Below are 57,531 nucleotides of genomic sequence, written 5' to 3' on the forward strand. Positions count from 1 at the left end.
GCCGGCAATCGCTCGAGCCAGTAGGGTTTTACCGGTACCGGGAGGGCCCACCATCAACACACCGCGCGGAATTTTACCCCCCAAAGCTTCGTATTTGCCCGGATCTTTCAGGAAATCGACCATTTCAGCCACGTCCTGTTTGGCTTCCTCGGCGCCGGCCACATCATTGAAACGTATCTTAACTTGATCTTCGGTCATCAATTTGGCCCGACTTTTACCAAAGCCGTTTTGCGCGCCGGCACCCTGTTGCTGCTTACGCATGAAATAGATCAATACCCCGATCAGCAGCAAAGTGGGGGCCCAAGAGAATAACAGTTGCGTCAGGGTGGACTGCGTCTCAGGCCGCTCGACTTTGATCTTGACGTCATATTCCAAAAGATCGTCTATGATCCGCGCATCACCAGGGTTGTAAGTGGCAAAGCGGGTGCCGTTATGGCGGCGGCCGTCGATGGATCTGCCGTCGATCACTACTTCGGCAACGGATTTGCTGCGCACATCCTTGATGAAATCGGAATAGGAAATGTCGTTTTGCGAATTGTAGGAAGACAGCCTGGGATTGAATACCGCGAACATCAAGATAGCAATGCCAACGGTTATGGATAGAGCGATGAAGAGCTTTTTCATGATTGCGATCTCCTGTTTAGGATGCAAGGTTCAAGTGATACGCTTCGGCAAGACTTGGGTTGGTGCACGGACGTTTGCCGCATCGAGCCAGGCGAGAATAGAGAACCCTGGTTCGACATAAAAAAATCAGCAACTTTTGCGCCATTAATTCGATATAAAAAAGACCCGCATCACCGCTTCGCCAGTTGGCGAACAAGTTAACTGTCACGTTTTTCTTTTCGGAGGTAAGAAAACGCTTGGTCCATAGGTCCAAGGCCGACGCACGCGCATCAAATGCGCCGGCGTTATCCGCAATGCGGGTCGTAAATGGCAGTCTTTACATACAGCTTGAGCCCTACAATGCTCTAGCCTGTGTCCAATTTGTACACAAAACGCCCCGATTTTGTGCGCCGCTCGGCCCTTTGAGGCGTGGCTCAACCGGCGGTTTTACGCGGCTTAATGGCTGGAAATATAAAGCGTGTGCATTTCCTCGTAGCGACTTAAAGCGTCTTTCAAGGATTCGCCGGCCAACTGCAAATCGCCGCCGCGGGCTGCTTTCCATGCGGTATTCAGGCGTTTGCCGGCATGCTGGCGTTTGACTTCGAGATCGTTGTTCTCGATGTCTTTTTGCTGTTGCTTGGCATGGCTGACCAGCTCGGCTACGGTTTCTTTGTCTGCGCCGTTTTCTACTGCGGAGATGGACGCTTTGACTTTGGAAATGGTGCTTTCCAGAGCGGCTCTTACTTCTTCGTGGCTAAAAGTCGCCGCGGAGACCGGAAAACTCAGCGCGCTGATAAGTGAGATTGCGATAGAGAAAGTTATGAATTTTTTGCATGACATCATGATGTTAGCCTCGGTAAACCAGAAAAAATAAATCGATAGCGGCTTGCGCCTCGGCACTTCAGGATCAAAACGAACTTATGTTTCGAAAGCTTCGTTTCAATTGATAGTGTGGGTAAAGTCTATCAGACTATGGTTCTTATTAGAACTTAATTTGTTTTCATAAGAACTATATGTGTGCTTTTCGTCACACTTTTTATTGACCCAGACCTTAAATATTGTTCGGGCTGAGTGTGTCGAAGGACGCGCGGCATAAGGCTTTGAAGCGCTCAGTCCGAACGGTGTACCCGTGTTAAATAGGGCCGGGTTTATAATTGAGTATGTATAAGCTTGCCAGCCGTAAAGGGGGCGCTGGCGTTTGCTTGATTGAATTGAACGCCAGCAATGTGCGGTTTTATTGGTAAGCTAAGGGCATAACTATTCTTATAACCACGCCTCGGAGAAAATAATGATCACGCTATTAAAAATTGCCGCCGCCACTTTGTTGAGTTTGAGCGGCACTGCGGCACATGCCTACGGCAGCAGCCAGAGTTCTCAGCACTGCGATAAACCGGTGTTTTCGGAGTTTCAGCCGGCAACCAATAAATATTTGCAATCGTTCAGCGAGTTTTCGTTGATGGCTTCCGCGAACACCACACTGACATCGGTGGTGGTTAACGTGAGTGCCGGCGAAACCAAATACCATTTCACCTCAAAGCAACTGCAAATTACCCAACAACCTAGCGGCCGCTTGGAGATAAAGGGCAAAGTGGATAGACCTATAGAGGGTGGATTTGCGCGCTTGAGTATTACCGCCCACAGCAAACCCGGTTGTGAAAAAACCGACGGCTATCTGATTCGCATTCATTAATCGCTAATTAATTCGGCCGTCAAACATCGTCGCTCCCGCGCAGGCGGGAGTCCCATTCTTCATGCGGCCGCCGCAATTTCCAAGGTTAGGAATAATCTACACCGGGCATTCAGAGCCTTCCCTTCCGGAATGCTGTAATCACCAAAATCAACGAACAACGCGCATCCGGCAAGACTTGGTATCTGGTCTATAGTTGCGATTGACCGGCATATCCAGTGCTGGGACGTTAGATGCGCACAGTGTGGTGCCTCATTCCGGTATCGCCACGAGTCGGACGGCCAGTTTTATCCCGCTTGCTGCGCGGTAATTTTCGGAACGACCGGATAGCGTTGACCGCAGTTCAAGCGATTAAAAGGGGGATAACAATGACTAAAAAGCCTGGGTTTTATCTGTTTCCGATGTTGTTTTTCACATCCGCTGCCGCCGCTGATTACAAAGCCGACATCGGCTATCAAGCCTTGCTCACGCAATTAGGTGCAAACACGCCGACCGGCGCTGGTGTCAATGTGGTTCACGCCGAAGCGTCATTAGTCGAATCGCGGGATCACTCGGATTACCCCATCTATGCGCCGAATATTCGTAACACCCAATTCGCCGGTAAGACGTTCAGTTTTCCGGGAAAAAAAGCCAGTACCGCACCATCGGGACATGCTGACAGCGTTGGTGCCAGATTTTACGGTAAGGATTCCATTGCCAACGGCATCGGCAACATCGCCAGTTATGATGCCAACGCCTGGATCGATAGTCTGATTAGTCCAACGGCCTTGGCTCCCTTCAACGCCAGTCGGATTGCCAACCATAGCTGGGTCGGCAAAGGCGATACCGTGCCGGAAACGGCGATGATTCTGCGTTTGGTTGATAGACAGGTGCAGCGCAACCAATTCATCCAGGTGGTTGGTATGAACAATGGCCTTAGCGATTCGCCCTTATTGGGCAGTGCTTACAATGCAATTGCGGTGGGGCGCACGGACGGTAGGCAGGATAGAGGATCCGATGCGGTCGACTCGTTATATATATCGGGGCGGACGCGCCCCGATTTAGTGGCGCCGCAAACCACCACTAGCGGAGCCACACCCATAGTAGCCGCTGCTGCCGCGTTATTAGTTGAGACCGGCCACAAGGGTGGGGCTAATTTATCGCAGGGATCGATTAATATTGAGGGCGTGGGAACCGTTTACAACGCTGAACGCGCCGAAACCGTTAAAGCTGCGTTGCTGGCCGGTGCCGACAGAGCGACGCAGAATACTTCAACCACGGACAACATCGTCGACTATCGCCGCAGCGGGTATCAAACACTGAACGGCCTGGATGATAGATTCGGTGCCGGCCAACTGAATATTTTGCATAGTTACCAAATCATCGCTGGTGGCGAACAAGATAGCCTGGAAGATGGCGGTGCTGCAAACAGCATCGGCTTGGCTGGATTCGATGTCGATACGGCGTTCGGCGGCTTGGCTAGTAATAGTTTGGCGACATACAAATTCGCCGCCGCAACGGCTTTGAATTTGCAGGCGTCTTTGGTTTGGAACCTTGGGGTATCGAACGATCTGAATCTAACAACCACTTTATACGATTTGAATCTGGAGTTATTCGACGCCACGGCGCAAAACATCGCCGCTTTCTCGGCGAGCAGCGCCGACAACAGCGAGAACCTGTGGCTTAGATTGGTCACCGGTCATGACTACGAATTGCGGGTCAAATCCGGCGAAGCCAGTCCGTTCAGCTGGGATTATGCGTTGGCCTGGCATATGAGCCCGCTGCAATCGGCACCGGTGCCTTTGCCGGGGGCGCTTTCCCTGTTTCTTTCCGTACTCGGCGGGTTTGGCTGGCTGGTGCGCGGGAAACGATGTAATACCGAAGTTTTCTGATTGAATGAACCTCTGCCCAAGCAGTTTTCATCAGCGGCTGCGCTCCCTCTCTTCGCCTTATTCAGTAAACCCTTAGAATACCGGGTTCCGCTATTCCCGCGTTGGCGGTAGCGACGATATTTGAGGGCCGGGTTAATAAGCGGCTTCAGTTAAACCAGAATATCCGTCATGCCTATACAGATACCCAAAGGGGCTAAATTGTGGCAAATAACTTTGTGCGTAAGTTATTTCACGGAAAATTCACCGCGCATTAATACTGGTCATCTACGTATCTTTCTGTATTTAAACAAAAATGTTTTGTGGTCTGAATATTGTATAGGGATCGCCGTGCTTAGCCATAGGCGTGGAAACGGCTAACACGATGAAGGACTTCCAATGTTTCTATAGGCGACTTAGCAAACTAAGTACGCCGCGGCCTACCTGCTTTCAAAGACGTGGGAACGGCGAATTTTTAGAGGCTCCTAAAATCAAGATCCCTACGCGCTCTAACTTCAATCAACATAAAGGTTGTAATCGTGAATAAACTAATAAAATCAATCGGTGTCGCCGGATTGGCGGGGTGTGCGCTCTTTGCCGAGGCCCAAGCAAATACACTGCAAGTGTCAGGCACCATTTATAAAGTAAGCGGCGGCACTACTTACGATACTTGGAAGATCAATATGCTTAGCGGCGGTACATTCAAAGTTGATGTGTTGGCTTATGAGGCTACGCAAAAGCAAACATCCACCGCCGGTTATCAGGAAGTCGACCTGAACAACGACGGTGAAATTACTTTTCTGGATCCGGATACTTATATCTACCGGGATGACGGCTTGCTGGATGCCGGCGACATGTTGGCGCGTTGCGACGATTCCGATGGCAATCACTGCCCCGATAGCAGCAATCAGCCGATTTTGACAAATACCGACGGTTCGGCGGATGGTTCGCTTTTCTTACGTGATCCGGCGTTTAACGTCACCTTGCAAGCCGGTAATTATTTATACCTGGTGGCCGATTACACCTTATCGACCAGTGAAGCCGTCGCCGGTATCAATACTAACGATAACTTGACCTTGCCGACCGGGCTTCCCGCCCGCGATCATGGCGATTATCGGCTGACCTTAAGTTCCGATACGCTAAATTTTTCCTTGGTGGGCAATACCATCACTGTCTCGCAAGTGCCTATTCCCGGCGCTGTATGGCTATTCGGCAGCGCGCTGGCCGGATTGGCGACGGTAGGGCGGCGTAAGATAGCTGGGGTTTGACCTTGCTCATCGGCGGGAGGCTTGGGCTTCCCGCTGCTTTTTGTTCTGGTATGGCACCAGCCGGCGAACGCCTAATCGCCGCTTTGCCGGAATTTTCCTGAAAACCTTGGTTTACGGCGAACCTGTCCATGCGTCAGGGTTGCCTGTATCCGGAATTAAATATCGCAATATAAGATATTTAATTCTAATTATATCGTTTTTGTTGGTTATCGGCTTTGCGTAGCATAAGCCCCGTGGTCAACCAACATTCAGCTTGCCGCAAGCAGATCGATAACTTTTTTTCAGGAGCACCCATGAGATTCACCCATACCTTCAAGCCCTTACTCTTCGGCATCGCCCTGGCCCTAAGCGGCAATGCGCTGGCCGAACGCACCCTGCTGAACGTGTCATACGACCCGACCCGCGAGTTGTATAAAGAATATAACCAACTGTTTACCCAATACTGGAAAACCAAAACCGGCGAAGACGTCAGTGTCCAGCAATCACACGGAGGCGGCGGTAAGCAAACCCGCGCCGTGATCGACGGCCTGGAAGCCGACGTAGTGACCTTGGCCCTGTCCGGCGACATCGATCAAATTCACGAGAAAGCCAATCTGTTACCGAAAGACTGGCAAAGCAAACTGCCCAACAACAGCCTGCCGTACACCTCGACTATCGTGTTCCTGGTGCGCAAGGGCAATCCCAAAGCTATCAAAAACTGGGACGATTTAATTAAGGACGGCGTCTCCGTCGTCACCCCCAACCCGAAAACCTCCGGCGGTGCCCGCTACAACTACCTGGCGGCCTGGGCGTTCGCGGAAAAGAAAAACGGCAGCAAGGACGCCGCCAAGGCTTTCGTGGAGAAGCTGTTTAAAAACGTGCCGGTACTCGACTCCGGTGCGCGCGGCTCCACCACTACTTTTGCCGAACGGGAAATCGGCGACGTGTTGATCACCTGGGAAAACGAAGCGTATTTGGTGCTCAAAGAATTCGGCGCCGATAAGTTCGAAGTCGTCACCCCGCCGTTCAGCATCCTGGCCGAACCGCCGGTCGCGGTGATCGAAGCAGTGGCGAAAAAGAATGGTAACCAGGATCTGGCGATCGAATACCTGAAATATCTATACACCAAAGAAGCCCAAGAGATTATCGCCAAAAATTTCTACCGGCCCACCGACAAAGACATCGCAGCTAAATACGCCAAACAATTCCCGACTTTGGAATTGGTTAGCGTAGGTCAATTGGGTGGCTGGGGCTTGATTCAAAAAGAACACTTCGACGATAACGGCGTGTTTGACAAAATTTACGGGCGCTAAGAACGTTTAGGCAGAGGAGGGTGTAGCCATGGTGGAAAATACCATCGAATTGCTCCGTGACGATCTGGAACGGGCCTTGTATCTCGATCTGGACGAATTCAAACTGGAAATCGAGCAACAGGAAGTACTGAGCCGGTTCATTGGCCTGAAATTGCGCAGCGAGTTTCAACCGATATTCGATGCCGGCAAATCCCAGGGATTGCTTGGCTACGAAGCCTTGCTGCGCACCTCCACCGGCTTGGAAGCCGTGGATCCGGATTTTGCGTTTAGTTGGGCGGATAACCAAGGCAAATTGGTGAAGCTGGATAGGGTGGCTAGAACCCTGCACATGCTGAATTATCTGAATCTGCCGGCGGACAAGGGCTTGCTGTTTTTAAACGTGCACCCCAAATTGCTGGTTAGCGTGAATACGCACGGCAAGGTGTTCGAACACATTCTGCATCTGCATTCGGTGCCGACTACCAGGGTGGTGCTGGAGATCATGGAAAATGCGGTGGAGGCCGATCAGCAGTTGCTGGAAGCGGTGGACAATTACCGCGACCGCGGCTTCCAGGTGGCTATCGATAACTTCGGCAGCCGGCATTCCAATTTGGACCGGTTGTGGCGCTTATCGCCCAGCTTTGTGAAACTGGATTTAAGCATCATCCATCAAGCGCAAACCGATGCCAAGATTCGCCGGGTGCTGCCGAAATTAATCGAAATCATCCAGGCCCTGGGCGCGCAAGCGATTATCGAAGGCATTGAAAACGAGGTGCAACTGGATATTGCCTTGGATGCCGGCGGCAAATTACTGCAAGGTTATTTCCTGGGAAGGCCGGCGGCGGCTGGGTATTGGCAAAAACCCAGGCTGGCGGTGCAAGAGAATCTGTTAATGCCCGGTGCGCCGATGCATTTCGGCAGTTTCAGCGTCCCGGCTCAGCACGGTATGTAGTGTGTAGCGACTGCAAGATAGTTTGATGGTTTACCGAAAACTCGGTGAGATGTGCTCTCCTGTGGCAATCCTGCTAACCCCGCCTTTTCGGCGGGGGCTTTTTTGGTTTAGGTCAGGGTTGAAAACCTTGCGCTTTAGTATCCGTAACTCAAATTGCTGATTTTTTTCAACTCGCCATCTTCAAACTCTAGCAGCTGCTGAAACTTGCGCGGCCCAAAGTTGTAAATCCATTCTTCGATCAGCACCTCTTCAAATTGATCTACCTCCAACGCGCCGTAGGGATGCCGTAAGCGGCTGCCGCGGATTGCTCTGCGCTGTTCGACCGAATCCGGTTCCCCGCATTTGTCCAAGACTTCGGCTTTATAATCACCCACCTGGACCAGTTTATGTCCGCAGCGCAGCGCAAGCGCATCGCCGGCAAATACCAGCATGCCCAATCCCAACAAAATGCCTCTGATTGGCGAACGGGTCATTAAGGGTTTACCGTGTAACTTTGCGAGTAGCTACCGCCTTTATTGCAAACGTTTCGGCTGGTGGGCGATTCACAGGATACATCGGTAAATTCGGCTTTTAACTCGCCGGCTTTATCCGGTACAAAGTAGAAGCGGAAATTAGGATCGGCGCTGATCGCAATATCGATTTTGGCGTTAAGCACGGGCTTGTCGTTAAAAGTCACTTTTAGTTGATCGATAAAGTGCGATTTTCGGATGAATCGGGTCATTTGATCCATCTGCATGCCCGTCAGGTTGGGGTGGCTGATCATCAATTGCGTCAAGGCCGGTTGGCCGCTTTGAATGCCGTCGTCAAGCCGAAACTTAACTTTGCCCAGCCGCTTCATGGCTTCATCCAGATCCGCACCAATCGGTGCCGAGCAGCCGCCACTGGCTTTGACAAATTTTTTGGTCATGCTGAACTTGCCGTCATTGGTTTCGGCAACCGCGCGAATATCGCTGTAGGTATTGACCCGTACACGCAGAGCCAAATCGGCTTTGCCGCTCTCAGGAAAGAACTCGAATTCACCGACAAATGGGAAGGGGTTTTTATCGACGAACAGCCAGATTTTTTTGATGTATTTATCTTTGCTTTGCGCAAATTTGCTGGTGACTTTAACCGGTACAATCGCCGGATCTTCTGCCCGATAAGGGGCATCCAATTCGATAACCGCATTGGATTCGTCGATATTTTTACCGGCGAAAAACTGGCTTTTCAAAACCGTGTTCCAGGTAATGTCGTCACCTTCGGCAACCGCGATGGCCGGCAAAATCATTAATCCCAGCAGAAAAATAGCGTTATAAGGTTTGTGCATGCTTTTAATCTCCTTTGTTTAATCTTCCCATTCCAGCTCGGCAAACGCGATGGTCACGTTTTTGCGGTGGAATTGTTCAAATAGCTGCCAATTTTTTTTAGCAGGCAAGCCGACGGTATTCACGGCCTGCTCGAGGGGTTTGCCCTGTTTGATCATAGCCCTTACTTCGGTAGCCAGACTGTTCAAATAGGCTTTTTGCGGCTGCAGACTTGCCGGCCAATCTTTCACCAAATGCCCGTGGCCGGGCACCACTAATTTATAGTGATTTTTCTCCAAGCGAGCCATCTCTGACAACCAGCCTTTGATACTGCCGTCTATCACCGGGATATGCTCTAAAAACAACAGATCCGCTAGCCACATAGTATCGGTGGTCTTGTCGTAGACGCTTAAATCGTTATCGGTATGCGCACTGGGATGGGCGGTCAGCAGCAGTTCACGATTACCGATGTTCAGGGTCATGCTGTCATTCACCTCTATATCGGGCGGAATAATGTTGTCGTGATTAACTTGAATATCCAGCAATTCCGCCGCGCGACCGAGATAATGGTCGCCGCGCGTGGCCATGGCCCGCGCCAGCTTATGGTGGCCGACAAACTGCACGCCCGGTTCCTTGAAAGCGATATTGCCGTAGATATGGTCGGGATGCACATGGGTGTTGATCACATAGCAAACCGGTTTGGTGGTCACTTGCTTGATGGTATTTCGCAACGCGGCACCCTGCTGTGGACTGCCGCCGCTATCGATCACCGCTACGCAGCGCTCACCAACAATAAAGCCGATATTGGCAATTTCGCCGTGATTATCTCGATCCGGCCAATGATGCGCTGAGGTATGCAGATAGATGCCAGGCGCCACTTGGCTGAAAGACAACGGCGGCGCAGCCATACTGCTGTAACTGGTCAATAGGCCCATTAACAACAACACAAACTTCATTCAGTTGGCTCCTATGCGGCGATGCGTTTGAAAAATTCGGTTTCGGCGATAATATCTTGGTTATTTTCCACCCTATCCAGATAGACCAATCCCAATAGATGATCGAACTCGTGTTGGAAGACGCGGGCTGGAAAATCCTGCAAGGCCAAACGGTGGGGTTCACCTTGCTGATTTTGATATTGCACTTCGATAGCCCGGTATCGCGGCACCAGCGCCCGGATCCCCGGCACGCTTAAACAGCCTTCCCAGTCTTTATGCAATGAGTTATCGGCAATCTTAAAACTTGGATTGACCATCAGAATCGGCGGCATTTCCGGAGCATGGGGATAACGGGCTGTCGGCCGGGAAGCGATGATCAAAATTTGCCGGGAAGCACCCAATTGCGGGGCGGCTATGCCGACACCATTGGCCTCCAGCATGGTCTCATGCAAGGTTTCAATCAGCTTATGGAACTCCGGGCAGGCAAAGTCGTCAACAGGCTGCGCCTGCCGCCGCAATACCTCGGCTCCCAGTTGGGCAATCGGTGTTTTCGAAGTCATGGTTGTGCCGGATAGCGTATAGGCGGGTTGCGGAAATAAGTCGTTTCGGGCGAGAGTATACTGCCGATTGGTGTAATCTTCCTGCCTTTACTTTACAAGGCTTTTTTGTGATATTAACAACAGGCCAGTTGCCGGAAATGCAGGGCTCCGGTTGCAAACCGCTTATTAGAACAATTCGTTTTTTCCACAGGAGATAGTATGAAGAAAATCAACAAAACCCCGTTCGCTATTGCAATCGGCGCATCTCTGCTGCCAACGCTGGCGGGCAATTTTGCTCAAGCTGAAAGCAATCCGTTTGCGTTGTCTGAGTTGAGCTCAGGCTATATGCTGACTGCCGAAGCCAAACCTGAAGCGGGTGCCGATAAAATGAAGGACGGTTCTTGCGGCGAAGGCAAATGCGGTGCGGCTATGATGAAAAAAAGCACTGATAGCAAAGCCGCTACCGAAGGCAAGTGTGCTGGTAACAAACCGGCTGCTCCAGCCGCCGACAAAGCCGCTGACGGCAAAAAAATGGAAGGAAACTGCGGCGCTAATATGAAATAAGTGCCGATGACGCCGGCTTTATTGAGATTGCAAAGCCGGCGTTTTTATAAGCTAAACCGAAAAACTCTCCCCGCAACCGCAAGTCCCTTTTACATTGGGGTTGTTGAATTTAAAGGCCTCGTTAAAACCTTCCTTGGCATAATCCAGCTCAATGCCGCTCAATTTATCCAAATCAGCCTGTTTTACTAGCACTTTTACGTCGTGTTGATCGAATACCACCTCATCTGCTTCGGCCTGATCGGCATAATCCAACACATAGGCGTACCCGGAGCATCCTGAGGTTTTCACGCCCAATCTCAAGCCTAAGCCTGTGCCGCGCTTTTGTAACTGTTTTTGGATTTGCCGGGCGGCACTTTCGGTCACGGTAATAGCCATTGCTCATTCTCCTAATTAATTTGCTATCAATGTTTTTAACACATCGACGAATTGATCGATTTCGGTTTCTTGGTTGTCTTTACCCAAACTGACGCGGATAGCCGATTTAGCCAAAGAGGCTTCCACTCCCATAGCCGTCAACACCGGGCTGATTTCGCCGGACGATGCTGAACAGGCGGAGCCGCTGGAAACCGCGATATTGCGCTGATCCAACTGCATTAACAACATTTCGCCGTTAATGCCGGGAATACCAAACTGTACGGTATTCGGCAATCTTGGGGCGTGTTCGGCAAAGATCACCAAGCCCGGAATGGTGTGTAGAGCTTGCTCCAAACGCTTTCTCAGCGCCAGCATGCGAGCTTGTCTTGCGTCTATTTCTGTCTTAGCCAACTCGGCTGCTTTGCCAAAACCCACTATTGCCGCGACATTTTCTGTTCCGGCCCGCCAGCCATACTGCTGATCGCCACCGCGTAGCCAAGGCTTTAGAACAAAATCTTCTGCGACGACCAACGCCCCGCAGCCTTTTGGTCCGTATATTTTGTGGCTGGATAAACTCATCAATTTAGCGCCCAGCTTTCTGAACGAAAATGAGATTTTACCCAAGGCCTGGACGGCATCGGTATGCAGGTTGACTCCGCGTTCAGCCAAATGCTCGGCGATAACCGCAAGGTCTTGAACAACACCGGTTTCATTATTCGCCAACATTATCGACGCCAAGTCGCCGGCTTGCCAATTTGCTTTGTCCAGCGCGAGTAAGGGCATTCTTCCAGCGCCATCCACCTCAAGCGTTTGCAAGTCCCGAAAACACCGCCGGTAGTGCGCGGCGTTTTCGAAAATGGAGGGGTGTTCGATTGCAGAAATCGCCAGTCCGCGGTCGCGGGCGCTGGCTAGCGCCAAGGCATTTGCTTCAGTCCCGCCGCTAGTAAATACAATCTGCGCTCCTGATGCATCTATCAGCCCCGATATTTGCTCCCTGGCGGTGTCGATGGCGCTACGGGCTATGCGGCCAATCTTATACAAACTGGACGGATTGCCGTACATGCCATGCAAATAAGGCAACATGGCTTCCACCACTCGTTCGTCACAACGGGTGGTGGCGTTATGATCCAGATAGATCATTACGCGATGCGTTTTTCCTGCCTAGGTTGCATTTCGATGACATGTTCGACTTGTTTGCTCTGTCTTTTTGCCACGTCACTGACAAAATCGCGCTCCAGTAATTGTCCAAGACTAATTTCTTTTAAGTAAGCGCGAATTTGCTCGCTCAAGCCCATCCACAAATCGTGGGTCAGGCAAGGCTCATCGTTGTGGCAATTGGCCTTACCACCGCATTTGGTCGAATCGACAGGTTCGTCGACTGCTTCGATAATGTCGGCAATATTAATTTCCCGGGCGCTACGACTAAGTGTGTAACCGCCGCCGGGCCCTCTAACGCCTTTCACCATGCCGGCCTTGCGTAAACGAGCAAACAATTGTTCAAGATAAGACAAGGAGATGGTCTGCCGAGTCGCAATGTCAGTCAAAGTAACCGGGTTGGCTTGACTGTGAAAAGCCAAATCCAGCATCGCGGTGACCGCGTAACGCCCTTTTGTGGTAAGCCGCATTTCAAACCCCTTACAAACTAATGAAAATAATGCTGACTATAAATAAACCCAGTAATTTGGTCAAGTATTCAATCTTAAGTGGTTCTTGAGGTATTAAACACAGACAATCTGTAACACATATTTTTCAATTCTGAGGACAGATCAAGCGGATTACAGCTTGATCTCGTTGGGGATGGGGTTGAAATCTCGCGACTCTGCAAGAAGTTCAAAGCAAACGCTACTCAGTTTGAGTCACTCAGATGACAAGCGCTGGAGGGTTTGTTATCAGAAAATACCTGACAGCGTTATTGCTTATCCTTAATTTCACAATCATCCAAAGCCGACATGGCCTGGCGATGGCAATTAATGCCGGCATCGTTCAATACCTGTTGCATATCGGCTATTTGTTTATCGAGCTGATGGATATGGTCAAGCATCAGATTGATGGCATTGGCGATGGGATCCGGCATATCACCCGTGGCGCCGTATGCGTCGAAGCCCATTTTCTGTGCCATTGCATCGCGCCGGGCTTTTTCTTGTTTGGCTTTTGGGTCGACGATATGTGCGGGAATCCCAACTACCGTCACCCCCATGGGCACCGATTTTACTACTACCGAATTCGAACCGACTCTCGCGCCATCGCCGACCTCAATCGGTCCCAGCACCTTGGCCCCAGCTCCAATTACCACACCGTTGCCTAATGTCGGATGACGCTTGCCCTTGTTCCAACTGGTGCCGCCCAAGGTCACGCCATGGTATAGCGTGCAATCGTCCCCAATCACGGCAGTTTCACCTATCACTACACCCATGCCGTGGTCGATAAAGAACCGCCGGCCGATTTGGGCGCCGGGATGAATTTCGATACCGGTTAACCACCGGCCCAAGAACGATACATAACGACCGGCCCACCTAAAGCCACGCAACCATAACCAGTGGCTGCAACGGTGAATCAGTACGGCGTGAAAGCCAGGGTAGGTGGTTATCACTTCAAAAGCCGACTGCGCGGCCGGGTCGCGGGCAAATACGCAGTTAATATCTTCTTTGAGTCTGGCCAGCATGGGGTTATTTGCCGTTGTGATTTTGCGAGAAGCGCAGTATGCCCCTCAGGATATCCAGCTCCTTGGTATCAAGCTGGGTCCGATTAAAGATGCGCCGCAAGCGACGCATGATTGATTTAGAACGCTCCGGGTGCAGAAAACCAATATCCGCCATGGTCTGATGGAGATGCACATAAAAGGCTTCCATCTGTTCGGCTGTCGCCAGAGGTTCTTCACCCATATCGCCCACATTGCTGACCATTTCCTGGCCGGATGCGACGAATAGCTCGTAGCACACAACTTGCACTGCCGCCGCCAAGTTCAGCGAGCTATATTCTGTGTTGCACGGAATCCGCAACAAATAATGACATAAGTCCAATTCATGGTTTTTTAAACCGGAATTTTCCCGGCCGAACACCAAGGCGATATTTTGTTTCGGCAATGCACCCACCCATTTTTCGGCGGTTTGCCTGGCAGTCAAGCTTGGCCAGCTGATGGTTCTATCGCGTGCGCTGGAGCCCAATACCACCTGGCAATCGGCGATGGCATCTTGTAAAGAATCGAATACAGTTGCCGATCTAAGTACATCGTCGGCCCCGGATGCTCTGGCCGTGGCATCGGCATGCGGAAAGCTTTTTGGAGACACCAAGCGCAGTTGGTCCATCTGCATATTTTTCATAGCTCTAGCCACCGCACCGATGTTGCCGGGATGGGAAGTCTCCACTAAAACCACTTTAAAATGGGATAGCAATGCGCGGCCTCTGCGGCTAAAAAAGCAGCGATTCTAGCAAAATTTGCTATCCTATCCGAGTTTTCTAACTGCTCATTATCAATTCGATCTATGCACCCGATGCTTAATATTGCCGTCCGCGCAGCGCGGAACGCCGGCGACCTAATCCAACGCTCTTCACAAAATATCGAGAAACTCACTATCGATCAAAAAAGCCGTAATGACTACGCCTCCGAGGTTGATCGGGCCGCCGAGCAGGAAATTATCAAAGTCATTCGCGCAGCATTTCCCGACCATGGCATTCTGGCCGAAGAAAGCGGCGAACACAAAGGTAACGACTACATCTGGATAATTGACCCTTTGGATGGCACCACTAATTTTTTACACGGCTTTCCACAATATGCCGTGTCTATAGCGCTAAAAAACAAAAATAAACTAGAGTTGGGTGTGATTTACGACCCTAGCCGCGACGAACTCTTCACTGCCGAACGCGGCGGCGGCGCTATGTTGAACAATCGCAAAATCCGGGTCACCAAACAAAGCAGTATGCGCGGCGCCCTGATTGGCACGGGTTTTCCGTTTAAAACCATGGAAAACATCGAACCCTATTTGGGCATGTTTAAGGCCGTTTGTGCCGACTCAGCAGGTATCCGCCGCGCCGGAGCCGCCGCACTGGACATGGCTTATGTGGCCTGCGGTCGTTTGGATGCGTACTGGGAAATCGGCGTGAAGGAATGGGATATTGCTGCCGGCGTGTTGCTGGTGCAGGAAGCTGGTGGTGTCGCCACAGATTTTTCCTTTAATGACAAATACTTACAATCCGGCAATATCATTGTTGGTAACCCCAAGATGCATCAATTGATGTACCACGCTATCGAGCCACATGTGCCGGCGCGCTTAAAATAATGCGCAATTCGGCATTTAGCCTAAAATTGTTATCGTCTTGCCTTTTCTTTTATACTTACCGGCTAATCAAATTATAAGAGGCCATCATGGAAAAACCCTTTATCCTGCACATGCTGACTACAGCCAAGAACTTAAGCCCGTTCGACGTCAATATGGCGATGGACGCCGGCTGGATTTCAGCAATCCCCTACATCAATGTTGAACCCAGCGAAGTCAGGGGCTTGGTCCAAGATGCTATTTTTTCGCGCAGCCCGAAAGGCCTCTTGCGCACCGCCATCTTTATCGGTGGCCGGGAGACCAAGCAAGCAATGGATATGTTGAAAATGGCCAAGAATTCCATGGTCCCGCCTTTCGAAGTATCGGTATTCGCCGATCCTAGCGGTGCATTCACCACGGCAGCCGGCATGGTCGCAGCAGTTGAAAAAGAACTGGCTGAAAAATTCGACACCACGCTGGAAGGGAAAAATGTGATCGCCTTGGGCGGTACCGGTCCGGTCGGTCAAGCGGCTGCGGTGATTGCCGCTCAAGCGGGCGCTAAAGTCCGAATCATCGGCAGGCAACTCGATAAAGCCGAGCGCACCGCAGAGCTATGCAGCGAAGAATTTGGCGACGGCAAAATTACAGTGCTGGCAGGCGCCGACGCCGATAAGGCCGAATACATGAAAACCGCCGATGTAGTTTTTGCAACGGGTGCGGCCGGCATTGAATTGCTCAGCACAGAATTAATCTCCCAGGCTGCGCAATTGAAAGTAGCCGCTGATGTCAATGCGGTGCCGCCGGCCGGCATTGCCGGTGTGGATGCGTTCGATAACGGCAAACCGTTAGCCGGATCTACCAGCGGTGCGGTAGGCATAGGCGCGCTAGCGATAGGCAACATCAAATACCAAGCGCAAAGTCGTTTGCTGAAAAGAATGCTGGAAAGCGATCAACCGCTATTCTTACATTTCGAACACGCTTTTGAAGTCGCTCGCGAATTCATCAAATCGTCTAAGTAATTAGCTAAGCTCCCCAAAGTCTGCCTATCACAGAGGGTAAGGTAAAAATGGCAAAACGCAGCATACTTCACATGTTCGACCCGATGCCAAACAACAGTCCGTTTGACATTAACATGGCACTCGACGCAGGCTTTGATGTGCTGATGCCGTATTCCAACGTCAAATTGGAGACCATTCACAATTTGACCCAAGATGCGATTTTTTCGCGCAGTCCGTCGGCCAGTAAGAAAACCGCAATCTTTATCGGCGGCAGGGATATGGGCATGGCTATCGATATGTTGCAAGCCACCAAGCCGGCCATGGTGCCGCCGTTTGAGGTTTCAGTATTTGCCGATCCCAGCGGCGCTTGCACCACCGCAGCAGCTTTGGTGGCGTGCGTGGAAAAGGCGCTTAAACAACATCATGGTAAGGAATTGAAGGGCAGTAAGGCGGTAGTGTTCGGCGGCACCGGCCCGGTCGGCATCGCCACTGGCGTGATAGCCTCGTTGCAAGGCGCGGAAACAATCTTGGTGGATCATCTATCAATAGATTCCGCAAAAGACGCGGCCAAACAATACAGCCGGCGTTTTGGTGCCACCATGAGTGGCGGAGTTGCCCGCAATGACGAAGAAAAAGCCGCGTTAATAGCCGATGCAGACTTAGTATTCTGCACGGCAAAGGCCGGTATTCGAGTTATCAACGCCGCTGTTCTGGCGCAAGCCAAGCAGTTGAAAGTAGCCGGTGATGTCAATGCCGTACCGCCATCCGGTATAGAAGGCATAGAGTTAAATGATTTATCGGCACCATTAAACTTGGCGAATCAATCGACAAATGCGGTCGGTGTCGGTGCGCTGGCGATAGGTAATGTCAAGTATCAGTTGCAACATGAATTGTTGAAAATGATGCTGGAAGCGGAAAAACCGGTCTTTCTGGATTTTCGGGAAGCCTTCACCAAAGCCCGCACCTTGGTCTGACTACTCTAGGGATGTGTGGCAAACAACCCCGCATCCCTGTTTATTAAAGGGCATCAAGATAATTAAATTTGACTGCCAATCTGGTTAACTCTACATCGTTTTTTATATTCAATTTGCGATACAAGCGATAGCGGTAGGTATTGATGGTCTTGTCGCTCAGTTGCAAAGCCTCCGACATTTCCTGAATACTCCTGCCGCGTAAAATCAGACGTACCACTTCAGCCTCACGTTGGGAAAGCTGTAAAAAAGGCGAAACATCCGCGCCTGGCAAAAACTGAAAAGCCAAGTTACTGGCCACATCCTGGCACAAATAGCGCTTACCGGAAATTACCGATTTAATCGCCGCCACCATTTCGCTGACCGGCGAAGCCTTGGATACAAAGCCGACCACGCCTAGTTTCAGCAACTGTTGCGGTATGGGGCCGTCGTTGTGCACCGACAAAGCAATGATTTTAATCGACGGCTGCGATTGCAGTATGCGCCGGCACGCTTCAAACCCGCCTATGCCGGGCATATTAATGTCCATCAAAATGACATCGGGCGGCTCTTGTTCGACAATCCGCAAAGCCTCCTCGCCACAATTACAGACGGCGACCACCACAATATCCTTTTCAGCTGCCAACAAAGCTTCTATGCCGCTTCTGACAAGCTCATGATCATCAACCAGCAATACTTTAATCATAACTTCCTTTTTCTGGGGCTTATATCAGGTCAAGTTTCCCAAATTTCATCAACAACAGCAATGCTAAAAGTTAGTAGGATAGACCCAAATAGCGTCGTTGATTCGTGGTTTTGGCGTTTAGCCGTTAAAATAGCGGTTTTGATAAAACAACTTCAGGGCCAATATGCGCACTTCCCAATTTCCTCTTAGTACCGTCAAAGAAATACCGGCCGACGCCGAAATAGCCAGCCACAAACTCATGATACGCGCCGGCTTGATTCGCAAACTTGCCGCCGGCGTCTACACCTGGCTGCCGCTGGGTTTGCGGGTATTACGTAAAGTTGAACATATTGTAAGAGTGGAAATGAATAAAGCGGGTGGTCTGGAAGTACTGATGCCGGCTTTGCAACCTGCGGAGCTATGGCAGGAAACCGGACGTTGGGAGAAATACGGGCCGGAATTAGCACGGCTGAAAGATCGCCACGACCGCGAATTTTGTCTGGGTCCGACGCACGAAGAAATTATTACTGACCTTGCCCGTCATGAGTTGAAAAGCTACAAACAGTTGCCAGTAACGTATTACCAAATTCAGAGCAAATTCCGCGATGAAATTCGTCCGCGTTTCGGTGTGATGCGCTCGCGCGAATTTATCATGAAAGATGCTTACTCGTTCCATCTCGATCAGGAATCGTTACAGGCGACTTACAACGTAATGTATCAAGCCTACACCAATATTTTTAACCGCTTTGGTTTGAAATTCCGGGCAGTGATAGCCGATTCCGGCTCAATTGGCGGCGCGGTTTCCCATGAATTTCACGTACTTGCCGAATCCGGCGAAGATGCGATAGCTTTTTCCACCGCCAGCGATTATGCCGCGAATGTCGAAAAAGCCGAAGCTCTAATGCCTGAAGGGATACGCGCCGAGCCGACTCAAACTATGGTTTTGGTTGATACACCAAATCAGCATAGCATCGAAGACGTCAGCCGATTTTTTAAGGTCGATGCCAAACAGTGCCTGAAAACCTTGATTGTCAGAGGTGAGGACGCCAGTCTTGGTTGCCTTGCTGCTGCGGGGTGATCACGAATTAAACCCGATTAAAGCCGAAAAAATCGACGGTGTCCTGTCGCCACTGCAATTTGCCAGCGATGAAGAAATACTCGGCGCCTGCCACTGCAAACCCGGTTCGATAGGTCCTATCGACTTGAGCATCAAGATAGTTGCTGATCGCAGCGTGATTTTGATGTCCGACTTTATTTGCGGCGCCAACCAAGACGGCAAACATTATCAAGGCGTCAACTGGCAGCGCGACCTGGCCTTACCTGAGCACATTGCAGACTTGCGGATGGTAGTAGAAGGTGATGCTAGCCCGGACGGCAAGGGTCAAATCACGATTGCCCGAGGCATAGAAGTGGGTCACATTTTTCAGCTCGGCACAAAATACAGCGAAGCGATGAACGCCTCCATCATTAACGAAGCCGGTAAAAACCAGATCATGATCATGGGCTGCTATGGGATTGGTATCTCGCGGGTGGTTGCGGCGGCCATCGAACAAGGCCACGATGAGCGCGGCATTATCTGGCCCAATGAGCTGGCGCCATTTCAAGTCGCTATTTGCCCAATGAATATGCATAAGTCTGATCGTTTGATTGATACGGTCGAGAAAATCTATAAAGATTTAACGGATGCCGGCATCGAAGTGTTGCTGGACGATAGAAAGGTTCGAGCCGGATTCATGTTCTCGGATATGGAACTGATCGGCATTCCGCACCGGATCGTAATAGGCGACCGTGGCCTGGATAGCGGTACCGTCGAATATCAAGGTCGCATGGACAAAGAAAGCCAGAATGTTGAATTTGATAAACTCGTCGACTTTATTAAGAACAAACTCGCATAACTTTCGTCGGATTAATCAAACGAAAAAGGGCGCAAATTGCGCCCTTTTTATTGACTGCGTTAGACGCTTGTTAACGTACCAGAGTAAACATAGATTTTACCGCCCCGCATTTAGGGCAGCCCCAATCTTCTGGAACATCTTCCCAACGAGTGCCGGGGGCCACGCCGTTGCGGGGATCGCCCAACTGCTCGTCGTAAACGTGGCCGCAGGTTTTGCATTTGTATTTTCTATACTCTGCCATTGATAGATTCCTCGAATTGTAATCACGGTTTAAAGAAAGCCCGGCGATTGTAGCCGAAGCTTCGCTCACAAAAAACCACGAAGATTTGGAGGGGATTGTTAGGGTAATCTGAGAATTGTTTCGTCGGGCTTAGCTTGTCTTTTCTTAAAGCAATCTAATGGCATGATTTTTATAAATAAATGTCATCTTTGTCCTGTTCAATATTTGGCTGGTTTACGGCGCACACCATGATGGGATGGTATTCATTCCGTCGTATTAGCAATGATCTTGTGAATTCGCTTAGTACTTATGCCGATGATGACCAAAATAAACGGAATCGATGCGCCTTCCAGCAACTCGGCGTCTACGTGCCATCCTAAACTGTGCAATGCTTCGGCGATTTTGCCGATTAGGCTCGCGGCATAATAGGTGATAGCTACCATCGAAATGCCTTCCACCATTTGTTGCATGCGCAACTGCATTTTTGCACGCAGGGCCATGGAGGATAACAGGCCCTGGTTTTGCCGCTCGATAATAATGTCGACTTTGGTGCGTAACAACTGGCTGGCATTGCTGACGCGCTCGGAAACCAGGGTGAAGCGGTGGGATACGGAATTGCAGGTATGCATCGCTGGTTCCATACGCCGTTTCATGAATTCGCCCAAGGTTTGAATGCCCTGAATCCGCACTTCGCGCAAGTCTTCCAGGCGTTGGCCGACCAATTGGTAGTAAGCGCTGGCTGCGGCAAAGCGAAATTGATGAGTGGAAATATGATTCTCAACTTCAGCCGCTAATGCCGTTAATTCATCCAATAGTTTAGCGTCGTCGTTATCCGGCTGGGTCATAGAATTAGTAATGGTATACAGCTGCCTATCTGCCTTCTTTAATTCCGGATACAGTTTACGCGCAATCGGAAACGCCAACAGCGCCATCACGCGGTAAACTTCAATATCGAACAAGCGATGCAGTAAGCGCCCGGCCTGCGCGGTTCGCAAGTTTTGATTAACCACCAAGAAACGGCTAAAGCCATCGACATGAATCCGGAAATCGGTAAATACGGCTGCCGCACCGCCTGTTACTTTTGAACCAACGATTGGGTTGCCGGCAAAGTAGGCGGTTAACGGGGATAAATCCATTTCATCCTGATAATTAACCTCCTCGGCGGAAACGATGCTGGCGTGTGCGGCAACAATCACTTTTCCGCTGATCTGCGATAACCAATCGACCGGGACTTTTTTTAAAGCAGGAGCTGCAAACGGCTCTGTGTCTATGTCATAGGCATAAAAACTATAGGTACTGAATTCGCCGTGTTGCTCCCAACTCATCTGGAACGCATCGAAGCTGGCGCTAAAGTGGTCTGCATCTAGGTCAGGCGATACAGTTCCAAACCGTTCGCAAAGTGCTTTCAAATGCCGACGTTCCTGCATTTTTTCATCGCTTGATAACGCCAGCGCCAAGTAACTGGCCCTGACCGGCAAGCTTAGAATAGACGAGGCCCTGGCATGAACTTCGTTATGTAGTATAAACCGTTGAGGATGATTTTCCGGGATTTGAAATAGAGTAGTCACAAGTAAATTGGGTAGCATCAAAGGTTAGCGTCTATCGCTTTTACCGATGAATATAACGTAGAGAGGGCTAGGTTGCTACTGCCTAAGCGAATGCTGGCAATGGGCTATAAAAAAACTGCATCAGAACTGTTGATGCTCATATCCTAATGTGTTGATAAAGCGGCTTGTGCCAAGCTAATGACTGATATGGGTTAGGTGTCGAGATTGCTAAGTCTACTGCTGTTGGCACAGGCCGATTATTTAACCGCGACGCTTCACTAGTTTGAGTAATCGGTTGCGGCTTTTATGTTCGCCGTTGTGTATTACTCCAATTTGGTGAATTTGCTTACAAAACTGATTTGGCAGTTTTGTCCTGTTATCCCGGATGCAAAACTCCTTTGATGATGTAAGTAAGAGTCGTACATTGCGCTGCCATCGTGCGAATGAAAGTTTATAAAAGGATCGTAGCCTTTTTGGGAAAAAAAGGAATGACAGAGCTGTTGAGACATTGTCAGTTGATTTTGGGGTTTAATTAGTTTTTCCATGTCGTTCTCCAATGATTTGCAGTCGAGATACCATACGCTTTCTAGCAAAAAGCTTCTGTGACAAGCGGTTCGTAGTTAAAATTATTTTGTGTTTTTATCAAAAAAATGGCAAGAAAACAGGCCTATTCACAACGCTGGCGCTTTCGTTTTACGGGGTAGTTTGTCCCCCGTAAGTTTTGGCGGCTTAATTTTCAAGTCAGCTTTTACGCTACCATACGGGCAGGAATATATGATGCGGCTTATATCAAAGGGGTTAAATTGTTCGCGTTTGTCAGGCTGTTGCTGGTGCTTTTACAGCGGTCGGTAAAATGCTATCAGCGCGAATAGTAAGCAGAGAACGCGAGGTTTCAAGCGGTATGGAGTGGCAATTTGATGCGGATTGAACGTTTGCACGTGTCTCCTTTGTAAGCAATCCTTGCGGCAAAATGTCGGCAAAAGCGAATTTGAAATGTGACAGAGTGCTATAATTGTAAAAGCCCGTTAGGCATTAGCCTTCGGAATCATCACTATCCGAATGATGTTGAATCAGGAGATTATGGATGCTGAGACATAATTTAGAAAATCAAGACAATAAGCAGGACGACGTAGAGCTGTCTCGACGCAGCTTCTTTGGGCGTCTGGCTGTTGGTGCGGTTTTATCTATTGCGATGCCCGGCGTCGTTCATGCTGCGAAAAGCGTAGCGGTAAAAGCGGATAAAAACCATCGACTGGAGAAGTCGGCAAGGAGCGCAGTGCGCTTGCCTAAACATGGAGCCATTCAAGCGACTAAGGCTGTTCGTCAACCTGCCAAACTAAGCAAAAGCGCTGGCGGCAATAACCTTAGACCCATAGCCGGCCAGCATGGACAGCTGCATACAGCCCATGCAGAACGCCACTCCCTACATGAGTCTCGTGTGCGAGATATTTATACAGGCAAAAAACAGCACGTAAACACGGCTTCCTACCATGCCAATCGACATGGTAATCAGGGCGGTAGAGTGCATTCTATTATTCAGCCGGCGCCAAGAGAATCATTCATGGAGCCTAGCCAGGATTCGTTGTTCTTGGCGGATCACGGGCGTTTTGCAACTCATCGGGCCCTGGCTTTTCAAAATCCGCATACTGGGGACAAATTGAGTCTGACGTATTTTGAAAGAGGTCGTTACCTTAGCGATGCCTTGGATGAAATCAGCTTTTTGTTGCGCGATTATCGTACCGACGATGTGCATCCTATCGATCCGGAGTTGCTGGATCAGTTACACGATTTGAAACAAATTTTGGGTTTAAATCAACCTTTTGATGTTATTTGCGGTTATCGTTCCCCATTGACCAACGCTAAACTGCATGCCGAGAATTCCGGTGTGGCGAACAATAGCTTCCACATGCAGGGTCGGGCAGTGGATATTCGCATCGAGCGCTTTGACCTTCGGCGTATTCATGGCGCGGCACTGGCTATGCACCGTGGTGGCGTTGGATATTACCCTGAGTCAAACTTTATCCATCTGGACACGGGAACCTTCAGAACCTGGAAGTTATAGAGTCGTTCGCTCATAAAAAAAAGCGCCATTTGCGGCGCTTTTTTTATGTCTGCTCGATTCTCCTGTTTATGGATTAGTGCCGACGTCCGTGCTTTTGCTCATCACTAATTGATTATTCGCTGTCGAACTAGCCTTTGTCGGCGCATGGATTTTGTCCAAGGCCTTTTTCAGTTGTTCGTCCTGGCCGTAAACGTCCGGGTAGAAACGTAACTGGTTTTGATGGTCGACAAATGTCGTGCCGTAATAAAACAGTACCGGTACGGCACGTTTTAGCGTCACGTGGCGGGTTTTAGGTGCCGACATTGCTTGCTTGATGGATTCTTTGTCCCAGCCGGCCTGATCACCCAAAACGAATTCGGCTAATTGTTCCGGCGCCGATACCCGCACGCAACCATGGCTTAAATCCCGACGAGGGCGGTTAAATGCGGCATGGCCTGGGGTGTCGTGTAAATACACATCGGCGGTATTGGGAAATACGAACTTAACCCGTCCTAACGGATTTTTCTTGCCAGGCCGCTGGCGCGCGCGTAAATAACTGCCACCGCCTTTCTCTTCACTGTTTTGGTGTCTTACCAGTTCTATTTCCTGGCTGGCTAAATAGCCTTGGTTATTGGCGGCTTTTGGCAGAATTTCTTTTTCATAAATAGTTTTTGGAATGTTCCAGTAAGGCATAAATTCCAAATATTTCATTTCTTCCCAAAGTACCGGCGTTTGGTTGCTCGGGGATTTCCCTACTACCACTTTCATGTTCAGCGGGTTGGGGTCGTCAACTGAATTGAACGCCCATAACTCAAATGCCGGGATATTAACCACAATCATCGGCCCGTCGGTGGTGTCCGGAATCCAGCGTGCGCGCTCCATGGCTAGCGCGATCTGGGCGATTTTTTCGCTCGAAGATTGATTGAATAATGCCGCAGTGGCCGAGCCAATCACGCCATCGGCCGTTAAACCTTGTTGTTGCTGAACCTTTTTGACGGCGGCAACCAAATCGTTGTCGTAAGTTTTACTGTCGGCGGCATTATTATTGTCCAGTAAGGCCATGTCCCGTAACCGTTGGCGCAAATGCACGATATGCGGATGTTTATCGCCGGGACGTAGCATTTTGCCGGGCTTGAATTCCTGAGCCCCCGTTTGATTTCCCAACTGCTGCAAGCGGGTGAAAATTTGTTTGAGTTGTTGGTATTGTTTGGTTTTAGGCTCAAACTGACCGACTACCTCGGTCAATGTTTGCGCTGCCAAGTGTTGTTTCAACAAGCCAGCCAAGTCCAAAGCGGGTTTGGGGGCGATGTGTACCGGATACTCAACATCGCGTGGATCCACTTGGCCGTGCCGCAAATCGTGTAGATAACGCGCCATAGATACGGTCAAAGCCACATCGTATCCCGCAACCGCCGCACTATCCGGATTTGGTTCATTGATCAGCTGTTTCAGGCGGTCAACATCATAATTGGCAGGATTCAACGCATCATTGGATGCATTGTTTAATATGCTCAATAAATCGTTAAGGTTTTTTTCCGAGCGATTTGCCGTAAACCAGATCGGTTGAAATTGAGTGCTCAGGTAGATTTGGCTAACAAGTTCGCTAACGCGGCTAAAGTCGGCGCGTAACAACAGCGGATGTCGTTTGCTAAGCAGAATGGCGCCAATCGGGTTGTCGGCAGGGATAGGATTAACGACTTCAGGAACGCTGTTTATCGAAGGCAGACTGGTTTCCGGCACTGTAGCCGGCATATCTGCGCTCCATGCCTGCTCCGTTCCCGCATAATAAATACAGGCCGCCAACGCTAACCTGGCATACCTATGGCGCGAATTTTTCAGGGCGTGCGATTGAGTTGTCATGGTTACACGAATAGGGTTCGAATTGGGTGTTTATTGTGTGCTTTGCGCTTAAGTCTAGCCGCAAAGCTAATCAATATAATGTTAGTCTAATTGTACCCTGTTATGACAACAATTGACGCGAAAAGCTTGCCAAAGCTTTGTAATGTGCGGTACCAGGAGAAGGGCGGGGTTGTTTTCAGAGTTCCCTACACCTCCTCCCCCCGTACTTTAGCTTTCAAAAGACAGTTTATCGGCAAATGCCGATTGCCAGTCGTGGCTGAATTTCTCAACGGCGGTGTCGGTAGCTGGGGTGGTCAAGATTTGCTGGGCGATGTCCAGCGGCAAAGTGACTGCGCCAACGCCAAGTTTTAACACTTGCAAAACCTGATTGACGTTTTTGAAGCTGGCAACCAAAAGTTTGCTGGGCAATTGGTAGCGGTCTATTAAAGCCTGCAAATCGCTGACGACAGCAATCCCGTCAAAGCCTTGATTGTCGATGCGGTTGAGATAGGGTGCCAGGTAATCCGCGCCATGCAGCGCAGCAAGCATCCCTTGCTGCACGTTGTAAATCGCAGTGGCTAATAGCGGGATATTAGCTTTTTTCAGCTGTTTGATAGCACTCAAACCAGCGGTATGCGCGGGTATTTTGACGATAATGTCGAACGGCAATTCATGAAGTTTATGTGCTTCCGCAATGATACCGTCAACCGAGTTACTAAGTACTTGCACATGAAACCGCGCCTGTGGGCCGATGATGTCTGTCAGCGCAGGTAGTAGTTCCTGTAGGCCCATACCGCTGGCGGCCATAATCGACGGATTGGTAGTAACGCCCGCCAAGGGCAAAGCTGGGCAAAGGTTTTTGATGCCGGCGACATCGGCGCTGTCTAAATAAATTTCTAACATGGAACGGCGTGTGGTTTTACGGATAAAAGCGGCCAGTATAACCAGTGCTGTTGCTTATCTTTAGAAAATTACCTCGGTAAATCGCGCTTTCGGTGTGATTACTTGCAGTTTTGCCAGTTCATCCAACGCTATTTTCCCGGTCGGGCTATCTTCTACCAATAGAAATTCGTGTCTTTCTTCAGTCACTACATTCAGTGCCCGGCCCTCGACGATTCTTTGATCCTTTAATGTCAATCTAACCCGATAGCCGTATAGACAGGCAATTTCGATATAATCGTGTAAATCGCAAGCGATTCGTGATTCGCTCATGGCATCTCCCCTTGAGTTTTTTGTTCATCGATCTTACCCTCGGTGTCTTCGATAGCCAATCATCTGGGGGCAAATTATTTTGGGTAGCAATTCATCTTCAAGACGCTTGGCGTCTATCGACATCTTGCGCGGCCTGGTCATGGTATTGATGACGTTGGATCACACTCGCGATTTTTTCAGCGACAGCCGTTTTAGTCCCACCGATCTGGATAAGACCTCAGTGGCCTTGTTTCTGACCCGTTGGATCACGCATTTCTGCGCGCCGGTGTTCGTGTTTTTGGCCGGCACCAGCGCGTATCTGTGGCATAGTCGCCGCGGAGCGGATGCGCCGCTGAGCCGGTTTTTGCTGGAACGTGGCCTATTGCTGCTGGTTTTAACCTGCACCGTGGAAGCCTGGTCGTGGAATTTTTGCGCCGATCTGCGGCATATCGACGGCGGTGTGTTATGGGCAATTGCTTGGTCGATGATCGCCTTGGCCGGGCTGGTGAAGTTGCCGCTGGCTTGGTGTGTAGCCTTCGGTGCGGCCATGATAGTCGGGCATAATGTCTTCGATACAATCAAGCCAGCTGATTTGGGTGGTTTTGGACCTTTATGGGCCGTGCTGCATACCGGTGACGATGTGCCGTTCGGTGACGGCTGGCTATTGAATCCTTACTATCCATTGATTCCGTGGATAGGGGTGATGGCGGTTGGCTTCGGTTTTGGAAACTTATTGATTAATAATTTGTGGCGTACACGCCGCCGGCTTTTTACTTTAGGTCTAAGCCTGTTAGGGTTGTTTTTGGTTTTGCGTTTCAGCAATGTTTACGGTGACCCCAAGCCATGGCAAAGCTATCCGGACCCGGTATTTAGCGTATTGTCGTTTATCAACTGTCATAAATACCCTCCTTCCTTATTGTATCTGTTAATGACTTTGGGGCCGGCGCTGCTGATTTTGGGGCTGGCTGAGGGCAAGTCGGCGAAACGCTTCGGTGTTTTGCAGGTATTCGGCAGGAACCCTTTATTGTTTTATCTGCTGCACTTGTACCTGATTCATGGTCTGGCAGTATTGGTGGCAGTGGTCACAGACGGACCGGTGTCAGCAATAATCGGTGGTGGTATTTGGGTGTCGGAGCTGCCGCAAGACTACGGCTATAGTTTGCCGGTGGTTTATGGCATTTGGGGGTTGGTGGTACTAACACTGTATCCGGTTTGCCGAAGTTTTGAAGCCTTAAAAGCCAGCAAGCCTGATTGGCGTTGGCTCAAATACCTGTAACCTGCATGGCGTGTTTTCACTAGAAGAAAGCTGACCATCACCGGCGGCAATTTTCCATTAAGTTTTCGCGGCAAGTTTGGCAACTGCCAAATGACTGTGACCCGTGCGCGGTAAAATTTTAAACCGCTATTAACCTGTCGTAGCTTCCTTAGCCTGCTTTTGCTTGTTCAACTGATTTAAAAAATAGCTTTGATAATTCCAGCCGGGACGAGGAGGCGGTGGTTGGTGAGCGAACGGCATAATAAACCTCTGGTGGTGCATTGATTAGGGATAAAAAGTGCTCCCGCCGGCTCAGCAACGATGCGCTGTATTGCTTTGATCGAGCTGGCGGGAGCATTAACTAGGAAATATTGAAACTAATCCACTGCGAGCAAGAATCTACCAGCGAAAAGCCGACAGGCAAGTGCGGGTAAGATTTTACTGCGATGAAATACAGTCCAATATGTATCGCTGTTCTGTCGATAAAGTGACTGACGGAACAGCGATGCTTCCTAGGTTTACACACTCACCAATTTGAACGGCTGGCGAGCGGGGATTGAATTAACTTAAGCGGCCGCGAAGCCGTCTACCTGCTCGCGGGGGATTTGCAGGCCTATCAGTTTTTCCACCAGGCGCAAGGCCTGATATTCGTCTTGGGATACCAGCGAAACTGCCTGACCGTTTTGTCCGGCCCTACCGGTTCTGCCGATGCGATGCACATAATCAGCGGAAGAGCGCGGCAATTCGAAATTAACCACATGCGGTAATTGAGCGATGTCGATGCCGCGCGCTGCCACGTCGGTAGCTACCAACACGCGAATATCACCGGCTTTGAAACCGGCCAAAGCGCTGGTTCTGGCGCCCTGGCTTTTGTTGCCGTGTATCGCCGCGGCTTTGATATTGGCTGTGTTCAGCTTTTCTGTCAGTTTATTCGCGCCGTGCTTGGTGCTGGTAAACACCAATACTTGTTGCCAGTCTTTGGTTTTGACCAAGTGGGTTAACAGCGCGGTTTTGGCGGTTTTACTGACCGTGTAAACCCGTTGCTCAATGGTCTCGGCAGCGGCGTTTTCGACGGCCACTTCAATTTTGACCGGGTTGATCAGCAAATCGCCGGTTAGCTTGCGGATGTCGGCAGAAAAAGTCGCGGAAAACAACAGGTTCTGGCGTTTTTTCGGCAGCATCGCCAGGATTTTGCGAATGTCTTTGATAAAGCCCATGTCCAACATGCGGTCGGCTTCATCCAGCACCAACATTTCCACCTTATCCAGTTTGACGGCGTTTTGACTGACCAAGTCCAATAGCCGACCTGGTGTTGCAGTCAAGATGTCCACACCGCCGCGTAAACGCATCATTTGCGGATTGATCTTCACGCCGCCGAACACTACTTCCGACTTTAAACGCGGTTGCTGATGCGCGCCGTATTTAGTAACGGATTCGCCCACTTGCGCGGCGAGTTCGCGGGTCGGTGTCAGAATCAGTGCGCGGACCGGGCGATTGCGGCCATGGCTGGTCTGCGCCAAGCGCTGCAAGATCGGCAAGGTAAAGCCGGCGGTTTTGCCGGTGCCGGTTTGCGCGGCGGCGAGTAAATCGCGGCCGGTTAATACGGCGGGTATGGCTTTACTTTGAATAGGGGTTGGGGTGGTGTAGCCGGAATCGGCAATTGCTTTAATTAAAGCCTCGGATAAACCGAGATTGGAAAATGGCATTAAGGGTCTCAAAGGGGAAAATAAGGGGAGAAATCTGTGTGCGGCAGTAATGCTGTCGCGATGTCCGCCCGGGGACTAAGGGAATTACATATTGAAGATGAACTTTCAGGCTGCAGTCTATCACGGTTACTGGTTTAAGGTTAGGAAACCCGTGTTAGCTTGATTGGACGGATTGTTCGCGGTGGTGAAATTGATCTGCAAAAGCCGTGTTCAAATAGCCAAACTGGCTAGATCGAGTACTATCCCGCGGATTTTTTCTGCCGCGCCCAAATGATTGGCAATACGTATATCGATTTGCGGATGTACATCGCGAATCCTTTGCACTTGTTCGGGAATATCGATGCTCACGTGGCGTCCCGCGGACAGGAAATACGGCATCACGACAATTTGCCGCGCGCCATCGGCTATTTGTTGTTGTAAGCCTTGGGCAATAGTGGGTTCTGCGATTTCCAGAAAAGCACAGTCTATTGCCGAGAAGCGGGTAGGCGCCAGCCGCAGTTGTTCTATCAGCTCGCGAATCTCAAGATTGGAATCCTCCCGGCGGCTGCCGTGCGCTACCACCAATAAATGCGTCACTGGATAGCCTTATTCGATGTCGATATGAATTTCGTTGCGGCGCAGGGCTGGTAGCGTCCAAGGCGGATCATAGGCCGCCGAACGCGCGGCAGATAGGGCAGTGAGCTGTTGTTGTTCGATCCAGGCCATCAAGAGGCGGCTTTTTTCATTGATTTTTTCCAAAGTCAGACTGCCGGAATAGCGCAACACCGCGACTTTTTTTGCGGGTAAAGCTTTGATAGTCACTTGGGGATCGATTGGCGTTGGTAAGGTTTCGAGACTGTAACCGGCCGGCATCACAAAAGCCATCGTCCATTTATTATCGACTGCCTGCTGTAACACTGGCGCGGTCATCGCGATGTGTTCGCCGGCATTTTCCCGAAATACCGGGGCGGTCATGGCCATCTGTTGCTTTTGCTGATTCCCACCAAAAATATAGCCGGCCAAGCGATTGAAACCGATATTGCCGGCTTGCGCGTAATCGGCGTCGATAACGGTTTCGGCAATCAATAAGGGGGGATATTGCCTGATTTGCACGTCTCCTTGTTCCGAGAGCAATTGGTATTGCGGCTCTGCGCTGCTTCTAATGCCCATCACCGTACATCCAGTCAAAATCAGGCTGCCGAGTAGTGCTAAGGGGTTTTTCATATAAACGAGTCTCGTCAAAGAGGGTCATGTTTTTCCATGGCCGGAGCGAATGCTGCAACTGGCATCTTGGCAGGGTTTGGCGCCAAACAAAGTACCTAAGCGTAAACGGTGCCGGGCAAACAATGCATACAGACGGTCAAACAGCGGTTTTAGCAAAGGCCAGCGGGTGGGAGCCATCAACCATCCCAAGCCGACAGCGCTGTAAGCAGCGTAAAACACCGGCATGCCCTTGATTACGCGGCCATCGGGGTTCACCCCATGGATTTCCGCCATCAATTCGTCCAGCGATTTACCATAGTCCGCCGGATTAAAACCCTCGGCATGAATATCTTGCAAACCCAGCTTGTTCTGCTTGTTTCGCGACTGCAACCAGTTCACTTCCTTCCGGCAAATAGGGCAGCGACCGTCGTAAAGTAGCGTGAACACGTGTTCATTATTCATGGGGTTGTTCCGGGAAGTTTTGCGCTAGCAGGCTTGTCATAATCAGGCTGGCAGCTGGATTCAACATACGCTTCCGCAAAAAAGTCCCCTTGCGATGCGGGACTCGCGCAGTCGGCGAGAAACTCGCATCGAAGGGGATTACGGGCTATCAAGCACCCCTCTGAGGACGGAACGTGTGTCAGGAATCAACAAATTTAGCACTCCGCAATCTACCAGCGGATGTGGCGGAAGCAAGAGGGCGAATGCTAAAAAAGGTATGGTGATCTCGCCACATTCCCGCATTCTGGGCGGCAGGGACAAAAACGATGTTGATAGGCTATTCCAGCAATAGTTCCCGTTATATTGTTTATTAAAAGGGAATTATGAATAACTTAAATGGCTAATTGTAAATTTTCGACAGGGGATTATAGTGAAGTCGTACTTTAAATTGACTGCAAACGGTTGAGGCGGATCAGATGTACGTTCCAGGTACTCTTAGGAAAGACAGTATTGCCGGTATTCAGTTTGCTACCGGTATTTGGAACTTTTCGATGGGTGAGTTTGTTACATCTACGTTGTCGTTCGCTGCTGCGACTATTTCCAGTATTTTGCTTTTTGTTGGACCCGCTAGTGCTTTATGTTTTATGTGTGACCTCCCTCGTAAGCAGTGACTCCGGCACTGCACACTCTATAGCCTCTATCGTTGTATTCGGTAGAGGCTTTTTTTATCTACATGACGGGCTATTTGCTCCGGACGTGGTAAATCGCGTAGCCGGCAAAAAACATGGTTAAAAGGTAAATTGTCACTGTGATCATTTGGTACTCCTGGTTATCTTTATTGTTGTGCGCCATTTATAACAGAAATCCGGGCACATAATCCGGTAATTGCTTTGGCGACAGTTTTCGCATGTTAGTGTTGTCGCCGATGATCGTGGTTTTCCACAAAAACTGTGGATAAGTTTGTTGGTATGCTGATAAAAGTAAGCGCAAGTCGCTGTATTCAAGCAGGCGCTCGCAAATTGGCTAATAATTGACCACGGTTACTTGATTGATCACGTTCTCAGCACCGGAAATCCATAGCCGCAATAGCCGTTTGTCGGCCACGGTGACGGAAATTTTTCTAAGCCCTTAGCCGCTCTTCGCCTAGAATGTCCAATCTGCATGGCAAACTTTCAGGACATTTTATGCAAATTCTCGGTGTGGATATTGGCGGTTCGGGTATCAAAGGTGCGATTGTTGATACCTTGACGGGCGAACTGGTTTCCGAACGGCATCGGATCGATACGCCGCAACCCGCAACACCGGAGGCGGTAGCAGCGGTGCTGGCGCAATTGGTATTGCATTTTGGTTGGACCGGGCCCATCGGCTGCGGTTTTCCGGCAGCGATTCAACAGGGCGTGGTGCGCACGGCGGCGAATATTTCCAAGGCCTTTATTGGCACCAATATCGATAAATTGTTTTCAGAAGCCACCAACTGCGAGTGTCACAACTTAAACGATGCAGACGCCGCAGGTATCGCGGAAATGCATTTTGGCGAGGGTGCGGGCCAAGTGGGTGTAGTCTTGTTGATTACCATCGGCACCGGCCTGGGGACCGCGCTGTTTACCGATGGCAATCTGCTACCCAATACGGAACTGGGTCATGTGTATCTGGAAAACGGTCTGGAGGCCGAGCGCTTCGCATCCGATGCCGCCCGTAAATTGCAAGATTTGGGTTGGAAAGCTTGGGGCAATCGCTTCAACGTTTATTTGAGTACGATGGAAAAACTGTTCTGGCCCGATCTGATCATTTTGGGCGGTGGTGCGAGTAAAAAATTCGATAAATTTAAGGAGCAGATAGCCATAAAAACCCCGGTGAAGCCGGCGGCTTTTTTGAACCAGGCCGGTATTGTCGGCGCGGCGCTGTATGCCAAATCCAAAGTTGTCTGAGCAATGGCGCTTGAGTCGATAAACCTTATGCGCAGAAACGGCAAACCCCGGGCTTTTTCAAGTAGCCGTTAATATTTCCATCGTTGATAAATTCTGTTCCCAAGTCACCTTGACTATCGAATTACCTGCGGTAACCTGATTATCATGAGGTTGCCGGTGGTGAAAAATTCAATTTTTTCCGTGAGAGCAATCAGACAAGATAGTCGGCAGCCTCATATTTTCCATATGTAGTAAAACTAATTTTCTGACTTGTTGCCTTGCAAGCTTGCCGGAGATTAGCGCAAATCATGGGTGGTGCTGGTGACGCAAGCCTCTAGGTCGGGAGATAGCTAGAGGCCCGTCATCAGTATCATTCCTGGTATTTTCAGTACCCCATAACAACTAAAGCGACTAGTCACCAGGGCTTTAGATTGTTTAGAGGCCAAGCGCCTTTACTGCCCAACCCTGCCCGTGTACCATGCTGCGAACTATCGCGCCGAAGTTGTTGATGGATGTGCCGGCGCCGTTATTAACCGCCGACTGACGCGAGAAATCTCATGACAACGCTCAATATCAACGGTAAAAGCCGCAAGATAAATCTGCCCGCTGACACACCACTGCTTTGGGCGCTGCGCGACCAATTAGGACTGACCGGCACGAAGTACGGCTGCGGCATGGCGTTGTGCGGTGCCTGCACGGTACATGTGGATGGCGAACCGACCCGCGCCTGTGTCACGCCTATTTCGGCTGCGGCGGGCAAAAAAATTGTCACTATCGAAGCTATAGAGCAGGACGAGACCGGTAAAAAGGTCCAGGATGCCTGGCTGAGTTTAGGTGTACCGCAGTGCGGCTATTGCCAGGCCGGGCAGGTCATGAGTGCTACAGCACTGCTTAAACAGCATCCGCAACCCAGCGATGCCGATATCGATAAAGCCATGAGCGGCAATCTATGCCGTTGCGGTACCTATCCGCGGATTCGCGCCGCGATCAAGCAGGCCGCCGGTTTGCCGGAGGTGCAATCATGAAAAACTCAGCAGAATTTCTGCAAGCCGATATCGAGCAAAGCGATACCGACGACGGGTATTTGATCGACAACATCAGCCGCCGGACCTTTATCAAGCAGTTCGCCTTGAGCGGCTTTGTGTTGGCCGTTGGCCTGCCTACTTTGCTCAGAGCGGACGAAGCCGCCGCGCCGGCTGCTGCCGGCAAGTTCGGTGCCGATGCGATGCCGCACGGTTGGGTCGATAATCCTTTGGTTTTTGTGGCCATCGCCGCCGACGGTGCGGTAAGTATCATCTGCCACCGTTCCGAGATGGGGCAGGGGGTACGTACCAGCTTGCCGATGGTGGTGGCCGATGAACTGGAAGCCGATTGGTCCAGGGTACATGTTGTGCAAGCGCCTGGTGACGAAAAGCGTTTCGGCAATCAAGACACCGACGGCTCGCGCAGCATGCGCCACTTTTTCATGCCGATGCGCCGAGTAGGCGCGGCTGCCAGACAAATGCTGGAAGCTGCGGCAGCAGCGCGCTGGCGCGTGCCGATAACGGAAGTCCGCGCCGAGCAACACCATATACTGCACATCGCCAGCGGCAAAACCTTGGGCTACGGCGAGTTAGCCAAAGCGGCGGCAAAGTTGCCGGTGCCAGACCGCGACAGCTTGCGTTTGAAGAATTCGACGGAATTTCGTTTCATCGGCAAAGGCCGGCAAGGCGTTTACGACGGCGCGGATATTGTGTCCGGACGCGCGATGTATGGCATCGATACCCAACTGAAAGGTCTGCTATACGCCGTCGTCGCGCGGCCGCCGGTACTGGGCGGCAAGCTTTCAAAATATGACGCTAGTGCCGCGCTTAAAGTGCCGGGAGTCATAAAAATTGTCGAATTGCCTAGCAGTCCGCTTCCCGCCGAATTCAATCCGTTGGGTGGTATCGCGGTGATTGCAAGCAACACCTGGGCGGCGATCCAGGGCCGAAATGCGTTAAAAATCGAGTGGGACAATGGGGAACACGCCGGCTACGATTCGCTAGCCTACAAAGCCGAACTGGAAGCCGCCGTCCGCCAGCCAGGTAAAGTGGTGCGCCAACAAGGCGATGTCGATGCCGCATTGCAAGGCGCAGCCAAGCGCCTGGAAGCGGAATATTATTTGCCGCATCTGGCGCAAGCACCGATGGAACCGCCGGCGGCGACGGCCCGCATCGTCAAGGGACATTGCGAAATCTGGACGTGTACCCAGGCGCCGCAATTAACCCGGGATAAAGTCGCTAAATGGCTGAAATTGCCGGAAGACAAGGTGACCGTCAATGTCACGCTGTTGGGTGGCGGTTTCGGGCGTAAATCCAAACCCGATTACGTCATTGAAGCGGCTTTGTTATCGCAGGCTATGCGAGGCAAGCCGGTGAAAGTGACCTGGACCCGCGAAGACGATCTGCATCATGCCTATTTCCACACGGTGTCACTAGAGCGCTTGGAAGCAGGCTTGGATGCACAGGGCAGGCCGGTAGCCTGGCTGCACAGAACCGCTGCGCCGAGCATTTCCTCCACATTCGGACCGGACAGCAAGCAACAGATGCCAGTGGAATTGGGCATGGGCGTGATCAACGTGCCGTTTGCAATCGACAATCTGCGCATCGAAAACCCACCGGCAGCGGCGCATACTCGTATCGGCTGGTTTCGCTCGGTGTCCAATATTCCGCATGCGTTTGCCGTGCAGTCTTTTGTGGCTGAATTGGCGGCGGCAGCCGGACGCGATTATCGCGATTTTCTGTTGGAGATCATCGGCCCGGCCCGGCGGATCGATCCGACCAGTTTAAATGACACCTGGAACCACGGCGAATCCCCCGCGCTTTACCCGGTCGATACCGGCCGTCTGCGCCGCGTAATCGAAACGGTGACCCGCGAGGCCGGCTGGGGGCGTCAGCTGGCCAAGGGGCAGGGCTTGGGTTTGGCCGCGCATTACAGTTTCGTGACCTATGTCGCTGTGGTTGTGGAAGTAGCGGTCGATGAGACCGGCAAGTTGAGCATCCCCAGAGTCGATGTGGCGGTGGATTGCGGTCCGCAAGTCAATCCCGAGCGGATTCGTGCGCAGATCGAGGGCGCTTGCATCATGGGTGTTAGTTTGGCGACGCTGGGCGAAATTAGTTTTAAAAACGGTGCGGTACAGCAGGATAACTTTCATGCGTATCAGCTCACCCGCATCGACGATGCGCCGCGCGAAATCAAAGTGCATTTGCTGCCTGCCGCGGAATTCGATACACCCTTGGGCGGTGTTGGCGAACCAGGCGTGCCGCCGATTGCACCGGCCCTGTGCAATGCGATTTTCGCGGCCACCGGTCAGCGGATTCGGCAGTTACCGATACGAGATCAGCTTCTGAAAGACTGAGAACTGCTGTGAAGCGCGGCGAGCTAAATGGGTTTGCCGCGCCCGTTTAAAGCTTTGGTAAAACCGGTCGATAACCGGATGCCAGCCGAAACATGGCCGGTATTATTCAATCAAGAGGAGATATACCATGTCATCCGTATCGGGAGTGGGTTCAACGCCGTATTTCCCTATCACCAATCAACCGAAACAGCCCGCAGCCAATCAGCAAGCAGCAACGCCGCCAGTGCAAGCTGTGGTGAAAGATGCTGATGGCGATAATGACGCTAGAAAGGGCAGCAAGATCGATACCTATGCCTGATAGCGTTAGCGGTTCCAAGCAGTAAGAAAAAGCCGGGTAACACCGGCTTTTTCTTTTCTGTGGTTTGCCGGAGGCAGCGAATTATGGAGTCTGTAAAAAACGCTGCTTGGCCTCGTTTTCTTCGCGGGCCGCGTCTATCTCGCGGATCACGCTACGCAGGTCGGCGGGTTTGGCGTTATCTTCGAAGTGGCCGGTCAAATTGGTTTCAGGATGCAAGTCGCCGCTTTGATACAGTTTCCACATTTCCTTACCAAAGTTAGTCTTCAACAACTCCGGTGCGAACTGGCCGAAATAAGCGGCCATATTGGCGACATCCCGTTCCAGCATGGCTCGGGCGTTGTTATTGCCGGCGGCATCGACGGCTTGGGGTAAATCGATAATCACCGGCCCGTCGCGACCGACCAGCACGTTGTATTCGGACAAATCGCCATGTACCAGGCCGTCGCAGAGCATGCGCACGATCTGGCCGATCAGAAAAGCGTGGTATTCGCGGGCCAGCTCCGCCGACATTTCCAGATCGTTGAGTCGGGGGGCCGGGTGACCGTCGGCGTCGGCGACCAGTTCCATCAGCAAGACGCCGTCGATGAAATTATAGGGTTTGGGTACGCGGACGCCGGCATCCGCCAGGCGGTATAGGGCTGTTACTTCGGCATTTTGCCAAGCCGATTCCTGCTCTTTGCGGCCGTAGCTGCTGCCTTTTTCCATCGCCCGGGCACGACGGCTATTTCGCACTTTGCGGCCTTCTTGATACAGCACGCTTTGCTTGAAACTGCGCTGGTCGGCCTCCTTGTAAACTTTGGCGCAGCAAATTTCTCCGCCGCAGCGCACTACATAGACAGCCGCCTCTTTGCCGCTTTTCAACGAGCCAAGGACCTCGTCGACCAGGCCGCTATCGATTAATGGTTCGAGTCTTTTCGGTGTTTTCATACTGCCTATTATGCCGCGCTCGCACGAATATCGCGCAAAACTTCCGCCAAATGATCCATTCTGGAGGCGAGAACAATCCTTCCGGCCCCTCCGGCTCAAATCGATAACCGGCGTTCGTAAAGCCGAGCAACTGAATCGCCATTGATTTCTCGGCGGTTCCAACCTTAGGTTAAACAGGATTTGTCGGGCCTGCGTAGCGTGTGCTTGTGCGCTTGGATTTTATTTTGGTGTTGGCGAATAGGTCGCTTTTTGACATTTTGCTGTTACATTAGCGCTTTTATAAAACGACTCGGCAAGCACCGCTCTCTCATATCATGGCAGATTCAAAACATATCATCATCGTTGGCGCCGGCCCCGGCGGCTTGTGCGCCGGCATGTTATTAAGTCATCGCGGCTTTAAAGTATCCATATTTGATAAGCATGCCAACGTCGGCGGCCGCAATAGGGCCATTACGATGGATGGTTTTACCTTCGATACCGGCCCGACCTTTTTATTGATGAAGGGCGTACTGGATGAGATGTTTGAATTATGCGGTCGGCGTAGCGAAGACTACATGCAGTTCATGCCGCTCAGCCCTATGTATCGTTTGCTGTATGACGATCGCGAAATTAATGTCTATTCGGACAGGGAAAACATGCGCGCGGAACTGGAGCGAGTATTCGACGAAGGCAGTGCTGGCTATGAGCGCTTCATGGATAACGAACGCAGCCGTTTTAATCGCTTGTATCCGTGTATTACTCGAGATTACTCGAATTGGTCTTCGTTCTTCTCGTTGGATCTGATCAAAGCTATACCCTGGCTGGAGTTTCCGAAAAGCGTGTTCAACAACCTGGGCCAGTATTTTGATAAGGAAAAAATGCGCCTGGCGTTTTGCTTTCAGTCGAAGTATCTGGGCATGTCGCCTTGGGAGTGTCCGGCGCTGTTTACCATGTTGCCGTACCTGGAGCATGAATACGGTATTTACCACGTCGCTGGTGGTTTGAATAAGATTGCCACGGCGATGGCGCAAGTCGTCACCGAATCCGGCGGCGAGATTCATCTCAACGCCGAAATCGCCTCGTTGATCGTCGAAGACGGCGCGACCAAGGGGGTGAGATTGCAAAACGGCGAGGAAGTACGCGGCGATGAAGTGATCGTCAACGCCGATTTTGCCCACGCCATGACGCATTTGCTGGAGCCCGGCACCTTGCGCAAATACGATCATCAGCAATTGCAAAAGCGCGAGTATTCCTGCTCGACCTTCATGCTCTATCTGGGCCTGGATAAACAATACGATCTGCCGCATCACACCATTGTGTTTGCCAAGGATTACCGTACCAATATCCGCAATATCTTCAGCAATAAAACTTTGACCGAGGACTTTTCGTTTTACGTGCAAAACGCTTCGGTCAGCGATGCCAGCCTGGCGCCGGCCGGCAAGTCGGCGCTATACGTGCTGGTGCCGATGCCGAATAACGACAGCGGCGTCGATTGGCAAACCCATTGCGCCGATGTGCGCGAGCAAGTGCTGGATACGCTGGGTGCGCGTCTGGGTTTGAGCGATTTACGAGAGCATATCGAATGCGAAAAGATCATCACCCCCGGCACCTGGGAAAGCGACGAACACGTATACAAAGGCGCTACCTTCAGCTTGTCGCACAAGTTCAGCCAGATGCTGTACTGGCGGCCGCATAACCGCTTCGAAGAGCTGGATAACTGCTATCTGGTCGGCGGCGGCACCCATCCGGGTAGCGGTTTGCCGACCATATACGAGTCGGCGCGGATTTCCTCAAATCTGATTTCCCGCAAGCACCGGGTGCATTTCAAGGAAATTCAACAAAGTACCTGGCTGAAAAAAGCCAAGGCCTAAGCGGTGGCGACTATGCAGGCCGTATCGCTGGTCGATGGCCGTGTGTTGGGCGATTTTCCGGTTAGCGATTTAGAGGCGATTCAGCAGCAGATGCTGGCTGCGCGTGCAGCGGCGCAAATCTGGGGCAAGCGGCCGGTAGCCGAAAGGGCGAAAATTCTAGCCAAGCTGGTGCCTTTATTAATGGCCGAGTTGGACTCGATTTGCGAGCAAATCAGCCTGACTACCGGCAAAGTCCGCACCGAAGCCCTGCTGGGCGAGATTTACCCGGTTTTGGATTTGGCTCGCTATTACCAAAATAACGCCGCGAACATTTTAAGTTATCGAGGCATACCGACCTCACCGTTCGCTTTTCCCGGCGCCACTGCCGGCATCGAGCGGCGGCCCTACGGCGTGGTGGCGGTGATTTCGCCGTGGAATTATCCGTTTCAACTGTCGGTCGGGCCGATGCTGACCGCTTTGTTTGCCGGCAACGCGGTGATTCTGAAACCCTCCGAATTAAGCTTGCCGGTTGGGCAGCTGATTTTCGATTTATTCAAACAACTGGATTTACCTGAAGGTTTAGTGCAATGGTTGGTTGGCGACGGTGTGACCGGGGCGCAGCTGATCGATGCCGGCCCGGATTTGGTGTTTTTCACCGGTGGCCTGAATAGCGGTAAAGCCGTTATGCAACGCGCCGCGCAGCATCCGATTCCGGTGTTGCTGGAGCTGGGCGGCAAAGACCCGATGCTGGTATTCAACGATGCGGCATTGCAACGCGCGGCCGATGCGGCTTTGTACGGCGCGTTTTGCAATAGCGGCCAGGTGTGCGTGTCGGTCGAGCGTTTATATGTCCAGCAGGACTGCCACGATGAGTTTTTAAGCTTGTTGCAACAGGGCGTTTCGCAATTGCAGGTCGGTCAAGGCCCGCACGGCGACTTGGGTGCAATGACCAGCGAAAGGCAAATTGCAGTTGTCGAGGCGCATTACCAGGACGCCATTGCCCAAGGCGCGCAAGCCTCCGGGCCGCTGGAACGGCAGGGTAATTACCTTAAACCCGTCGTACTATGGAATGTCCATCACGGCATGCAGGTAATGCGCGAAGAAAGCTTTGGGCCCTTGCTGCCGGTGATGGCCTTTAGTGACGAAGCCGACGCCATCCGTCTGGCTAACGACAGCGAGTTTGGTTTGAACGCCAGTATCTGGAGCCAGGACATAGCCAAAGCCGAGCGGGTTGCCAGTCAACTGCAAGTGGGCAACTGGGCGGTCAATGACGTCATCAAAAATATCGGCCATCCCGGTCTGCCGTTCGGCGGTGTGAAAAAAAGCGGCTTTGGCCGTTATCACGGTGCGGAAGGTTTGCGCAGTTTTACCTTTCCGGTGGCCGGCATGACCAGCCGCAGCCATTTACCCAAGGAACCTAACTGGTTTCCGTATTCGGAACAGCGCTACCAGGATTTCAAAGGCTATATGGACTTTGTCTACGGCGAAGGTTCGTTGATACAACGCATCAAACGCAATTGGCCGGCGTTACAAGCTTTTCGCGAATATTCAGCGTTCGATTTAACCCAGCGCTGGCAAAATCTTAAATTACTGTTGTCATGGAAACGGGACTACTGATGAAGCAAAACAATAACAATAAACGTGTCGTCGTCATCGGCGCCGGTCTGGGCGGTTTGTCGGCGGCTATTTCGCTGGCTAGCGAAGGTTTCGCGGTGGAGTTGGTCGAAAAGAACGACAAGGTCGGCGGTAAATTGAACATCATGACTAAAGACGGTTTTACCTTTGACTTGGGACCGTCGATCCTGACCATGCCGCATATCTTCGAAGCACTGTTTACCAAAGTCGGTAAAAACATGGCCGATTATGTCGGTATCGAAAAAGTCGAGCCGCATTGGCGCAATTTCTTCGAAGACGGCACGACCATTGATTTGTGTGAAGACCCGGAAAATCAGCGCCGCGAGCTGGACAAACTGGGGCCGAATACCGCCGCCGAGTTTGCCAACTTTATGGCCTATTCCAAAAAGCTGGGCACGGAAACTGAAGCTGGTTATTTTGCCAAGGGCTTGGATACCTTCTGGGAATTGCTGAAGTTTTACGGCCCCATCCGCGCCTTGAATTTCGACGTATTTCGGTCGATGGATCAGGGCGTCAAACGCTTTATTTCCCATCCCAAACTGGTCGATATCCTCAACTACTTCATCAAATACGTCGGCTCGTCGCCCTACGATTCGCCGGCTTTGATGAATCTGATGCCTTACATTCAATATGAATACGGCTTGTGGTATGTGAAGGGCGGTATGTACGGCTTGGCGCAGGCCATGGAAAAGCTGGCGATCGAATTGGGCGTATCCATTCGCTTGAACAGCGAAGTTGAGGAAATTCAATACCAAGCCGGCAAAGCCACCGGCATCAAACTGCAAGGCGGCGAGGTATTGGCGGCGGACATCGTGGTATCGAATATGGAAGTGATTCCGGCTATGGATAAGCTGCTGCACAGCTCGCCGGCAGAATTGAAAAAGATGCAACGCTTCGAGCCGACCTGTTCCGGCTTGGTGTTGCATCTGGGTGTGAACCGGCTATATCCGCAATTGGCGCATCACAATTTCTTTTATTCCGATCATCCGCGCGAGCATTTCGATGCGGTGTTTCGCAGTGGCAAGCTGTCCGACGACCCGACGATTTACCTGGTCGCGCCGTGCAAGACCGATCCGAGCCAAGCCCCGGCCGGTTGCGAGATCATCAAAATTCTGCCGCACATCCCGCATATCGATCCCGACAAACCCCTGACCGCTGACGATTACTGGGCGCTGCGCGAGCGGGTGCTGATTAAACTGGAGCGGATGGGTTTGACCGATCTGCGCCAACACATCGTTACAGAGGAATACTGGACACCGCTGGATATTCAGGCCAAATACTATTCCAACCTGGGTTCGATTTACGGCGTGGTGGCGGACCGTTGGAAAAATCTCGGCTTCAAGGCCCCGCAACGCAGCAAGCAATTAAGCAATCTGTATTTCGTCGGCGGCAGCGTCAATCCGGGCGGCGGTATGCCGATGGTGACCTTGTCCGGACAGTTGGTGCGGGATAAGATTTTGGCGGATTTGGGGCAGGCTTAGCCCCAGGCAGACAAAAAATTCGGATTTGCATAAGCCGGTTAAATTTAAGCCTAAACTTAAGCGGCGTTTGTATGGCTTGGGGTTAGCCCGGCATAAACCCATTCGCGCCGGAGTGCAGTGTTCACGCGCCTTTGGCTTATTTCGTATGCCTACTGTTAGCTAGATTTTATGCTGCTTTTTTTTCGGAATATCCCGGCATCGACCCGGCCCAATGAGTTGTATTCTTACGTGGCGATGGCGGTCAGTGAAGATTTAATAGAACAGGCCAAGCACGTGATAACCGTCGACGTGATGGTGATTCGGGACAAGCGCAGCAATCAGCTGGAGCATCACGGCCTGGTGTCAGTGAATTCCGATGAAGCCGGCATTCGCGCTATTAAGAATCTGAACGGCCTGTTGTTTAACGGCTGCGAGGTTTTGGTGCGAGTTTACAAACAGCGCGACGTCAAAAATGACCGGCGCCGCAATGGGCTGCCGGTGCCGAGTGAGATTATCGAGAAACGCATTCAGGATCGGCGCCGCGGCGCTAGCGTGGAAATTTATGTCGATTTTTCCAATGTGTTCTATCCCATCACGCTTTAAAGGCGCCATGCCGTTTGGGTATTAGACTGCTGCTAAAGCCAGACGCGCACGCAGTTCCGGCCATTTTCCTTAGAGGTGTATAACGCTTTATCGGCCTTGGTCAAGACGCAATCCGCCGTACCGCTATCGGCATGCATTAGGGCAATCCCGATGCTGACGGTTATTGGAATCACATGCTTATCTATCATCAGCGGTGTATCGGCTAGCTCCTTACGTAAGCGTTCGGCAATGATCATGGCGGGTTCGGCATCGGTCTCAGGCATGAATATCGCGAACTCCTCACCGCCAATCCGGCCCACCACATCGATCTGACGTAATTCCGCGCGCATAATGCCGGCAAAGTGCTGCAACATCGCGTCGCCGGTGGGGTGTCCGTAACCGTCGTTAATCTGCTTGAAATGATCCAGGTCCAGCATTAATACCGCTACTCGGTGATTATTGCGCTTTACCCTGGCAAATTCGTTTTCCAGACGGGCCATAAAGTGCCGGCGATTTAAAAAACCGGTCAAGCCGTCGGTCGTTGCCAATTCCCACAGTTCGGTTTGCATCCGTTTACGTTCGCTGACATCCTGCTTAACGCCGACGAAATGGCGTATGCAGCCTTGCTGATCCTTGACGGGGGAAATCACCAACTCTTCGTCATACAGTTCGCCATTTTTACGCCGGTTGACGATTTCGCCGCGCCAGGTGTTTCCGGACAGTATGGTGTCCCATAAATTGTGATAAAAGGCCGGGTCTTGCTTGCCGGATTTGACCAGTTCGTTGGGCCGCATACCGATAGCTTCGTGGCGGCTAAACCCGGTCAGGGTTTCAAAAGCTTTATTGGCCCATTCGATATTGGCATTGATGTCGGTGATTACGACACCGTGTTCCACCGTTTCCAGAGCTGATATCAGCAAGTGGTCGCGCAACTCCGACGCCTTGCGTAAGCTGATATCCTGATGGATACCCACCGCGCGAATTGGTTGACCATGAAAATCCCACTCCAGCACGCGGCCGGTATCGTGTACCCAAACCCAATGGCCATCCTTGTGAAGTAAGCGATGTTCAACAGAGTAAAGGTCGGTTTCACCGCGCAAATGCGGTTCCAGAGAGGCTGTGATTAACGGCCAGTCATCCGGATGCACCAAGCGTTTCCATATGTCTATATCGGATCCGACTTCGTCAAGCGTGTACCCCAGCATCGAGGCCCATAGGTCGTTAAAAATCACTTTCCCGCTGGGAATATGCCAATCCCATAAGCCCAGGCTGGCGCTCTGTAAGGCCATTCCCATCCGTTGTTCGGACTCGTGAAGCCGTTTTTCCAAGCTTATCCGCGTCAATGCGTAGCGTATTGCCCTGACTAAACTGTCGGTGTCTATGCTGGTTTTGAGCAGATAATCCTGCGCGCCGCAGTCCAGAGCCTTCAGAGAAAACTCGGTATCGTCGTGCCCGGTCAGCACGATAATCGGCAGCACTCGGGTCGCTTTGCGGATGCGTCTGACGGTATCCAGGCCGCGCGAATCCGGTAGGCTCAAATCCACCAGCACCACGTCGATCTTTTGTTGGGCAATGATTTGTTCGCCATCCGCCAAATTTTCACGCCAGATCAGTTCGAAACGCAGATTAGGCGAGGCACGCAAATATTGCCGAACCAGGCTGGCATCGCCCGGTTCGTCTTCAATTAATAAAACGCAGCAATTTGTCGCTTCAGTCATAGTTATTGCTTGCTTGGTAAGCGCACGACATTGAACCAATAGCCTTCGATTTGCCGAACCGCTGCGATGAATTGTTCGACATCCACCGGCTTGGTGATGTAACTGCTGGCGCCTAGTTGGTAGGTTGCCACTACGTCGCGCTCAATATCGGATGTGGTCAGGACAATAGCCGGGATGCTGGAGAAGTCCGGTTCCGACTTGATTTTAGCCAGAAACTCGCGGCCGTTCATACGCGGCATATTCAGATCCAGCAAGATCAAATCCGGGCGCGGCACATCGGTATAGTCGGCACCTTGCCGCCGCAAAAACGCCAGCGCTTCGACACCGTCCCAGACATGATGCAGATTGCAACGCACCCGGTTTTCCTTGAAACTCATTTTCACCAGATGGGCGTCGGCGGGTTCGTCTTCCACCAGCAACACATCGAACAGCGGCGTTGATTTATCCGTCATGCTTATTTCCTTCGATATTGGGTAGCTCGAACACCACTGCCGTACCGTTCTGCGCCGTACTTTTTATCCAAATTTTGCCGCGACAGCTGCTGACGATACGGCGGGCTATCGACAAACCGATTCCGGTGCCGGCCTCGTTGTCGCGATAATGCAGGCGCTCAAAAATTTCAAAGACCCGTTGCCGGTATTCCGCATCGATTCCGTCGCCGTTATCGCGCACATAATAACGATTTACGTCCAGATCGGATACGCCGCCAATTTCGATGTGTAAGGGGTGTTCAGGATGGGCTGGCCTGCCGTGCTTGACGGCATTGTCCAAAAGCAATCTAAAAAGTTCGGTCATGCGGGGGAGATCGATAAAGGCATGCGGTAATTCACCGACGCTGACACTGGCGCCGGCAGTTGCTATCTTGTCCGCTAATGCCTGGATAGCTGCTTCGGCAGCGGCTTTGGCGTCCACATGGGTCATTTTGTCGCGGGCTTGATCGGCCGTCACATACAGTTGAATGTCACGTACCAGACCGATTAAACGCTGGGCGTCGTGTTCCAGATAATCCAGGCTGCTATTAATGTCTTCGTCGCCTAAGGCTTCCGGATACGCCTTCAATGAGTTGCGTAAGCGTTGCGTAAAACTGCCGAAGCGGCGAGTCGGCTCCATCAAATGATGGGCGGAAATTTCCGCGAAACGGCTCAGATCGGCGTTGCTGGTTTCCAGCGCCATGCTGATTTGTCTGCGTTCGGTAATGTCGATGCACGAGCCGATATAACCGACGAATTCGCCGTGGTCGTCGTAACGGGGAATACCGGTGTCGAGCAACCAGCGATATTCACCATCGTAGCGTTTCATCCGATATTCCATGCTGAACGGCAGGTGTTTTTCAAAGTGTTGCGTGTAGTGGTTTAGACAAAACGCCAGTTCATCCGGATGCACTGTTTCTGACCAGCCATTACCTTGTTCTTGTTCGATACTGCGCCCGGTAAAGTCTAACCAGACTTTGTTAAACCAATAATAACGCTGGGTGGCGTCCGAGAGCCAAATCATCACCGGCGCCGAGTCCGCCATGGCGCGGAACCGGCTTTCGCTCTCGCGCAATTCGGCGGTCATGTTTTCTGCCAGGGCCATTGCTCGGCTGCGGCTATTCACCAATTGCCAAGTCAACAGACTTAATAGCAGGCTCAGGCTTACGCTGTTGCCGGCGATAATGAATGGCTTGTCTTGATCAACCCGCGCTTGGAAATTCGGTTCGGCATGAATCAATAAGGTCCACGGGTGGCAAGCCAACACAATCTGTTGTTTGGAAGTCAATAGTGGTTGAATGTTTGCCGGCGGTGCGGAGCCGTACATGCGGCTTTCTTCGTTTAATGTTTCTCCGTCGAATATTTCCAATCCCAAATCGCTTTCTAGTTCGCCGCCAATTCCGGCCATTAAGTCCTTGGTGCGGAATGGTGCGTAAACCCAACCCAGCAGATCGGCGCGGCGTTGCTCCAGCGTGTCGTGCGGCACGTCCTTTTTATACACCGGCAGGTACATTAAAAAGCCGGCTTGCACGTCTTGTTCGGTTTCCTGCAATAAGATTACTTTGCCGCTGATGCCCAGGCTATTGTTGTCGCGGGCATAGCTCATCGCGCGGTTTCGTGTTGGCTCAGAGAACATGTCGAAACTGAATGCGCGTAGATTGCGACCTAAAAATGGTTCCAGATAAATTATCGATGTGTAAAAATCCCGCTCGCCGGCGGGATGGATGTCGTAATCGGCAAAGCCTTGTTTGCGCATCTGGGCAACATGCCGGTCTTTCTCGGTTTTTGGTATCCACAGCGAAAAGCCCACGCCCTGGATGCCGGGGAAGCGTTGGTCGAGGTTCAGTGCGGAGACATATTCCCTATATTCGCTGCGTTCTACCAGTCCTGATGCGGCAAACAACCCCCTGGCGCCATATAACATTTGCTCGTAAGTTTGTAATCGTTGCTCAATACTTTGCACCAATTGCCGGACGCGGAAATCGAAATAGAGCTGGCGTTCGTGTGCCAAGTCTTCAACCGCAATCCGCCAAGCCTGATAGCTGGTGAGCAATGTAATCAGCAGGACTGCCACCGTCAGCCAGTGGCTGTAATACCGCGGTTTGCTCAGGCTTGAGCGTGGCTGGGCGCCGACCGAAGTTTCAGGGTGCTTATTCATGTCGGTTGGCTGTCGGTTGCGGGGGTATAGCCCAAGGGAATTTCAAACGTAAAACAGGAGCCCAGGCCTTCGCCGGCGGAATCCACCCATATTTTGCCGTTGTGATGTTCTATTATGCGCCGGCACAAAGCCAGGCCCATACCGGTGCCTTCGAAGCGCGTGCGGGCTTGCAGGCGGCTAAAGAACTGAAACAGCCTATCAAATTGTCCGGGGTCTATACCGATGCCGTTGTCGCGCACGCTGAGCCGCCAACAGCCGTCAATGACCTCGGAGTTAACATCGATAATGGGAGCTTGGTATTCTTGCCGGTAGTGCAGGGCGTTAACCAACAGGTTTTGCAGCAGGCGGCTGAGCTCGTCGCGGCTGGCATACAGGATAGGCCAGTCGCCTTGGCAACGGATGTTGGCTTGGCATTGTGTTGCCAAGGGTTCGACGAATTGCAACACTTCGTCGCGGACCGCGTCGCTGGCAATCCAGGATTTTTGTTGAGTCTTGCGGCCGACGCGCGAATACTCCAACAGCGAGACGATCATCGCATCCATCCGTTTGGCACCCTCCAGCGCAAAATTCAGATTTTGCCGCGCGTCTTCATCCAGTGATTCCCTGAGATTGCGTTCCAAAAATTGCAAATGGCCGGAGACCATGCGCAAAGGCTGGCGCATGTCGTGGGAGACGCTGTAAGCGAACTGTTCCAGATCGACATTGGAACGCAACAAGGCGTCGTGGCTTTGCCTTAATTCTTGTTCTATCTGTTTATGCTTGTCGATATCGACATGCGTACCCAACATCCGTTGCGCTTTGCCTTCCGGCGTGTGCGCCACCACCATGCCCTTGGCGAGTATCCACTTGTAGCGTCCATCCTTGCAGCGCATGCGAAACTCCACCCAATACAATTTATTCTTGCCGTCGAAGTAGTCGGACAGGGTTTGTAGCACCCGGTCGGTATCGTCCGGATGCAGGCTGTCGCGCCAGGCATCGAAGTTATTGGCGAATTCTTCCGGTTGATAACCCACCATCGATTTCCAGCGCGGCGAGAAAAACACCTCGCCGCTGACAATGTCCCAATCCCATACCCCTTCGTCGGCGCCTTCCAGAGCAAATTTCCAGCGATATTCGCTATCCGCCAGCCGAATATTCTGTTCGCGGACTCGGCGCCGTTCCGCAGCGAGATAACGGTTTACCCAGAACAAACTCAAGCTGAGTAACACTACCAGCATGACACCGGCGCTGAGTGCCAGTATCGGTGTCGGGTAGCGTTGCCAAATATCCGTCAACGTGAATGACGGAACGGCGTCGAACGGCTTGGCGCGCAAGTTCCGCAGTAGTTGTTCCACCGAATTGTAATCGGCCGGGATGGTAAAGCCTTCAATCCCCGGAATGAGGTCGGGGCTCATCAGCAGCAAACAGCCGGCGACTTTTTTGGCCAGCGCGCGGTCTACGTTGGGCATGGCTAAAAACGGCCACTCGGGATAAAGCGCAGTCGATAGCAGCTTGAATTCAGTAGAGGGTTGAGCGTTGAGGATTTTGATTTGCCGCAGATCGAGCTTGCCATTTTTGGCCAAATCCTCCAGAACTCCGGTGCGGACAAAGCCTATATCGGCATGTCCGGACAATACCGCTTCCGTTACCGCATCGTGCGGCATACCTGTGATGACCAATTGGGATGCCTTGACTATGTCTATGCCGGCTTGGGCGGCTTCGTAGGCTTGCATTTGAAAGCCGCCCAGGGAGTCTTGACTGGTAGCGGCGATTTTTTTGCCGCGCAGGTCGCCGAGTGCGTTGAGATCCAAACGCTCGGCTTTCGCAAAGATGACGCCGCCGAACTTATCCTGAGAGCCGCCGTCCTCGTGTCTGAGCAATGTGGCCAGCGGTGCTGAAAAGCCGTGTTGATAGCTGATATGGACATAGTGGCCGGGATTGGTCAGCACAAAGTCCAATTGGCTACTGTCCACACCGGCCTCCAGTTCGTCGTAGTTCAAAGCTTCGACGATGAATTCGCGCTCCGGTATGGCCTGGTGCAAGACTTTACTCAGTGCTTGCCATTGTTCTAGGGTTTGCGGCTTGGGCCGATAGGCTAATACACCGATCCGCACCGGTGCGTCGGCCAGCGCTGAAAAGCTGACCAGCACGCAACATCCCAGTAACAGAAATTTCATCCGGTTAAGCAAAGCGTTTGTAATCATTAATAAATGGCCACGGCTCATTTAGGTAAAACCCAATACTCAGCTGTTCAATGTCCCAAACATTCTCTAATGTTCAGGCGGGTTGCCTTGCGCGCCGGCCAGAAGGCGGCTATCCAGGCCACGATTAACATGATCATCAGCCAGTACAGAACAGCCCACCAGTCGCAGCGGAAATCCAGTTGTATGCCAAGCATAGTTCGTCCGAGTTGTTTCGCTAGCGGTTCGGCGGCCAGATAGGCGAGCGGAATACTCAGTAACCAAGCCATGCCGCCATGCAGCAGGCCTTCCAGTAAAAACATGCGGAATATTTTTTTTGACGGGGCGCCGATGGCGCGCAACACGCCAATTTCGCGAATGCGCTGCAATACGCTAATGGCTAATGTGCCTGATAAACCGATACCGCCGACCGCTGCAATCATGCAGGCCAGGCCCAGCAGGGTGTTGAGCACTGATTTGAACTGGTTGCGGGTAAACTGGCGTTGTTCCAGTTTGGCAAGCGTGGTGTAAACATCCAGTTGTACATCATGGTCCTGAAACTGTTGTTGCAAGTTGCGTAGGTAGTCGGCCTCCTGATGTAGGTCGGCGACCGGCGCATCGAGCACTGCAAACGACGCCATTTTCCGGTTTTGAGTAATCTGCCGTAGGGTTTCCAACGGCGCATAGACCGGTTCCACTGCATAACTATTGCCGGCCAACCAACGATAGATACCTATCACTTGCCATTTCTGGTGATCGGCGCCCAGTGCGACGTCCAGCATGTCGCCGGCTCGGACAGCGTTCAATGCGGCCGTATCCGCACTCAGCACCAGTACGCGCTGGCCGGCGTCGCTGGCTTGGAGCCAGCGTCCGGATTCAATCAGCGGTTGGTACATCGTCGAGTTGGCCGGCAACGCCAGCATCTGCAGGCCCAGGCTGCCTTTTTGCGGCAAAGCTAGGCCGTCCTTGGCAATTTGTATGCTAGATCGTTGCCAGCATTCAATTTGTTCCGTGCCGGCTACCGCTACGGCGATGTCGCGTACTTTTTGCTCGGGTTGGTCGGTGGTAAAACCCAGCCGCACGGCATAACGGCTGCGGGCCATTTCCCGGTCCAGCGTTAAATTCAGCGAAGCGATCAAGCTGGTCAACACTAAAAACATCACGCCGGCGCAGACCAATACGCCTTGTGTCAAGACCAGCCTGGCTTTACGGCGGAACAAATTCCCTAAGGCTGCGGCGGATAAAGTCGGCAGAAAGCGCGCGCCGAACTTCTCAATTAGTAGATCGAAACGGTTGTAGCCAAAATCGGCGCCCACGCCGTAACTGGCGATTGCTACGCGCACCGTCAGCGCCGCACCATGCAGAATCGGCGGCAAACCCGCCAGCAAGGGCGCCAGCAAGCCACCGAGTAGCATGTAATTAATGGCTTGCACGGAAACGGCAAACGCGCCGCAATCGATATTGAATAAAGCCAGCAGTCGGCAGGCACTGAAATAAGCGGCTGCTAGGGCCGGCGGTATGGCCAAAATGATCGCCACCAACGATAGAGATAGGATTTCCAGCAGATACAGTTTGGCAATCGTTACGGTCTTGGCGCCCAGCGCTTTCATCACGCCGATCTGGTCGGTTTCCTGGGTAATATGGGCCGATACCGTGTTTAAAATTAATACGCTAGCCAGGGCTAACGAGACCAAGGCCATGATTTGCAGTACACCGTTGATCCCGGCTAGAAACGGCCGGCCCCAATGTTGTTCCGGGTCTTGTAACAGAGTGACGTTGACGCCGATATGCTGCGCGCTGAGCAGGCTGCGAATTTGCCCGGCAACGTTGCGGGCGGATTCGCTGCTGTAAGGTTCGGCGATTTGCACCAGCAACTGCCGGAAACTGTGTGCCGGAATGCCGAATTGGGTGGCTTGCGCGGTGCCGGCAAAAAAATGTATTTGGCCGCCGAATTTGGGCGGTTTAACGAAGGGATGGCGGACGATACCGCCTATAGGCCAGGTCTGCGGGCCTTGGGCGGTTTCGAATTCGACGTCGCCGCTTTGCATGCCGCTGGACAGGGCGGACAGGTTTTCTATCGCTACTTGATTAACGCCCGGCCAATTGCCGGATTGCAGCGAGGTTTTGTCGAAATGTTGCTTGTCATAGTCGGGGCGGATGATCAGAGTTCCCAATTGCCAGTCGGTCTCGCCAGGTTGGCGGAAATGCACGCTCAGCGGCGTCAGCGTATCGACGCCGGCTACGCCGGGTATGGCTTTGATTTGCTCTAACAAACTGATATCGGCATCATTGCGCAAAATCAGATTGATGTGTGACGGTTGCGATTGCCGATGCGCGGCATCCATTTTGCTCAGCAGTAAATCGATCATGCCGAATAAAGTCCCGACACAGCAGACGCCGACGGCGATGCTGATAATCGCCAAGGCAGTGCTGCTTTTGGTAAGCCATAAGTCGGCCCAGACTTTATGCCACAGCGTATTCACCTGCTGCCTACCGGTTGGCTATCGGCGTGGATTCGTCCGGAACGAATTTCCAGTTTGCGGCTGGCGGCGTCGGCCAGGGTCGCATTGTGGGTGACCATTACCAAGGTTTTGCCTTGGTCGCGCAGATGCGCAAACAAATCGAACACCGAATCGGCGGTGGCCGCATCCAGATTGCCGGTGGGTTCGTCGGCGACGATCAGCGGCGGGTCGTTGGCCAGTGCGCGGGCGATTGCCGCCCGTTGTTGTTGGCCGCCGGACACCTGACTGGGCAGGCGCTCCGCCGCATCGGCCAGGCCGACCAGTTCCAGCAAATACATGGCACGCTCCCGGCGTTGGCTTTTGCTTAATCGGCCGAGAAAGTCCATCGGCAGCACGATGTTTTGCAGCAGATTCAAGGTAGGCAATAACTGGAAGAATTGAAACACGATGCCGACATTGGCGCCGCGCCAGATGCTGAGTTTTTCGTTACTGAGTGTTTGCAGCTCGGTGCCGTTGACGCTGACTTGGCCTTGGCTGGGATGGTCGATGCCGGTGAATAAGTTTAAAAGGGTAGATTTGCCGTTGCCGGACGGGCCGACGATGGCCACGAATTCGCCGGGGTAAATATCCAGATTGATGTCATGCAAGACAGTTTGCAGCGTGCCGGCTTGCGGATAGTCCTTATAAACCTGTTTTAGTTCGATGATCTTTTTCATAACAGCCGGCAAATTGCGGTATGTTACACGAGGCGCGGGTATCCTGGCATACCCGTCATCCATGCACACTGCGCCGGAGGGCGATTAATGACATCGGTACGGATTTTGTGGCTGTTGCTGTGCTTGATTTGGATAGTGGCGGAAATTGCTTTGGCCCGCCGTACTGCGCTGCAAGCCGGGCCGGTCGTGAATACGGAGCGGCGTTCGCAGCGCATTTTGTGGATCAGTATTTTGGCAAGTCTGGCGCTGGCATTGTGGTTTAAAAATCTGGCGTTGGGGCCTATAAGGATTGATTATCTGCCTAGGCAAGTGTTGGCCATGCTGTTGTTTGCCTCGGGGCTTTATTTGCGTTACGTGGCGGTGATGAAATTGGGCCGATTTTTCACAACTAACGTGCTGATACAGCAAGAACACAGATTAATCAAAGAAGGGCCTTACCGTTGGCTACGGCATCCGGCCTACACCGGCTTGTTGATAGCCTTGTTTGCCGCCGGAGTGGCGATGGGCGATGTTCTGGCGTTGGCGATGTTGCTAGGGCCGACGGTTTGGGCGTTTATTCGCAGAATCGAGATTGAAGAGCGGATGCTGCTGGCTGAGTTCGGTGCGGTTTATGCCGATTTTTGCTTATCGACTTGGCGGCTATTGCCTTGGATATATTGAAAACGTATTGGGGCGGTTTTAACCACCCCAATCGGGGACAAGCCTAGCCCGTTAATTCGTCCAGATATTTTTCTACATCCAAAGCCGCCATACAGCCGGCACCGGCTGAGGTGATGGCTTGTTTGTAATGCGAATCCATCACGTCGCCAGCCGCGAATACGCCCGGTACACTGGTGGCCGTGGCATTGCCGTGGATGCCGCTTTTAACGACGATGTAGCCGTGGTCCATCTCCAGCTGGCCGGTAAAAATGTCGGTGTTCGGAGTGTGGCCGATGGCGATAAATACGCCGTGTACGTCCAGATCCCTGGTGCTACCGTCCTGCGTGCTCTTGATACGCAAACCGGTAACGCCCATGTCGTCACCCAGTACTTCGTCCAACTCGTGATTCCATTCGATACGCACGTTGCCGGATTTTGATTTTTCGATCAGCTTGTCCGACAAGATTTTTTCGGAGCGGAATTTGTCGCGTCTATGTACTACGATCACCTCGGAGGCGATGTTGGACAAATACAGGGCTTCCTCCACAGCAGTATTACCGCCGCCGATCACCGCGACCGGTTTGTTGCGGTAAAAGAAACCGTCGCAAGTGGCGCAGGCGGAAACGCCTTTACCCTTGAACGCTTCTTCGGATGGCAGACCCAGATATTTTGCGGAAGCGCCAGTAGCAATGATCAACGCATCGCAGGTATACACGCCGGCATCGCCGGTTAGCGTGAACGGTTTTTGCGATAGATCGGCCGTGTGGATATGGTCGAAAATGATTTCGGTATTGAAGCGCTCGGCGTGTAAGCGCATCCGTTCCATCAAATCCGGGCCTTGCAAGCCTTCCACGTCGCCGGGCCAGTTGTCCACTTCAGTGGTAGTAGTCAATTGGCCGCCTTGTTGCATACCGGTGATCATCACCGGATTCAAGTTAGCGCGCGCGGCGTAAACGGCTGCGGTGTAACCGGCCGGGCCGGAACCTAGGATTAAGAGTTTGCAATGTTTTGCGGCAGCCATTATGTCGAGTCTCCATGCGGGTTAGGGTAGCAAAATTATAAGGGCATTCCCCCCGCGATAAAACCGATTTACCAACTGGTTTTTAATGGCGTGGCCGGTAAAGCTAATGTGAAATCGATTTACATCATCTATAATCATGTTTTGTGACGCTTTTATTGTGAGCCGACAACTATGGTTGCTGTTGTGGAAGAAAGAGCCTCGCGAGGCTATCGCGAAATCGCATTACTGGGATTTTCGAGTTGTGCGTTGTTTTTTTTAATTGCCCTGGTCACTTTTAATTCCAACGATCCGGGTTGGAGTCATAGCACATCGTATCAATCCATCAGTAACGCCTGCGGTTTGTTTGGTGCCTGGCTGGCGGATTTTGTACTGAGTTTTCTGGGCTTGATGGCCTACCTGATTCCGGTGATGATTTTCTGGTATGGCTACATCCTGTTTCAAGGTTCCCGCCAGACCGGTGGGCAGTGGGCGCTGGCTTCACGCTCGGCCGGTTTTCTGGCTACAACAGTGTCCGGTTCGGCGATTCTGTTTTTGCATCTGCATTTTCTGCGTACCAAGATGGATTTGCCGGAGAGCCCGGGGGGTATTCTGGGGAGGGAAATTGGCGACGCCTTGGTGCATCTGTTAGGCAACTCCGGTTCTACCTTGTTGTTGCTGGCCATTTTTATGACCGGCGTGACCTTGTTTACCGGCTTGTCCTGGCTGACGATGATGGCGTTTATCGGCAAATGCGCGATGACGGCCTGTTCGGTTGTGGGCCGGCAGGCAGTTGAGGTGCCCGAGCGTTACCGTGCAGATAGACCGGCGCGACCCGAACCTGTAAAAGAAACCAAAAAACCGCGTAATCAGCAATCCGAAGTTAAAACCGAAGAGCGCGCCAAAAAGTCGCAGATTCAGGTGCTGGAAACCGCGCAACCTTCTGCCGCCGCTGCGGTTAGACCTCTACGTAGAAAAGACAGCAAGCCGGTCGACGACATGGAGCCCGGCGCCTACATCAACGCCTTGCCAACCTTGTCTTTGCTGGACAAGCGTGAAATCAAGGTGAAGCGCTATTCCAAAACCGAGCTGGAAGAAATTTCCCGCCAAGTGGAGGATGTATTGCAGGATTACGGTATCGCCGCCGAAGTGGAAGCGGTATTGCCTGGACCGGTGATTACCCGGTTCGAATTACGCTTGGCGGCCGGCGTGAAAGTCAGCCGCATCAGCAGCCTGGCCAAAGATTTGGCGCGCGGTTTGTCTGTGACCAGCGTGCGTATCGTCGAGATTATCGAAGGTAAATCGGTGATTGGTTTGGAGATTCCGAATCAAGAGCGGGAAATGGTTTCGCTACGCGATTTGCTGGTGTCGGACGAATTCGAACGTGCTAAGTCCAAGCTCAGCATCGCGATGGGTAAGGACATTTCAGGCACGCCAGTGGTGGCCGATCTCGGCAAAATGCCGCATGCGCTGGTGGCCGGCACCACGGGTTCCGGTAAATCGGTAGCGATCAACACCATGATTCTGAGCTTGCTGTATAAAGCCAAGCCGGAAGATGTACGAATGATCATGATAGACCCGAAGATGCTGGAATTGTCGGTATACGAAGGCATTCCGCATTTGCTGACGCCTGTCGTTACCGACATGAAGGATGCGCAAAACGCCCTGCGTTGGGCGGTGGCGGAGATGGAGCGCCGCTACAAATTGATGTCTAAAGTGGGCGTGCGAAATCTGGCTGGTTATAACCAGGCGGTCAGGGAAGCGGAAGCGGCCGGTCAGCCGATTCGCGACCCGCTATTCCGGCCGGAAACGCCGGTGGCATTGGAAGACTATCCTTTGCTGGATACACTACCCAGCATCGTCATCGTCATCGACGAGTTGGCCGACATGATGATGGTGGTCGGTAAAAAGGTCGAGGAACTGATCGCCCGTTTGGCGCAAAAGGCACGAGCCGCTGGTATTCATTTGGTGTTGGCAACCCAGCGTCCATCAGTGGATGTATTAACCGGTTTGATTAAAGCCAACGTACCAACCCGGATTTCCTTCCAGGTATCGTCGCGGATCGATTCCCGGACCATTATCGACCAAGGCGGTGCAGAGGCCTTGTTAGGCAACGGCGATATGTTGTTCTTGCCATCCGGCACCAGTATTCCGTTGCGCGCCCACGGTGCGTTTGTGGACGACCACGAGGTGCATCGCGTAGTGGAATTCTTGAAAAAAACCGGTCCGACCAATTATCTGGACGAAATCACCCAGGAACGCACCGATAGCGGTGAAGTCGCCGGTTTGGACAGCGAAGACAGCGAATCCGATGCGCTTTACGATGAAGCGGTGGCGTTCGTTACCGAATCGCGCAAAGCGTCTATCTCCAGCGTGCAGCGCCGTTTCAAAATCGGTTACAACCGCGCGGCGCGCATCATCGAGGACATGGAAAACGCCGGCGTGGTCAGCATGCCGGAAACCAACGGCTCCCGCGAGGTATTGGCGCCGCCGCCGCGCTGATTGCAATGAGTATTATCATTATAGGCTTGCTGGTCGTCGCTGCGGTTTCCGGCATCGGCGGCTGGTTAGTCAGCTCTAAACAAAGCCAGGAAACGCCGGTTAAAATCATGATGTTTGTGGGTTATTTCTGGCTGTTGGCTTTCGCGCAATTATTGCTGGTCGCTTTAAGCTACTTTGGCTGGCAACA

General features: G+C 51.9%; 51 protein-coding genes and 1 pseudogene (2 of these 52 cut by a window edge). 23 read left to right on the plus strand and 29 right to left on the minus strand.

What is annotated here, in order from left to right; translation table 11 throughout:
• On the minus strand, positions 1-624 hold the start of the coding sequence (gene ftsH / locus ACH5Y9_RS02825) for an ATP-dependent zinc metalloprotease FtsH (protein ID WP_445368443.1). Its footprint begins 1,272 nt before the window's first position; only the first 624 of its 1,896 coding nucleotides appear in the window; its start codon is at positions 622-624; its stop codon lies off the left edge, out of view.
• 435 nt (positions 625-1,059) lie between these two features.
• A complete protein-coding gene (locus ACH5Y9_RS02830) occupies positions 1,060-1,446 on the minus strand; it encodes a hypothetical protein (protein WP_101055002.1) in 387 nt (128 codons plus the stop codon).
• Positions 1,447-1,891: 445 nt separating this feature from the next.
• Between ACH5Y9_RS02830 and ACH5Y9_RS02835 the strand changes: the two genes are divergently transcribed.
• From ACH5Y9_RS02835 to ACH5Y9_RS02855, 5 genes are all read left to right on the plus strand, one after another.
• A complete protein-coding gene (locus ACH5Y9_RS02835) occupies positions 1,892-2,293 on the plus strand; it encodes a hypothetical protein (protein WP_445368444.1) in 402 nt (133 codons plus the stop codon).
• Between the two features lie 365 nt (positions 2,294-2,658).
• Positions 2,659-4,161 (plus strand): hypothetical protein, encoded by a 1,503-nt coding sequence (locus ACH5Y9_RS02840; RefSeq protein ID WP_445368445.1) that lies wholly within the window; start codon positions 2,659-2,661, stop codon positions 4,159-4,161.
• A 515-nt stretch (positions 4,162-4,676) separates the two neighbouring features.
• Entirely contained in the window at positions 4,677-5,405 is a 729-nt protein-coding gene (locus ACH5Y9_RS02845) for a VPLPA-CTERM sorting domain-containing protein (RefSeq protein WP_205450818.1), read from the plus strand.
• A gap of 293 nt (positions 5,406-5,698) precedes the next feature.
• Entirely contained in the window at positions 5,699-6,697 is a 999-nt protein-coding gene (locus tag ACH5Y9_RS02850) for a sulfate ABC transporter substrate-binding protein (RefSeq protein ID WP_445368446.1), read from the plus strand.
• Between the two features lie 28 nt (positions 6,698-6,725).
• Positions 6,726-7,628, plus strand: coding sequence for an EAL domain-containing protein (locus tag ACH5Y9_RS02855; protein WP_445368447.1), 903 nt, complete (start codon positions 6,726-6,728; stop codon positions 7,626-7,628).
• A 134-nt stretch (positions 7,629-7,762) separates the two neighbouring features.
• Here ACH5Y9_RS02855 and ACH5Y9_RS02860 read toward each other — a convergent pair whose 3' ends face one another.
• Genes ACH5Y9_RS02860 through def form a run of 4 tightly spaced genes read right to left on the minus strand, consistent with a single transcriptional unit; the run spans position 7,763 to position 10,406 of the window.
• Entirely contained in the window at positions 7,763-8,101 is a 339-nt protein-coding gene (locus tag ACH5Y9_RS02860; RefSeq protein WP_101055009.1) for a DUF2845 domain-containing protein, read from the minus strand.
• Positions 8,101-8,934, minus strand: a complete 834-nt coding sequence (locus ACH5Y9_RS02865; RefSeq protein WP_445368448.1) for a quinoprotein dehydrogenase-associated SoxYZ-like carrier — start codon at positions 8,932-8,934, stop codon at positions 8,101-8,103. Before ACH5Y9_RS02865 ends, ACH5Y9_RS02860 begins: the two co-directional genes overlap by 1 nt.
• A gap of 18 nt (positions 8,935-8,952) precedes the next feature.
• Positions 8,953-9,867 carry a quinoprotein relay system zinc metallohydrolase 2 gene (locus tag ACH5Y9_RS02870; RefSeq protein WP_445368449.1) on the minus strand — a complete coding sequence of 305 codons (915 nt, stop codon included), beginning with the start codon at positions 9,865-9,867 and terminating at the stop codon, positions 8,953-8,955.
• Between the two features lie 11 nt (positions 9,868-9,878).
• The gene (gene def / locus ACH5Y9_RS02875; RefSeq protein WP_445368450.1) at positions 9,879-10,406 is read right to left on the minus strand and encodes a peptide deformylase; all 528 of its coding nucleotides are present in this window, start codon (positions 10,404-10,406) and stop codon (positions 9,879-9,881) included.
• 198 nt (positions 10,407-10,604) lie between these two features.
• Here def and ACH5Y9_RS02880 point away from each other — a divergent pair, with 198 nt between their 5' ends.
• Positions 10,605-10,949: an HvfA family oxazolone/thioamide-modified RiPP metallophore gene (locus ACH5Y9_RS02880; protein ID WP_445368451.1), complete on the plus strand. Its 345-nt coding sequence runs from the start codon at positions 10,605-10,607 to the stop codon at positions 10,947-10,949.
• Positions 10,950-11,000: 51 nt separating this feature from the next.
• Here the strand turns inward: ACH5Y9_RS02880 and ACH5Y9_RS02885 are convergent, their stop codons facing one another.
• The 5 genes from ACH5Y9_RS02885 to ACH5Y9_RS02905 form a co-directional block, all read right to left on the minus strand.
• Positions 11,001-11,324 carry a HesB/IscA family protein gene (locus tag ACH5Y9_RS02885; RefSeq protein ID WP_033155458.1) on the minus strand — a complete coding sequence of 108 codons (324 nt, stop codon included), beginning with the start codon at positions 11,322-11,324 and terminating at the stop codon, positions 11,001-11,003.
• A gap of 15 nt (positions 11,325-11,339) precedes the next feature.
• Entirely contained in the window at positions 11,340-12,443 is a 1,104-nt protein-coding gene (locus ACH5Y9_RS02890) for a cysteine desulfurase family protein (RefSeq protein ID WP_445368452.1), read from the minus strand.
• A complete protein-coding gene (gene iscR, locus ACH5Y9_RS02895) occupies positions 12,443-12,928 on the minus strand; it encodes a Fe-S cluster assembly transcriptional regulator IscR (protein ID WP_033155456.1) in 486 nt (161 codons plus the stop codon). The genes ACH5Y9_RS02890 and iscR overlap by 1 nt, the downstream gene beginning before the upstream one ends.
• Before the next feature lie 284 nt (positions 12,929-13,212).
• Positions 13,213-13,965, minus strand: a complete 753-nt coding sequence (gene cysE / locus ACH5Y9_RS02900) for a serine O-acetyltransferase (protein ID WP_171696016.1) — start codon at positions 13,963-13,965, stop codon at positions 13,213-13,215.
• A gap of 4 nt (positions 13,966-13,969) precedes the next feature.
• The gene (locus ACH5Y9_RS02905) at positions 13,970-14,695 is read right to left on the minus strand and encodes an RNA methyltransferase (RefSeq protein WP_445368453.1); all 726 of its coding nucleotides are present in this window, start codon (positions 14,693-14,695) and stop codon (positions 13,970-13,972) included.
• Between the two features lie 90 nt (positions 14,696-14,785).
• Here ACH5Y9_RS02905 and ACH5Y9_RS02910 point away from each other — a divergent pair, with 90 nt between their 5' ends.
• The 3 genes from ACH5Y9_RS02910 (at position 14,786) to ACH5Y9_RS02920 (ending at position 17,528) form a co-directional block, all read left to right on the plus strand.
• Positions 14,786-15,580, plus strand: a complete 795-nt coding sequence (locus ACH5Y9_RS02910) for an inositol monophosphatase family protein (RefSeq protein ID WP_445368454.1) — start codon at positions 14,786-14,788, stop codon at positions 15,578-15,580.
• 86 nt (positions 15,581-15,666) lie between these two features.
• The gene (locus ACH5Y9_RS02915; protein WP_101055021.1) at positions 15,667-16,575 is read left to right on the plus strand and encodes an NAD(P)-dependent methylenetetrahydromethanopterin dehydrogenase; all 909 of its coding nucleotides are present in this window, start codon (positions 15,667-15,669) and stop codon (positions 16,573-16,575) included.
• A 47-nt stretch (positions 16,576-16,622) separates the two neighbouring features.
• Complete coding sequence (locus tag ACH5Y9_RS02920; protein ID WP_445368455.1) at positions 16,623-17,528, plus strand: NAD(P)-dependent methylenetetrahydromethanopterin dehydrogenase; 906 nt, start codon at positions 16,623-16,625, stop codon at positions 17,526-17,528.
• A 43-nt stretch (positions 17,529-17,571) separates the two neighbouring features.
• Here the strand turns inward: ACH5Y9_RS02920 and ACH5Y9_RS02925 are convergent, their stop codons facing one another.
• Entirely contained in the window at positions 17,572-18,210 is a 639-nt protein-coding gene (locus ACH5Y9_RS02925) for a response regulator (RefSeq protein ID WP_033155451.1), read from the minus strand.
• Between the two features lie 163 nt (positions 18,211-18,373).
• Here ACH5Y9_RS02925 and ACH5Y9_RS02930 point away from each other — a divergent pair.
• Positions 18,374-20,084, plus strand: a pseudogene (locus ACH5Y9_RS02930) (proline--tRNA ligase).
• Positions 20,085-20,154: 70 nt separating this feature from the next.
• Here ACH5Y9_RS02930 and ACH5Y9_RS02935 read toward each other — a convergent pair.
• Together ACH5Y9_RS02935 and ACH5Y9_RS02940 are read right to left on the minus strand one after the other, a co-directional pair.
• Positions 20,155-20,325 (minus strand): rubredoxin, encoded by a 171-nt coding sequence (locus ACH5Y9_RS02935; RefSeq protein ID WP_084153209.1) that lies wholly within the window; start codon positions 20,323-20,325, stop codon positions 20,155-20,157.
• Between the two features lie 242 nt (positions 20,326-20,567).
• Positions 20,568-21,890, minus strand: coding sequence for a DUF3422 family protein (locus ACH5Y9_RS02940; protein ID WP_445368456.1), 1,323 nt, complete (start codon positions 21,888-21,890; stop codon positions 20,568-20,570).
• Between the two features lie 1,045 nt (positions 21,891-22,935).
• Here ACH5Y9_RS02940 and ACH5Y9_RS02945 point away from each other — a divergent pair.
• The gene (locus tag ACH5Y9_RS02945) at positions 22,936-23,913 is read left to right on the plus strand and encodes a YcbK family protein (protein ID WP_445368457.1); all 978 of its coding nucleotides are present in this window, start codon (positions 22,936-22,938) and stop codon (positions 23,911-23,913) included.
• Between the two features lie 66 nt (positions 23,914-23,979).
• On the opposite strand, the gene ACH5Y9_RS02950 is transcribed toward ACH5Y9_RS02945, so the two are convergent.
• From ACH5Y9_RS02950 to ACH5Y9_RS02960, 3 genes are all read right to left on the minus strand, one after another.
• Complete coding sequence (locus tag ACH5Y9_RS02950) at positions 23,980-25,644, minus strand: L,D-transpeptidase family protein (RefSeq protein ID WP_445368458.1); 1,665 nt, start codon at positions 25,642-25,644, stop codon at positions 23,980-23,982.
• A gap of 315 nt (positions 25,645-25,959) precedes the next feature.
• Positions 25,960-26,634, minus strand: coding sequence for a transaldolase family protein (locus ACH5Y9_RS02955; protein WP_445368459.1), 675 nt, complete (start codon positions 26,632-26,634; stop codon positions 25,960-25,962).
• Between the two features lie 60 nt (positions 26,635-26,694).
• On the minus strand, positions 26,695-26,943 hold the full coding sequence (locus tag ACH5Y9_RS02960) for a Rho-binding antiterminator (protein ID WP_445368460.1): 249 nt from the start codon (positions 26,941-26,943) through the stop codon (positions 26,695-26,697).
• Between the two features lie 79 nt (positions 26,944-27,022).
• Between ACH5Y9_RS02960 and ACH5Y9_RS02965 the strand changes: the two genes are divergently transcribed.
• The gene (locus ACH5Y9_RS02965; protein ID WP_445368461.1) at positions 27,023-28,198 is read left to right on the plus strand and encodes a DUF1624 domain-containing protein; all 1,176 of its coding nucleotides are present in this window, start codon (positions 27,023-27,025) and stop codon (positions 28,196-28,198) included.
• Between the two features lie 545 nt (positions 28,199-28,743).
• Here ACH5Y9_RS02965 and ACH5Y9_RS02970 read toward each other — a convergent pair.
• The 4 genes from ACH5Y9_RS02970 to ACH5Y9_RS02985 form a co-directional block, all read right to left on the minus strand.
• Positions 28,744-29,883 (minus strand): DEAD/DEAH box helicase, encoded by a 1,140-nt coding sequence (locus tag ACH5Y9_RS02970; RefSeq protein WP_445368462.1) that lies wholly within the window; start codon positions 29,881-29,883, stop codon positions 28,744-28,746.
• A gap of 210 nt (positions 29,884-30,093) precedes the next feature.
• A complete protein-coding gene (locus ACH5Y9_RS02975) occupies positions 30,094-30,459 on the minus strand; it encodes a sirohydrochlorin chelatase (protein WP_445368463.1) in 366 nt (121 codons plus the stop codon).
• A 9-nt stretch (positions 30,460-30,468) separates the two neighbouring features.
• Positions 30,469-31,086 (minus strand): SOUL family heme-binding protein, encoded by a 618-nt coding sequence (locus tag ACH5Y9_RS02980; protein WP_445368464.1) that lies wholly within the window; start codon positions 31,084-31,086, stop codon positions 30,469-30,471.
• Positions 31,087-31,110: 24 nt separating this feature from the next.
• The gene (locus ACH5Y9_RS02985; RefSeq protein WP_445368465.1) at positions 31,111-31,527 is read right to left on the minus strand and encodes a thiol-disulfide oxidoreductase DCC family protein; all 417 of its coding nucleotides are present in this window, start codon (positions 31,525-31,527) and stop codon (positions 31,111-31,113) included.
• A 1,163-nt stretch (positions 31,528-32,690) separates the two neighbouring features.
• On the opposite strand from ACH5Y9_RS02985, the gene ppgK reads away from it, so the two are divergent.
• The 4 genes from ppgK (at position 32,691) to ACH5Y9_RS03005 (ending at position 37,090) form a co-directional block, all read left to right on the plus strand.
• Entirely contained in the window at positions 32,691-33,434 is a 744-nt protein-coding gene (gene ppgK, locus ACH5Y9_RS02990; protein ID WP_036278163.1) for a polyphosphate--glucose phosphotransferase, read from the plus strand.
• A 536-nt stretch (positions 33,435-33,970) separates the two neighbouring features.
• Entirely contained in the window at positions 33,971-34,438 is a 468-nt protein-coding gene (locus tag ACH5Y9_RS02995) for a (2Fe-2S)-binding protein (RefSeq protein WP_020485409.1), read from the plus strand.
• Positions 34,435-36,792 (plus strand): molybdopterin cofactor-binding domain-containing protein, encoded by a 2,358-nt coding sequence (locus tag ACH5Y9_RS03000; RefSeq protein WP_445368466.1) that lies wholly within the window; start codon positions 34,435-34,437, stop codon positions 36,790-36,792. The genes ACH5Y9_RS02995 and ACH5Y9_RS03000 overlap by 4 nt, the downstream gene beginning before the upstream one ends.
• A 127-nt stretch (positions 36,793-36,919) precedes the next feature.
• Positions 36,920-37,090: a hypothetical protein gene (locus ACH5Y9_RS03005; protein WP_020485411.1), complete on the plus strand. Its 171-nt coding sequence runs from the start codon at positions 36,920-36,922 to the stop codon at positions 37,088-37,090.
• Between the two features lie 81 nt (positions 37,091-37,171).
• Here ACH5Y9_RS03005 and ACH5Y9_RS03010 read toward each other — a convergent pair whose 3' ends face one another.
• Positions 37,172-38,017, minus strand: a complete 846-nt coding sequence (locus ACH5Y9_RS03010) for a PA4780 family RIO1-like protein kinase (RefSeq protein WP_445368467.1) — start codon at positions 38,015-38,017, stop codon at positions 37,172-37,174.
• Positions 38,018-38,331: 314 nt separating this feature from the next.
• Between ACH5Y9_RS03010 and ACH5Y9_RS03015 the strand changes: the two genes are divergently transcribed.
• The 4 genes from ACH5Y9_RS03015 (at position 38,332) to ACH5Y9_RS03030 (ending at position 43,544) form a co-directional block, all read left to right on the plus strand.
• Positions 38,332-39,867, plus strand: coding sequence for a phytoene desaturase family protein (locus ACH5Y9_RS03015; RefSeq protein WP_445368468.1), 1,536 nt, complete (start codon positions 38,332-38,334; stop codon positions 39,865-39,867).
• Between the two features lie 12 nt (positions 39,868-39,879).
• Positions 39,880-41,463 (plus strand): aldehyde dehydrogenase family protein, encoded by a 1,584-nt coding sequence (locus ACH5Y9_RS03020; RefSeq protein ID WP_445368469.1) that lies wholly within the window; start codon positions 39,880-39,882, stop codon positions 41,461-41,463.
• Positions 41,463-42,962, plus strand: coding sequence for a phytoene desaturase family protein (locus ACH5Y9_RS03025; protein WP_445368470.1), 1,500 nt, complete (start codon positions 41,463-41,465; stop codon positions 42,960-42,962). The genes ACH5Y9_RS03020 and ACH5Y9_RS03025 overlap by 1 nt, the downstream gene beginning before the upstream one ends.
• A gap of 168 nt (positions 42,963-43,130) precedes the next feature.
• Positions 43,131-43,544, plus strand: a complete 414-nt coding sequence (locus ACH5Y9_RS03030; RefSeq protein ID WP_171695998.1) for an RNA recognition motif domain-containing protein — start codon at positions 43,131-43,133, stop codon at positions 43,542-43,544.
• A 32-nt stretch (positions 43,545-43,576) separates the two neighbouring features.
• On the opposite strand, the gene ACH5Y9_RS03035 is transcribed toward ACH5Y9_RS03030, so the two are convergent.
• From ACH5Y9_RS03035 to ACH5Y9_RS03060, 6 genes are all read right to left on the minus strand, one after another.
• A complete protein-coding gene (locus ACH5Y9_RS03035; RefSeq protein ID WP_171695997.1) occupies positions 43,577-45,241 on the minus strand; it encodes a diguanylate cyclase in 1,665 nt (554 codons plus the stop codon).
• A 2-nt stretch (positions 45,242-45,243) separates the two neighbouring features.
• Entirely contained in the window at positions 45,244-45,693 is a 450-nt protein-coding gene (locus tag ACH5Y9_RS03040; protein WP_171695996.1) for a response regulator, read from the minus strand.
• Positions 45,683-47,869, minus strand: a complete 2,187-nt coding sequence (locus ACH5Y9_RS03045) for a CHASE domain-containing sensor histidine kinase (protein WP_445368471.1) — start codon at positions 47,867-47,869, stop codon at positions 45,683-45,685. The genes ACH5Y9_RS03040 and ACH5Y9_RS03045 overlap by 11 nt, the downstream gene beginning before the upstream one ends.
• Entirely contained in the window at positions 47,866-50,025 is a 2,160-nt protein-coding gene (locus tag ACH5Y9_RS03050) for a PhnD/SsuA/transferrin family substrate-binding protein (RefSeq protein ID WP_445368472.1), read from the minus strand. Before ACH5Y9_RS03050 ends, ACH5Y9_RS03045 begins: the two co-directional genes overlap by 4 nt.
• Positions 50,026-50,099: 74 nt before the next feature.
• Complete coding sequence (locus ACH5Y9_RS03055) at positions 50,100-52,511, minus strand: FtsX-like permease family protein (protein ID WP_445368473.1); 2,412 nt, start codon at positions 52,509-52,511, stop codon at positions 50,100-50,102.
• Positions 52,508-53,206 carry an ABC transporter ATP-binding protein gene (locus ACH5Y9_RS03060; protein ID WP_445368474.1) on the minus strand — a complete coding sequence of 233 codons (699 nt, stop codon included), beginning with the start codon at positions 53,204-53,206 and terminating at the stop codon, positions 52,508-52,510. Before ACH5Y9_RS03060 ends, ACH5Y9_RS03055 begins: the two co-directional genes overlap by 4 nt.
• Positions 53,207-53,293: 87 nt before the next feature.
• Between ACH5Y9_RS03060 and ACH5Y9_RS03065 the strand changes: the two genes are divergently transcribed.
• Positions 53,294-53,866 carry a methyltransferase family protein gene (locus ACH5Y9_RS03065; protein ID WP_445368475.1) on the plus strand — a complete coding sequence of 191 codons (573 nt, stop codon included), beginning with the start codon at positions 53,294-53,296 and terminating at the stop codon, positions 53,864-53,866.
• A 43-nt stretch (positions 53,867-53,909) separates the two neighbouring features.
• On the opposite strand, the gene trxB is transcribed toward ACH5Y9_RS03065, so the two are convergent.
• The gene (trxB, locus tag ACH5Y9_RS03070) at positions 53,910-54,866 is read right to left on the minus strand and encodes a thioredoxin-disulfide reductase (RefSeq protein WP_205450797.1); all 957 of its coding nucleotides are present in this window, start codon (positions 54,864-54,866) and stop codon (positions 53,910-53,912) included.
• Between the two features lie 171 nt (positions 54,867-55,037).
• On the opposite strand from trxB, the gene ACH5Y9_RS03075 reads away from it, so the two are divergent.
• Both ACH5Y9_RS03075 and ACH5Y9_RS03080 read left to right on the plus strand, forming a co-directional pair.
• Positions 55,038-57,344, plus strand: coding sequence for a DNA translocase FtsK 4TM domain-containing protein (locus ACH5Y9_RS03075; protein WP_445368476.1), 2,307 nt, complete (start codon positions 55,038-55,040; stop codon positions 57,342-57,344).
• Positions 57,345-57,349: 5 nt separating this feature from the next.
• Positions 57,350-57,531, plus strand: partial view of a hypothetical protein gene (locus ACH5Y9_RS03080; protein ID WP_171695991.1) — the 5' portion only. The gene runs 13 nt beyond the window's last position; 182 of the gene's 195 nt are visible here — the first part of the coding sequence; it begins with the start codon at positions 57,350-57,352; its stop codon lies beyond the right edge, outside the window.

This window comes from Methylomonas sp. BW4-1, assembly GCF_052474385.1.

Excerpts from the sequence above, each read along its gene's own strand:
- ACH5Y9_RS03065 (WP_445368475.1), top strand. The coding sequence starts at position 53,294 with ATGACATCGGTACGGATTTTGTGGCTGTTGCTGTGCTTGATTTGGATA.
- iscR (WP_033155456.1), bottom strand. The coding sequence starts at position 12,928 with ATGCGGCTTACCACAAAAGGGCGTTACGCGGTCACCGCGATGCTGGAT.
- ACH5Y9_RS02935 (WP_084153209.1), bottom strand. The coding sequence starts at position 20,325 with ATGGCAGAGTATAGAAAATACAAATGCAAAACCTGCGGCCACGTTTAC.
- ACH5Y9_RS02925 (WP_033155451.1), bottom strand. The coding sequence starts at position 18,210 with ATGATTAAAGTATTGCTGGTTGATGATCATGAGCTTGTCAGAAGCGGC.
- ACH5Y9_RS03020 (WP_445368469.1), top strand. The coding sequence starts at position 39,880 with ATGCAGGCCGTATCGCTGGTCGATGGCCGTGTGTTGGGCGATTTTCCG.
- ppgK (WP_036278163.1), top strand. The coding sequence starts at position 32,691 with ATGCAAATTCTCGGTGTGGATATTGGCGGTTCGGGTATCAAAGGTGCG.
- ACH5Y9_RS02950 (WP_445368458.1), bottom strand. The coding sequence starts at position 25,644 with ATGCCGGCTACAGTGCCGGAAACCAGTCTGCCTTCGATAAACAGCGTT.
- ACH5Y9_RS02910 (WP_445368454.1), top strand. The coding sequence starts at position 14,786 with ATGCACCCGATGCTTAATATTGCCGTCCGCGCAGCGCGGAACGCCGGC.
- ACH5Y9_RS03050 (WP_445368472.1), bottom strand. The coding sequence starts at position 50,025 with ATGAAATTTCTGTTACTGGGATGTTGCGTGCTGGTCAGCTTTTCAGCG.
- ACH5Y9_RS02885 (WP_033155458.1), bottom strand. The coding sequence starts at position 11,324 with ATGGCTATTACCGTGACCGAAAGTGCCGCCCGGCAAATCCAAAAACAG.
- ACH5Y9_RS02890 (WP_445368452.1), bottom strand. The coding sequence starts at position 12,443 with ATGATCTATCTGGATCATAACGCCACCACCCGTTGTGACGAACGAGTG.
- ACH5Y9_RS03060 (WP_445368474.1), bottom strand. The coding sequence starts at position 53,206 with ATGAAAAAGATCATCGAACTAAAACAGGTTTATAAGGACTATCCGCAA.
- ACH5Y9_RS02870 (WP_445368449.1), bottom strand. The coding sequence starts at position 9,867 with ATGAAGTTTGTGTTGTTGTTAATGGGCCTATTGACCAGTTACAGCAGT.
- ACH5Y9_RS02980 (WP_445368464.1), bottom strand. The coding sequence starts at position 31,086 with ATGAAAAACCCCTTAGCACTACTCGGCAGCCTGATTTTGACTGGATGT.
- ACH5Y9_RS02830 (WP_101055002.1), bottom strand. The coding sequence starts at position 1,446 with ATGATGTCATGCAAAAAATTCATAACTTTCTCTATCGCAATCTCACTT.
- ACH5Y9_RS03015 (WP_445368468.1), top strand. The coding sequence starts at position 38,332 with ATGGCAGATTCAAAACATATCATCATCGTTGGCGCCGGCCCCGGCGGC.
- def (WP_445368450.1), bottom strand. The coding sequence starts at position 10,406 with ATGACTTCGAAAACACCGATTGCCCAACTGGGAGCCGAGGTATTGCGG.
- ACH5Y9_RS03010 (WP_445368467.1), bottom strand. The coding sequence starts at position 38,017 with ATGAAAACACCGAAAAGACTCGAACCATTAATCGATAGCGGCCTGGTC.
- ACH5Y9_RS02945 (WP_445368457.1), top strand. The coding sequence starts at position 22,936 with ATGCTGAGACATAATTTAGAAAATCAAGACAATAAGCAGGACGACGTA.
- ACH5Y9_RS02880 (WP_445368451.1), top strand. The coding sequence starts at position 10,605 with ATGAAGAAAATCAACAAAACCCCGTTCGCTATTGCAATCGGCGCATCT.
- ACH5Y9_RS03045 (WP_445368471.1), bottom strand. The coding sequence starts at position 47,869 with ATGAATAAGCACCCTGAAACTTCGGTCGGCGCCCAGCCACGCTCAAGC.
- ACH5Y9_RS02855 (WP_445368447.1), top strand. The coding sequence starts at position 6,726 with ATGGTGGAAAATACCATCGAATTGCTCCGTGACGATCTGGAACGGGCC.
- ACH5Y9_RS03005 (WP_020485411.1), top strand. The coding sequence starts at position 36,920 with ATGTCATCCGTATCGGGAGTGGGTTCAACGCCGTATTTCCCTATCACC.
- ACH5Y9_RS02835 (WP_445368444.1), top strand. The coding sequence starts at position 1,892 with ATGATCACGCTATTAAAAATTGCCGCCGCCACTTTGTTGAGTTTGAGC.
- ACH5Y9_RS02920 (WP_445368455.1), top strand. The coding sequence starts at position 16,623 with ATGGCAAAACGCAGCATACTTCACATGTTCGACCCGATGCCAAACAAC.
- cysE (WP_171696016.1), bottom strand. The coding sequence starts at position 13,965 with ATGCTGGCCAGACTCAAAGAAGATATTAACTGCGTATTTGCCCGCGAC.
- ACH5Y9_RS02860 (WP_101055009.1), bottom strand. The coding sequence starts at position 8,101 with ATGACCCGTTCGCCAATCAGAGGCATTTTGTTGGGATTGGGCATGCTG.
- ACH5Y9_RS02970 (WP_445368462.1), bottom strand. The coding sequence starts at position 29,883 with ATGCCATTTTCCAATCTCGGTTTATCCGAGGCTTTAATTAAAGCAATT.
- ACH5Y9_RS02960 (WP_445368460.1), bottom strand. The coding sequence starts at position 26,943 with ATGAGCGAATCACGAATCGCTTGCGATTTACACGATTATATCGAAATT.
- ACH5Y9_RS03035 (WP_171695997.1), bottom strand. The coding sequence starts at position 45,241 with ATGACTGAAGCGACAAATTGCTGCGTTTTATTAATTGAAGACGAACCG.
- ACH5Y9_RS03025 (WP_445368470.1), top strand. The coding sequence starts at position 41,463 with ATGAAGCAAAACAATAACAATAAACGTGTCGTCGTCATCGGCGCCGGT.
- ACH5Y9_RS02995 (WP_020485409.1), top strand. The coding sequence starts at position 33,971 with ATGACAACGCTCAATATCAACGGTAAAAGCCGCAAGATAAATCTGCCC.
- ACH5Y9_RS02955 (WP_445368459.1), bottom strand. The coding sequence starts at position 26,634 with ATGTTAGAAATTTATTTAGACAGCGCCGATGTCGCCGGCATCAAAAAC.
- ACH5Y9_RS02850 (WP_445368446.1), top strand. The coding sequence starts at position 5,699 with ATGAGATTCACCCATACCTTCAAGCCCTTACTCTTCGGCATCGCCCTG.
- ACH5Y9_RS02940 (WP_445368456.1), bottom strand. The coding sequence starts at position 21,890 with ATGCTACCCAATTTACTTGTGACTACTCTATTTCAAATCCCGGAAAAT.
- ACH5Y9_RS03000 (WP_445368466.1), top strand. The coding sequence starts at position 34,435 with ATGAAAAACTCAGCAGAATTTCTGCAAGCCGATATCGAGCAAAGCGAT.
- ACH5Y9_RS03075 (WP_445368476.1), top strand. The coding sequence starts at position 55,038 with ATGGTTGCTGTTGTGGAAGAAAGAGCCTCGCGAGGCTATCGCGAAATC.
- ACH5Y9_RS03030 (WP_171695998.1), top strand. The coding sequence starts at position 43,131 with ATGCTGCTTTTTTTTCGGAATATCCCGGCATCGACCCGGCCCAATGAG.
- ACH5Y9_RS02865 (WP_445368448.1), bottom strand. The coding sequence starts at position 8,934 with ATGCACAAACCTTATAACGCTATTTTTCTGCTGGGATTAATGATTTTG.
- ACH5Y9_RS02985 (WP_445368465.1), bottom strand. The coding sequence starts at position 31,527 with ATGAATAATGAACACGTGTTCACGCTACTTTACGACGGTCGCTGCCCT.
- trxB (WP_205450797.1), bottom strand. The coding sequence starts at position 54,866 with ATGGCTGCCGCAAAACATTGCAAACTCTTAATCCTAGGTTCCGGCCCG.
- ACH5Y9_RS02840 (WP_445368445.1), top strand. The coding sequence starts at position 2,659 with ATGACTAAAAAGCCTGGGTTTTATCTGTTTCCGATGTTGTTTTTCACA.
- ACH5Y9_RS03040 (WP_171695996.1), bottom strand. The coding sequence starts at position 45,693 with ATGACGGATAAATCAACGCCGCTGTTCGATGTGTTGCTGGTGGAAGAC.
- ACH5Y9_RS02915 (WP_101055021.1), top strand. The coding sequence starts at position 15,667 with ATGGAAAAACCCTTTATCCTGCACATGCTGACTACAGCCAAGAACTTA.